Annotated in this window: 48 protein-coding genes (1 of these 48 running past the window's edge); 32 read left to right on the top strand and 16 right to left on the bottom strand. The window is 33.8% G+C overall.

Annotated features, from left to right (window positions below):
* Positions 1–969 carry the 3' portion of a LuxE/PaaK family acyltransferase gene (locus C8P67_RS21035; protein ID WP_170141502.1) on the top strand. 12 nt of this gene lie to the left of the window's left edge, so the window shows 969 of its 981 coding nt (coding positions 13–981); its start codon lies beyond the left edge, outside the window; the stop codon is at positions 967–969.
* Between the two features lie 67 nt (positions 970–1,036).
* On the opposite strand, the gene tyrS is transcribed toward C8P67_RS21035, so the two are convergent.
* Positions 1,037–2,335, bottom strand: a complete 1,299-nt coding sequence (gene tyrS / locus C8P67_RS21030; protein ID WP_115815169.1) for a tyrosine--tRNA ligase — start codon at positions 2,333–2,335, stop codon at positions 1,037–1,039.
* Positions 2,336–2,509: 174 nt separating this feature from the next.
* Between tyrS and C8P67_RS21025 the strand changes: the two genes are divergently transcribed.
* Positions 2,510–3,499: an NAD-dependent epimerase/dehydratase family protein gene (locus C8P67_RS21025; protein ID WP_115815168.1), complete on the top strand. Its 990-nt coding sequence runs from the start codon at positions 2,510–2,512 to the stop codon at positions 3,497–3,499.
* 7 nt (positions 3,500–3,506) lie between these two features.
* On the opposite strand, the gene C8P67_RS21020 is transcribed toward C8P67_RS21025, so the two are convergent.
* The 3 genes from C8P67_RS21020 to C8P67_RS21010 are packed head-to-tail and all read right to left on the bottom strand — an operon-like array spanning position 3,507 to position 6,151.
* The gene (locus C8P67_RS21020) at positions 3,507–4,061 is read right to left on the bottom strand and encodes a DUF4296 domain-containing protein (protein WP_115815167.1); all 555 of its coding nucleotides are present in this window, start codon (positions 4,059–4,061) and stop codon (positions 3,507–3,509) included.
* Between the two features lie 12 nt (positions 4,062–4,073).
* Complete coding sequence (locus tag C8P67_RS21015) at positions 4,074–5,414, bottom strand: dihydroorotase (RefSeq protein WP_115815166.1); 1,341 nt, start codon at positions 5,412–5,414, stop codon at positions 4,074–4,076.
* A gap of 11 nt (positions 5,415–5,425) precedes the next feature.
* On the bottom strand, positions 5,426–6,151 hold the full coding sequence (locus C8P67_RS21010; RefSeq protein ID WP_115815165.1) for a polyprenol monophosphomannose synthase: 726 nt from the start codon (positions 6,149–6,151) through the stop codon (positions 5,426–5,428).
* 101 nt (positions 6,152–6,252) lie between these two features.
* Here C8P67_RS21010 and C8P67_RS21005 point away from each other — a divergent pair, with 101 nt between their 5' ends.
* Positions 6,253–6,924 carry a DUF4271 domain-containing protein gene (locus tag C8P67_RS21005; RefSeq protein WP_115815174.1) on the top strand — a complete coding sequence of 224 codons (672 nt, stop codon included), beginning with the start codon at positions 6,253–6,255 and terminating at the stop codon, positions 6,922–6,924.
* A gap of 13 nt (positions 6,925–6,937) precedes the next feature.
* The gene (locus C8P67_RS21000) at positions 6,938–7,687 is read left to right on the top strand and encodes a uroporphyrinogen-III synthase (protein WP_115815164.1); all 750 of its coding nucleotides are present in this window, start codon (positions 6,938–6,940) and stop codon (positions 7,685–7,687) included.
* Between the two features lie 80 nt (positions 7,688–7,767).
* Here C8P67_RS21000 and C8P67_RS20995 read toward each other — a convergent pair whose 3' ends face one another.
* The 6 genes from C8P67_RS20995 to C8P67_RS20965 all read right to left on the bottom strand — a co-directional run bounded on the left by C8P67_RS20995 (position 7,768) and on the right by C8P67_RS20965 (position 14,328).
* Complete coding sequence (locus C8P67_RS20995; protein WP_115815163.1) at positions 7,768–8,448, bottom strand: zinc metallopeptidase; 681 nt, start codon at positions 8,446–8,448, stop codon at positions 7,768–7,770.
* A gap of 91 nt (positions 8,449–8,539) precedes the next feature.
* Positions 8,540–8,725, bottom strand: coding sequence for a hypothetical protein (locus C8P67_RS20990; RefSeq protein ID WP_115815162.1), 186 nt, complete (start codon positions 8,723–8,725; stop codon positions 8,540–8,542).
* A gap of 247 nt (positions 8,726–8,972) precedes the next feature.
* Entirely contained in the window at positions 8,973–9,572 is a 600-nt protein-coding gene (locus C8P67_RS20985; RefSeq protein ID WP_115815161.1) for a hypothetical protein, read from the bottom strand.
* Positions 9,562–10,032 carry an RNA polymerase sigma factor gene (locus C8P67_RS20980; RefSeq protein WP_115815160.1) on the bottom strand — a complete coding sequence of 157 codons (471 nt, stop codon included), beginning with the start codon at positions 10,030–10,032 and terminating at the stop codon, positions 9,562–9,564. Before C8P67_RS20980 ends, C8P67_RS20985 begins: the two co-directional genes overlap by 11 nt.
* A 2-nt stretch (positions 10,033–10,034) precedes the next feature.
* Complete coding sequence (locus C8P67_RS20975) at positions 10,035–10,883, bottom strand: alpha/beta fold hydrolase (protein ID WP_115815159.1); 849 nt, start codon at positions 10,881–10,883, stop codon at positions 10,035–10,037.
* Positions 10,884–11,253: 370 nt separating this feature from the next.
* Positions 11,254–14,328: a leucine--tRNA ligase gene (locus tag C8P67_RS20965; RefSeq protein WP_115815157.1), complete on the bottom strand. Its 3,075-nt coding sequence runs from the start codon at positions 14,326–14,328 to the stop codon at positions 11,254–11,256.
* 572 nt (positions 14,329–14,900) lie between these two features.
* Between C8P67_RS20965 and C8P67_RS20960 the strand changes: the two genes are divergently transcribed.
* From C8P67_RS20960 to truB, 11 genes are all read left to right on the top strand, one after another.
* Complete coding sequence (locus C8P67_RS20960) at positions 14,901–15,248, top strand: winged helix-turn-helix domain-containing protein (RefSeq protein ID WP_115815156.1); 348 nt, start codon at positions 14,901–14,903, stop codon at positions 15,246–15,248.
* A gap of 38 nt (positions 15,249–15,286) precedes the next feature.
* Positions 15,287–16,678, top strand: coding sequence for an alginate export family protein (locus tag C8P67_RS20955; RefSeq protein ID WP_115815155.1), 1,392 nt, complete (start codon positions 15,287–15,289; stop codon positions 16,676–16,678).
* Positions 16,679–16,825: 147 nt separating this feature from the next.
* Entirely contained in the window at positions 16,826–17,587 is a 762-nt protein-coding gene (modA, locus tag C8P67_RS20950; protein ID WP_115815154.1) for a molybdate ABC transporter substrate-binding protein, read from the top strand.
* A gap of 107 nt (positions 17,588–17,694) precedes the next feature.
* Positions 17,695–18,096: a TOBE domain-containing protein gene (locus C8P67_RS20945; RefSeq protein WP_115815153.1), complete on the top strand. Its 402-nt coding sequence runs from the start codon at positions 17,695–17,697 to the stop codon at positions 18,094–18,096.
* Entirely contained in the window at positions 18,089–18,766 is a 678-nt protein-coding gene (gene modB / locus C8P67_RS20940; protein WP_115815152.1) for a molybdate ABC transporter permease subunit, read from the top strand. Before C8P67_RS20945 ends, modB begins: the two co-directional genes overlap by 8 nt.
* Complete coding sequence (locus C8P67_RS20935; RefSeq protein ID WP_115815151.1) at positions 18,763–19,638, top strand: sulfate/molybdate ABC transporter ATP-binding protein; 876 nt, start codon at positions 18,763–18,765, stop codon at positions 19,636–19,638. The genes modB and C8P67_RS20935 overlap by 4 nt, the downstream gene beginning before the upstream one ends.
* A gap of 164 nt (positions 19,639–19,802) precedes the next feature.
* Positions 19,803–20,678, top strand: coding sequence for a cell division protein FtsX (locus C8P67_RS20930; protein WP_115815150.1), 876 nt, complete (start codon positions 19,803–19,805; stop codon positions 20,676–20,678).
* Between the two features lie 48 nt (positions 20,679–20,726).
* Positions 20,727–20,969, top strand: a complete 243-nt coding sequence (locus tag C8P67_RS20925) for a DUF3098 domain-containing protein (RefSeq protein ID WP_115815149.1) — start codon at positions 20,727–20,729, stop codon at positions 20,967–20,969.
* 80 nt (positions 20,970–21,049) lie between these two features.
* The gene (locus C8P67_RS20920; RefSeq protein WP_115815148.1) at positions 21,050–21,847 is read left to right on the top strand and encodes an undecaprenyl-diphosphate phosphatase; all 798 of its coding nucleotides are present in this window, start codon (positions 21,050–21,052) and stop codon (positions 21,845–21,847) included.
* Positions 21,847–22,599, top strand: coding sequence for a ceramidase domain-containing protein (locus C8P67_RS20915; protein ID WP_115815147.1), 753 nt, complete (start codon positions 21,847–21,849; stop codon positions 22,597–22,599). Before C8P67_RS20920 ends, C8P67_RS20915 begins: the two co-directional genes overlap by 1 nt.
* 10 nt (positions 22,600–22,609) lie before the next feature.
* A complete protein-coding gene (gene truB / locus C8P67_RS20910; protein WP_115815173.1) occupies positions 22,610–23,308 on the top strand; it encodes a tRNA pseudouridine(55) synthase TruB in 699 nt (232 codons plus the stop codon).
* 312 nt (positions 23,309–23,620) lie between these two features.
* Here the strand turns inward: truB and C8P67_RS20905 are convergent, their stop codons facing one another.
* Entirely contained in the window at positions 23,621–24,232 is a 612-nt protein-coding gene (locus tag C8P67_RS20905) for a thioredoxin family protein (protein ID WP_115815146.1), read from the bottom strand.
* Between the two features lie 403 nt (positions 24,233–24,635).
* Between C8P67_RS20905 and C8P67_RS20900 the strand changes: the two genes are divergently transcribed.
* The 4 genes from C8P67_RS20900 to C8P67_RS20885 all read left to right on the top strand — a co-directional run bounded on the left by C8P67_RS20900 (position 24,636) and on the right by C8P67_RS20885 (position 30,205).
* Positions 24,636–25,850: a porin family protein gene (locus tag C8P67_RS20900; RefSeq protein WP_115815145.1), complete on the top strand. Its 1,215-nt coding sequence runs from the start codon at positions 24,636–24,638 to the stop codon at positions 25,848–25,850.
* Between the two features lie 402 nt (positions 25,851–26,252).
* Positions 26,253–26,960 carry a UMP kinase gene (gene pyrH, locus C8P67_RS20895; RefSeq protein ID WP_115815144.1) on the top strand — a complete coding sequence of 236 codons (708 nt, stop codon included), beginning with the start codon at positions 26,253–26,255 and terminating at the stop codon, positions 26,958–26,960.
* Between the two features lie 63 nt (positions 26,961–27,023).
* A complete protein-coding gene (gene frr, locus C8P67_RS20890; protein ID WP_115815143.1) occupies positions 27,024–27,587 on the top strand; it encodes a ribosome recycling factor in 564 nt (187 codons plus the stop codon).
* A gap of 119 nt (positions 27,588–27,706) precedes the next feature.
* On the top strand, positions 27,707–30,205 hold the full coding sequence (locus C8P67_RS20885) for a DUF5686 family protein (RefSeq protein WP_115815142.1): 2,499 nt from the start codon (positions 27,707–27,709) through the stop codon (positions 30,203–30,205).
* Between the two features lie 50 nt (positions 30,206–30,255).
* Here the strand turns inward: C8P67_RS20885 and C8P67_RS20880 are convergent, their stop codons facing one another.
* Positions 30,256–32,526: a cation:proton antiporter gene (locus C8P67_RS20880; RefSeq protein WP_115815141.1), complete on the bottom strand. Its 2,271-nt coding sequence runs from the start codon at positions 32,524–32,526 to the stop codon at positions 30,256–30,258.
* A gap of 390 nt (positions 32,527–32,916) precedes the next feature.
* On the opposite strand from C8P67_RS20880, the gene C8P67_RS20875 reads away from it, so the two are divergent.
* The 3 genes from C8P67_RS20875 (at position 32,917) to C8P67_RS20865 (ending at position 35,365) form a co-directional block, all read left to right on the top strand.
* Positions 32,917–33,558, top strand: coding sequence for a hypothetical protein (locus tag C8P67_RS20875; RefSeq protein ID WP_115815140.1), 642 nt, complete (start codon positions 32,917–32,919; stop codon positions 33,556–33,558).
* A 151-nt stretch (positions 33,559–33,709) separates the two neighbouring features.
* On the top strand, positions 33,710–34,303 hold the full coding sequence (locus C8P67_RS20870; RefSeq protein WP_115815139.1) for a LemA family protein: 594 nt from the start codon (positions 33,710–33,712) through the stop codon (positions 34,301–34,303).
* A 6-nt stretch (positions 34,304–34,309) separates the two neighbouring features.
* The gene (locus C8P67_RS20865) at positions 34,310–35,365 is read left to right on the top strand and encodes a DUF3137 domain-containing protein (protein ID WP_115815138.1); all 1,056 of its coding nucleotides are present in this window, start codon (positions 34,310–34,312) and stop codon (positions 35,363–35,365) included.
* 30 nt (positions 35,366–35,395) lie between these two features.
* Here C8P67_RS20865 and C8P67_RS20860 read toward each other — a convergent pair whose 3' ends face one another.
* From C8P67_RS20860 to C8P67_RS20850, 3 genes are read right to left on the bottom strand one after another with little or no spacing between them, the layout of a single operon-like run.
* On the bottom strand, positions 35,396–36,115 hold the full coding sequence (locus tag C8P67_RS20860) for a LytR/AlgR family response regulator transcription factor (protein ID WP_115815137.1): 720 nt from the start codon (positions 36,113–36,115) through the stop codon (positions 35,396–35,398).
* Positions 36,084–36,842, bottom strand: a complete 759-nt coding sequence (locus C8P67_RS20855; protein ID WP_115815136.1) for a sensor histidine kinase — start codon at positions 36,840–36,842, stop codon at positions 36,084–36,086. Before C8P67_RS20855 ends, C8P67_RS20860 begins: the two co-directional genes overlap by 32 nt.
* 26 nt (positions 36,843–36,868) lie before the next feature.
* The gene (locus C8P67_RS20850) at positions 36,869–39,139 is read right to left on the bottom strand and encodes a cation:proton antiporter (protein WP_115815135.1); all 2,271 of its coding nucleotides are present in this window, start codon (positions 39,137–39,139) and stop codon (positions 36,869–36,871) included.
* 183 nt (positions 39,140–39,322) lie between these two features.
* Here C8P67_RS20850 and C8P67_RS20845 point away from each other — a divergent pair, with 183 nt between their 5' ends.
* From C8P67_RS20845 to C8P67_RS20805, 9 genes are all read left to right on the top strand, one after another.
* On the top strand, positions 39,323–41,737 hold the full coding sequence (locus C8P67_RS20845) for an efflux RND transporter permease subunit (RefSeq protein WP_115815134.1): 2,415 nt from the start codon (positions 39,323–39,325) through the stop codon (positions 41,735–41,737).
* Positions 41,738–42,081: 344 nt separating this feature from the next.
* On the top strand, positions 42,082–43,515 hold the full coding sequence (asnS, locus tag C8P67_RS20840) for an asparagine--tRNA ligase (RefSeq protein ID WP_115815133.1): 1,434 nt from the start codon (positions 42,082–42,084) through the stop codon (positions 43,513–43,515).
* Positions 43,516–43,630: 115 nt separating this feature from the next.
* The gene (locus tag C8P67_RS20835; protein ID WP_115815132.1) at positions 43,631–44,515 is read left to right on the top strand and encodes an STAS domain-containing protein; all 885 of its coding nucleotides are present in this window, start codon (positions 43,631–43,633) and stop codon (positions 44,513–44,515) included.
* Between the two features lie 48 nt (positions 44,516–44,563).
* Positions 44,564–44,914, top strand: coding sequence for an STAS-like domain-containing protein (locus tag C8P67_RS20830; protein WP_115815131.1), 351 nt, complete (start codon positions 44,564–44,566; stop codon positions 44,912–44,914).
* The gene (locus C8P67_RS20825) at positions 44,904–45,431 is read left to right on the top strand and encodes a twitching motility protein PilT (RefSeq protein ID WP_115815130.1); all 528 of its coding nucleotides are present in this window, start codon (positions 44,904–44,906) and stop codon (positions 45,429–45,431) included. Before C8P67_RS20830 ends, C8P67_RS20825 begins: the two co-directional genes overlap by 11 nt.
* Before the next feature lie 117 nt (positions 45,432–45,548).
* Positions 45,549–47,012 carry an RNA polymerase factor sigma-54 gene (gene rpoN / locus C8P67_RS20820; RefSeq protein ID WP_115815129.1) on the top strand — a complete coding sequence of 488 codons (1,464 nt, stop codon included), beginning with the start codon at positions 45,549–45,551 and terminating at the stop codon, positions 47,010–47,012.
* Positions 47,013–47,276: 264 nt separating this feature from the next.
* Positions 47,277–54,050, top strand: coding sequence for a T9SS type A sorting domain-containing protein (locus C8P67_RS20815; protein WP_115815128.1), 6,774 nt, complete (start codon positions 47,277–47,279; stop codon positions 54,048–54,050).
* Positions 54,051–54,054: 4 nt separating this feature from the next.
* Positions 54,055–54,747, top strand: coding sequence for a glycoside hydrolase family 78 protein (locus C8P67_RS20810; protein WP_115815127.1), 693 nt, complete (start codon positions 54,055–54,057; stop codon positions 54,745–54,747).
* A gap of 403 nt (positions 54,748–55,150) precedes the next feature.
* Positions 55,151–55,756: a hypothetical protein gene (locus C8P67_RS20805; RefSeq protein WP_245980555.1), complete on the top strand. Its 606-nt coding sequence runs from the start codon at positions 55,151–55,153 to the stop codon at positions 55,754–55,756.
* On the opposite strand, the gene C8P67_RS20800 is transcribed toward C8P67_RS20805, so the two are convergent.
* Entirely contained in the window at positions 55,751–56,458 is a 708-nt protein-coding gene (locus tag C8P67_RS20800) for a porin family protein (protein WP_147298273.1), read from the bottom strand. The two genes, C8P67_RS20805 and C8P67_RS20800, sit on opposite strands and share 6 nt — an antisense overlap.
* A gap of 325 nt (positions 56,459–56,783) precedes the next feature.
* On the opposite strand from C8P67_RS20800, the gene C8P67_RS20795 reads away from it, so the two are divergent.
* On the top strand, positions 56,784–57,545 hold the full coding sequence (locus C8P67_RS20795) for an SGNH/GDSL hydrolase family protein (protein WP_115815125.1): 762 nt from the start codon (positions 56,784–56,786) through the stop codon (positions 57,543–57,545).
* Positions 57,546–57,671: the final 126 nt, after the last annotated feature.

Genomic DNA, 57,671 nt, shown 5'->3' with positions numbered 1-57,671 from the left:
AGCGACATATTTACCATTTCGAGTCAGAAGCAATTTGAAAAAATAGCTTTAAAAGTATTCCGCCATCAATATGAAAACAATTTGGTTTACCAGGAATTCTGTGATCTACTGAAAACAAATCCGCAGAAAGTAAAGTCTCTGCATCAGATTCCTTTTTTACCCATTCAGTTTTTCAAAAGCCATGACGTTGTCTCAAACAGTGAACCAATCCAGACTACTTTCACCAGCAGCGGGACAACTGGGGCTATAACCAGCAGGCATTTAGTTACCGATGTTTCTGTTTATGAAGAAAGTTACCGCAAAGGATTTTCCCAGTTTTACGGAAATATAGAAGATTATGTTGTCTTGGCACTCCTTCCATCTTATCTGGAAAGAGAAGGCTCTTCATTGATTCATATGGTTGAAGATTTAATTCAGCTTACAAACAACAGCAACAGCGGATTTTACCTCAACAATCACGAAGAATTAATTCAGAAATTGATTGAATTAGACCAAGCTGGACAAAATGTAATTCTGATTGGGGTAACTTATGCTTTATTGGATTTAATCGAAAAACAAAGCTTTAAACTGCAAAACACCATTATTATGGAAACAGGCGGCATGAAAGGCAGACGTAAAGAAATGATTCGGGAAGAACTGCACGAACAGCTTTGTAACGGATTTGGAGTTTCAGCAATCCATTCTGAATACGGCATGACCGAATTATTAGCGCAAGCTTATTCGCTGGGAAACGGCGTATTTGAATGCCCGTCTTGGATGCAAATCCACATTCGTGACACCGAAGACGCTTTAACTTATATAAACGACGGAAAAACGGGCGGAATTAACGTTATCGACCTTGCCAACATTAATTCGTGTTCCTTTATTGCCACGCAGGATTTGGGCAAAAAATATCCCAACAACTCTTTCGAGGTATTGGGACGTTTTGATAATTCTGATATCCGCGGGTGTAATCTGATGGTGGTTTAAAAAAGTTTAATCGTTGATTTGTTAAATCGAATCAACTAAACGATTAAACAGTTAAACAATTTACCGATTAAACAATCCTTATCACAAAATAATTCTTCTTACCGCTTTGCAATAACACAAACTGATTATTGATTAAATCTTTTGCTGAAAGCACAAACGTTTCGTTTACTTTCTCTTTATTAACAGAAATTGAATTTGCCGTTAAAGCTCTTCTTGCTTCACCATTAGACTTAAAAAATCCTGTTTTTTCATTTAAAACAGTAACAATCTCGATTCCTGCTTCAACATCACCTCTTGAAATTTCGGCTTGAGGCACTCCATCAAAAACTTCCAAGAAAGTCTTTTCGTCCAAAGTTTTTAAATCATCGGCTGTGGCATTTCCAAAAAGAATATTCGAAGCTTTAATAGCTTTTTCTAATTCTTCAGCAGAGTGAACAAAAACAGTTAATTCTTCGGCTAATTTTCTTTGCAAAGCTCTTAAATGCGGTGCTGTCTTATGTTCTTCTATCAATACATCAATTTCTTCTTTTCCTAAGAAAGTAAAAATCTTGATGTATTTTTCGGCATCCACATCGGTAGTATTCAGCCAAAACTGGTAAAATTTATAAACCGAAGTTTTATCAGCAGTCAGCCACACATTTCCTCCTTCGGATTTACCGAATTTAGAACCATCGGCTTTGGTGATTAATGGGCAGGTCATTGCAAAAGCTTTGGCTTCTTCACCTACATTCATACGGCGTACTAATTCAGTTCCAGTGGTAATATTTCCCCATTGATCCGAACCTCCCATTTGAAGCAGACAGTTATATTCTTTATGCAGATGATAAAAATCGTATCCCTGAATTAATTGGTATGTAAACTCGGTAAACGACATCCCCTCGCCTTCGCCAGACAAACGTTTCTTCACGGAATCCTTGGCCATCATATAATTCACCGTGATTCTTTTACCAACATCACGTGCAAAATTGATGAATGACAAGCCTTTCATCCAATCATAGTTATTTACCAAAACCGGAGCATTTGCTGCCGTATCGTTAAAGTCCAAAAATCGAGACAAAACTCCTTTTATTCCTTCAACATTTTTATTTAAGGTAACTTCGTCCAATAAATTTCTCTCATCCGATTTTCCAGACGGATCTCCAATCATTCCTGTTGCACCTCCAACCAAAGCAATAGGTTTGTGTCCAAAGTTTTTAAGGTGAACCAATAAAATAATCGGTACCAGACTTCCAATGTGCAATGAATCTGACGTAGGGTCAAATCCAATATAAGTAGTTGTCATTTCTTTTAAAAGCTGTTCTTCGGTTCCTGGCATCATGTCGTGAACCAATCCTCGCCACTGTAATTCGGAAATAATATTTTTCATTTCTATAAAAATCAATTTTGAGCAAAGATAGTAATTCAATTATGAATTATAAATTATGAATTATGAATTGAGTCAACAAAACCATACTCACCAACTTAAGAATTCCCAAACTTTCAGTAAAAAACTTAGAAACTTAGAAACTTAGAAACTTTAAACTTATTACATTTGTAAGATATGGTATTAGTCACAGGAGGAACAGGTTTAGTGGGCGCGCATCTCTTAATTCACTTAACAGAAAAAGGTGAACAAGTTCGAGCAATTTATAGAAATTTGGATAACATCCAAAAGACAAAATCACTATTTTCACTATACAAAAAAGCCTCACTTTTCGAGTTAATCGAATGGACTCAAGCTGACATTCTGGACATTCCGTCTTTAGAGAATGCCTTTCAGGGAATTGACAAAGTATATCACTGTGCAGCTATGATTTCTTTTGATCCAAAAGATGAAAACCTTGTCCGAAAAACAAATATTGAAGGCACCGCAAACATTGTCAATTTTTGCCTGAATTATAACATCCAAAAACTTTGTCATGTAAGTTCGATAGCTGCTCTAGGAGATTTAGCTGCACATGAATCTATCATTACAGAAGAAACCGAATGGAATCCCGAAAAACTGCATAGTGATTATGCGATTTCAAAATATGGTGCCGAAATGGAAATTTGGCGCGGCCAGCAGGAAGGACTGAAAGTTGTAATAGTAAATCCCGGTGTCATTATAGGTCCTGGATTTTGGAATCAGGGAAGCGGAGAAATTTTTGCAAAAGTAAAAAAAGGATTGCCTTTCTACACTAAAGGATCTACTGGTTTTACAGCAGTTATAGATGTTGTAAACATATTGTATCAATTAATGGAAAGCGATATTCATGGTGAACGCTACACACTCATTAGCCAAAACATTCTGTTTCAGGATTTTTTATTCGCTGTTGCTGATGCTTTAAAAGTAAGAAGGCCGAAATATCATGCCACCCCTCTTATAATAAACAGTTTATCGAATTTGGAATGGATAACTTCAAACCTTTTTGGAAAAAAAAGACAGCTTAGCAAAGCCACTGCAAGATCATCTTATTCAACCGATTTATATTCTAATGAAAAAACAAAAAACGCCTTGAATTTTACATTCACAGACGTTTATGATTATATAAAGGAAATTGTTATTTTGTAAATTCCTGCTATTTTTTAGGCTTTAAACTTTTTTCTGTTTTGGTCTTGCTAATAGAGTCTTTTTCTTTTTTGACCAGCAGACTCTTTTTCTTTTTAGCTTGAGCTGCAGAATCTTTCTCCTTTTTAATTTTCAATTCTTTTTGTTTCTGCAGATTTTTTATAGAATCCTGTATTTTCTTTCCTTTTGCTTTTTTAAGCGCTGTTTCTTTCTTTTCGTTCTTTTTATTAATCAAATCTACAGCATCTTTTTCCTTTTTCAATCGGTTGTTCAAGTCATCAAACATCTTTTTATACTCTTTATAATCTGCAGCATAATAAGCGTTGCTTTTAGCAAACCGAAGACTGTCAACTTTGTATTTTTTAAAAATATATGTCTTTGGATTGATACCGTTTTCATATAAAACATTTGGATTTTGATACTTTACCGCATCTAAAATCGACATATCATAAAAAATATCTACCATCATTTTTTTATCTACAAGATCATCCGGTTTTTCAACCAAATCCTTATTGCAGCTAAAAAACAACATACCTAAAACAAAAAGAGATACTACTTTTTTCATTAACAATTATATTTAGCGATCAAAAAGCATTCTTTGTCCAGCACGAATGTCTTTTACTTTAAAGCCTGAATAAACCAATTTACCATTAACGAAAGTATGTGTAATTCTAGATTTGAAAGTATATTTTTCGAAAGGAGACCAGCCACATTTTGAAAGTATATTTTCTTTCTTTACACTCCAAGGCAAGCCAGCGTTGATAATTACCAAGTCAGCATAATAGCCTTCTTTTATAAATCCTCTTTTTTCAATTTTAAAAATCTTGGCAGGATTATGGCACATCTTTTCAACGATTTTCTCCACGCTTATTTTTCCCTGATGATGTGCTTCGAACATTGCAACAAGAGCGTGCTGTACCAGCGGACCTCCTGAAGGAGCCTGTAAATACTTTTGCTGTTTTTCTTCCAATGTGTGAGGCGCGTGATCGGTAGCAATTACATCAATACGTCCGTCATTAAGCGCTTCCCACAGAGCTTTACGGTCAGCAGCCGTTTTTACAGCTGGATTCCATTTGATAAAATTGCCTTTGGTTTCATAATCATCATTAGTAAACCATAAATGATGCACACAGACTTCAGCGGTAATTTTTTTCTCTTCCAATGGAATTTTATTGGTAAACAAATCCATTTCTTTGGCAGTAGAAAGATGAAAAACATGCAGTCTTGCACCAGTTTTCTTTGCCAAAGCAATTGCTTTTGAAGAAGAGAGATAACAAGCTTCTTCACTTCGGATAAGATGATGAGCCGTTACAGGAACATCTTCACCATATTCTTCTTTATATTTTTCTAAATTATTCTTGATAGTCTGCTCATCTTCACAATGAACCGCAATCAGCATAGAAGTACATGAAAAGATTTTCTCTAAAACTGCTTCATTATCTACCAGCATATTTCCTGTAGAAGAACCCAGAAATATTTTAATACCAGCAACATTTTTAGGGTTTGTCTTTAATACTTCTTCCAGATTATCATTGGTAGCACCCATCATAAAAGAATAATTAGCAAAAGACTTCTCTGAAGCGATTTGATATTTTTCCTCTAAAATTTCTTGGGTAACAGCATTGGGAACAGTATTAGGCTGTTCAATAAAAGAGGTGATTCCTCCTGCAACTGCAGCTCTGGATTCTGATTCTATGTCTCCTTTATGAGTAAGTCCCGGTTCTCTAAAATGCACCTGATCATCAATAACACCAGGAAGAAGATAATTGCCTTCGGCATCAATAATCATGCAGTCAGATGATTTCAAACTAATATTATCCGAAATCTCCACAATAAGATCATTCTCTATGAGAACATCTCCTTCAAAAATAACTCCTTCATTTACTATTTTAGCATTCTTAATTAAATATCTATTCATAGTATACTATTTTACAAACTGTTAAATATTTTTTTTAAACGCAATAAAATAACTCCAAATACAGCTTCTATAATTATTGAATTACTCATTTTGGACTGCCCTTTAGTTCTATCTGTAAAAATGATAGGCACTTCCGAAATGGCTAATTTTTTGCAATAGGTGCGGTATTTCATCTCAATCTGAAAAGCATATCCCACAAATCTAATACTGTCTAAATTTATAGATTCAAGCACTATTCTTTTATAACATACAAATCCTGCTGTTGCATCATGTATTTTCATTCCAGTAATCATTCTGACATAAACCGATGCAAAATAAGACATTAAAACACGGCTTAATGGCCAGTTGACTACATTTACACCTGTTACATAACGAGAACCAATTGCTAGATCGGCATCTCCAAAATGGCAGGCATCGTATAGTTTTTCTAAATCATTAGGATTGTGAGAAAAATCGGCATCCATTTCAAAAATAAAATCATAATTATTTTTTAATGCCCATTTAAAGCCATGAACATAAGCGGTACCCAAACCTGCTTTTTCAGCTCTTTTCTCTAAAAACAGCCTGCCTTTATATTCTTCCTGAAGCATAACTACTTTATCCGCGGTACGATCTGGAGAATTATCATCAATAATCACTACATGGAAAGGTTTGTGCTGAGAGAGCACAGCTCTAATAATACTTTCGATGTTTTCAATTTCGTTATAGGTAGGAATTATAACAATGCAATTGTTCATATTACGCGTAATTTCGATGCAAAAGTAACCTTTTTATGCCATTTGATTATAATAAAATTATAATAAATAATGTTATAAAAATCACTAATTTTGCTCTAATTATGACTGAACACGTACTTCATCCAAGAATAACCGACAGCAGCGATTGGGTAACTATCGTTTTTATTTTGGCTATGGGCATTATCGCCTTGACAAAATCCATTCACGAAAATCGCTTTGAAGACTTTATCAAATTAATTTTCTCCGACAAATACATCCGAATATACAGAGACAGCAGCAACTTAATGAGTATGTTTTCTATTTCATTATTCTTTGTCCAGATAATTTCGTTTTCATTTTTTATTCAAATTTTGCTCAGTAATTTTGGTTACGGATCAAAAACAGACTGGATACTTTTTATTCAGATTTTCACTTTTGTTGTTTACTTCATTCTGTCGAAACTTTTAATCGAAAAAATCGCCGGTACTGCATTCCAGATCGAAGAATATATCGAACACTTTAATTTACAAAAGGTTACATACCGAACTTATGTCGGGTTATTATTACTGCCAATCGACATTATCTTATACTATTACGACTCTATTTTAAAAAATATACCGTTGCTGGTTCTATATAGTATAGTAGCTCTGAACGTTTTACTTTATATATTTTCATTAAAAAATTACAGAAAAGAAATTTTCAGTAAGTTGTTTTATTTTATTTTATATCTTTGCACTCTTGAAATAGCACCCTATTATTTTATGTATTATTGGTTTACAAAAGATAGCGCTTAGAAATTATTAAATTATGAAAGTGAAAACAATTTTGGTATCCCAACCAGAACCTAAAGTGGAAAATTCTCCATACTTTGAGCTGCAGCAAAAGCATAAAGTAAAAATTGATTTCAGACCTTTTATTCACGTAGAAGGAGTAAGCGCGAAAGAAATTAGACTTCAAAAAATTGATCTAAACAATTATTCTGCTATTATATTGACAAGTAAAAATGGTGTAGATCATTTTTTTAGAGTGGCAGAAGAAATGCGTTATAAAATCCCTGAAGGACTAAAATACTTCTGTCAATCTGAAGCGATTGCATTTTACCTGCAAAAATACGTTGTGTACAGAAAACGTAAAATTTACGTTGGACCAAAAGATTTTGCTGATTTATCACCTTTGATAAAAAAGTACAAAGACGAGAAGTTCTTACTTCCTGCTTCGGACCAATTAAACGCAGACATCCCAGTTACATTAAATGCTTTAAAAGTAGATTGGACTCCAGCTACTTTTTACAAAACTGTGATGAGCGATTTATCTGATTTGGCAGATGTTTATTATGATGTTTTAGCTTTCTTCAGTCCGACAGGAATAAAATCATTATATAAAAATTTTCCTGATTTTGAACAAAACAATACTCGAATAGCCGTTTTTGGCAGTACTACTCAAAAAGAAGCTCTTGACCACGGATTACGTGTAGACATTATGGCGCCGACACCAGGAACACCGTCAATGACAATGGCTTTAGAGAAATACATCGTCGAAGTTAACAAAGCAAAATAGTTATATTTTAAACAATATTTTAAATCCAAATTTCAATAGTACTATTGAAATTTGGATTTTTTTATTTGAGATTTCCTTTCTTACCTCCTATTCATATAAATAGAAACATAATACAATAAAGTAGCGATAGAACCTAATGCAGCAACCACATAAGTTCTGGCCGCCCATTTTAATGAATCTTTTGCTCCCGCATGCTCCTGCTGTGTTAGCATTCTTTTATTTTCTAACCAAGCCAAAGCTCTGTTACTCGCGTCATATTCTACCGGCAAGGTTACTATAGAAAACAAAGTTGTCACTGCAAAAATCACAATTCCTATCAATAAAAGTGACGGAAAAGTTCTAATCATCAAGATTCCCGCTAACAGAATCCACTGCATGAAAGAAGATGCAACATTAACAATTGGCACCAATTGTGAACGCATCGTCAGCCACTGATAACCCACGGCATGCTGTACCGCGTGACCGCATTCGTGCGCTGCAACTGCTGCAGCCGCTGCGTTTCTTTGATTATAAACTGCCTCGCTCAGATTAACTGTTTTGTCAGCCGGATTGTAATGGTCTGTCAATTGACCTGGCGTTGAAATTACGCGAACGTCACGTATTCCGTGATCGGCGAGCATTTTTTCGGCAATTTCGGCGCCTGACATTCCGTTTTGTAAATGCAGTTTCGAATAAAACTCAAACTTGCTCTTTAGTGTAGAACTCACTAACCAACTTGCAAGCATAATACCGCCCGCAAGTATTAAATAACTCATTCCCATATTTTTTGTTTTTAATTTAATGTTTAAAATCTACAAGTTAAACATCAAAATCTGAACCAAAATGTAACTGTGTCATTTTGGCATTTTATAATTATTTACAAATTGTAATAAAGGCTATTAATTCCGTAGCTTCATAGTACGTAAAAGATACATTGATAACTTCATAGCCTTCCGCAGACTTAGTATTCAAGAAAACTTCTACTTCTCGTGATAATTCGTCTTTCATGCTGGAAAATCCAGCCGATTTTTTCAAAATATGAACTTCGTGTTTTTTCATTTTTTATGTTTTTAATATTGGTTACAAAACCGTAAAAATTGTTACACAAAAAAATCCCAAATTCCAATCGTGAAATTGGAATTTGGGATTTGTATTTTTTTTAAATGACAGCCAAAAAGCAAAATCTCTCTCTTTAGCCCCGATTGAAGTGGAAATCCTTGTGGGCTGGGGTTCAGCCCGCAAGATTGTAATGGAAAGCGGGACAGATGCTTCCTAAAATGCCTAATCTTTCTGCTCCTAAATTTTATTACTCTTCATCGGCATTCAGCTGATTATTTACTGCTTCAAATTTGGCTATCAAGGTATTGATTCTGTTTTGTTCTTTTTTGATTTCTTTCGGTCTCAAATAAAACCACGTAAAACCGATCCAGCCCAGCGTTACTGCATAAGCGACAATCGCCCAAAGGATTGTCATGCGTGATGCATATTCGTACATATACAAGCTGAGTCCAGATCCAAGCAATATGAAATAAAGACTCAATACGCTGGACTGCAGGTAGTGCTGTTTTGCTTTAATTGAAATTAATTTCTGCAGGTATTCGCTATTGCTTTGATTGTCGTCAATAGTTTTATAAAATGTGATTAATTTGTTATAAACGAATAAATAAAGGACCATTGCAAAAATGATTAAAACGATCCCGATTTTGGTTGATATTAACTCCGGCTGATAACGATACCATATAAAACCTATAAAGAAACTTGTTGCTATAAGAAGTACATTTGTTATCACTAATTTTCGCATGCTTACGCTCTTGAAATGCTTTACTTTAGAAAGCAATTCTTCCATATTTGGGGGACTTACAGACTGCTGTTTCCATAAGTTTTTGAAATCTATATTATTTTCCATTTTCTTTAAATTTTTGAGTCAGTTTTTCTTTTATTCTGTGGATTTTCACTCTGATATTGGCTTCAGAAAGGCCGACGATTTTGGCTATTTCAGCCTGTTTAACATCTTCGAGTTCCAGTGAAATGATGATACGTTCCGTTTCGGGCAATTCAGCTATGCATTTGTACAAAAACTGAATCTGCGGTTCTAATGAGGGCTGTTTTTCTTCGCTTAAATGAATGGGAAGTTCCGATTTTGAGAAACGTTTCTCTTTCTCGATCTGCCTTAAACAATTGTTGGAAGCAATCCTGAAAATCCAGGTTCCTATGCCCGATTCGTTTCTAAAAGTGTCTAATTTTTGCCAGACAATTATAAAGGTCTCCTGAGCCAAGTCTTGAGCTGCATCATAATCATTGACAAAACCCATGCAAAGCCTGAATATTCTGTCCCAATATGTTTTATAAATATTTTCGAATTCCATTCTTATGATTTTATAAAATTATGCAGTTGTGCCATATACCATTCTTTATCGTCATACATGATAAAGTGCAATCCTTTGGTTGAATACTGAAAACTGGCTGTTTTTAAGTTTTTATACTGTGCTTCGATAGGCTCTTTGTAATTCGAAAAACCAAATTCCAGCAATATTAATGAAGGACATTTTATCGCTGCTATTTTGTCACGCAAATCAGTATTAGAAAAATCGCAGTACATTTCGCCAAACGTCTTTCTGTCCGATTTCATGCTCCAGCTGATTGCTTCATCCTGCTTTGAAGGATCTGCCAAAAGCATAGCCATATTTCTTTTTTGCATCTGAAGAAATTCATCCTCAGACATTGCGTTTATTGGATTTACTATTGATGAACAGTCGTTGTTTTCTTTCGATTTAAAAGAAGGATCTCTCAAAGCCGACAGACAAGGAAGTGCATCAACAACAACAATTTTACTCATTAAATCCGGATAATCGGAAGCGATGGCTAATGCAAGTCCTCCGCCCATGCTGTGACCTACTATGATAGGTTTTTCTATTTTATTGGCTCTAATATAGTTTACAATTTCGGTTTCCCAATTTTTGAACGAAGCATTTGGCTGCGATTTAACGCCTGCGAAACCGGCCATTGTAAAAGTATAACACGTATAATCTTTTTCAAAATTGGCTTTTGTGTCATTCCAAACATCTCCAGAACTGGCAAATCCTGGCAAGAATACAATAGATTGTTTTTCTTTTCCTGATTTTACAACCTCAAAAGGATATGATTTTGTTTGCGCAAACACATTTACACATAATGCCGAAAACAATAAAGCGATAACTAAGAAGATATATTTTTTCATTTTTAATAGTTTTAAATTGTTAATTAATCGGATCCTGCCTTTGGATACGGCAACTATTAAAATGTTACAAAAAAAATTAAAAAAAAATAAATATTCTTTCTAAACCCCAGTAAAATCAGGGCAAAAAAAATCCAAATTCCAATGTTATTTGGAATTTGGATTTTATTTTTTTTGGATATTTGAACGTAATGATACACGTTATGTAAAGATGCACTGCAGTGCATCTCTACCAATATCTGCATTCAAACGCAACGTGTATCTCTACAAATCACTGTTACGTATTGTACAAACGTATAACAGTAGAGACGCACTGCAGTGCATCTCTACAATACAATTTGCACCCTGTACGTGCGTCTCTACGACACGAATGTTACCCAACCAAATTGATAATTTTCCCCGGAACGATAATCACCTTGTTTGGTGTTTTTCCGTCGAGTTGTTTTTGGGTTCTTTCGTCTTTCATAACGATTTCCTCAATTTGTTCTTTGGTTAAATCCAAAGGCAATTTGATGGTGAAACGCATTTTTCCGTTGAAAGAAACCGGATATTCTTTTTCCGATTCCACCAAATGTTTTGCTTCAAAAACAGGGAAAGCAACTGTTGCAATTGATTCGGTATTTCCTAACAACGACCACAGTTCTTCGGCGATGTGTGGTGCATAAGGCGAAATCACAATCGCCAACGGCTCTAGAATAGCACGAGAATGACAATTTTGCGAAGACAATTCATTTACACAAATCATAAACTGCGAAACCGAAGTATTGAAAGAGAAACTCTCAATATCATCCGCTACTTTTTTGATGGTTTTGTGCAATGATTTTAGGTTGTCTTTTGTTGGTTCGTCGTTGTTTACGATTAAACCGTTGTCATCAAAATACAATCTCCATAATTTTTTAAGGAAACCAAACACTCCCGAAATTCCAGCAGTGTTCCAAGGTTTTGCCTGTTCCAATGGTCCTAAAAACATTTCGTATAAACGCAAGGTATCGGCACCATATTCTTCACAAATATCATCTGGAGTTACGACATTGTATTTCGATTTTGACATTTTTTCGACTTCGCGACCAACGATGTATTTTCCGTTTTCTAAAATGAATTCAGCATCTTTATATTCTTGACGCCAATTTTTATATCCTTCAAGATTTAGTTCATCTGATGTATTAACCAAATTGACATCGACAGGTAAATGATATTGTATATTAAATGTTATTTCATAACCTTCAATATTCTTTAAAAATCCTGAATGTTTTTCAATTAGTTTTTCAATTGTACTGTAAACAATTTCAGATTTTTCATCTCTTAAAAAATATCTTAACTCATTTTTTTCATTAGAAATTGCAAAATCCCCTAATAAATTCTTTGAAATAAATATAGGAGGTAAAGCATTTCCTTTACGAAGCATTTCTGTTTTATCATCACTCAAAATTGATGGAATAACTCTATACACAAAAGCACTTTGTCCCAAAATCATCCCCTGATTAATCAGTTTTTTGAATGGTTCTTCGGTTGGTGCAAAACCTTTGTCTTTTAAGAATTTGTTCCAGAAACGGGAATACAACAAATGTCCAGTTGCGTGTTCGCTTCCGCCAATGTATAAATCCACGCTTTCCCAATATTTCAATGCTTCTTTGCTGGCAAATTCATTAGGATTTTCAGCATCCATATAACGCATCCAATACCACGAACTTCCAGCCCAACCTGGCATGGTGTTTAATTCTAAAGGAAAAATGGTTTTATTGTCAATTTTTTCATTAAAATCAACATCATTAGTTACTGTGTTCCAAGCCCATTTATTAGAATTTCCGAGAGGTGGCAATCCATCTTCGGTTGGCAAGTATTTCTCTACTTCAGGCAAAATAATAGGCAAATGTTGCGCATCAATCATTTGTGGTAATCCATTCACATAATATACAGGGAATGGCTCACCCCAATATCTTTGACGGGAGAAAACCGCATCACGCAAACGGTAATTGGTTTTACCTTTTCCCTGACCTAATTTTTCAAGTTCTTCAATAACTTTTTTGGTCGCTTCTTTATAATTCAAACCATTCAGAAAATCCGAATTAGCAATTTCTACATTGTCTTTCGAACCATACGCTGATTCCGAAATATCCACATTCGCAAAAATATTTTTGATTTCCTGCATTCCGTTCTGCCCTTTGAAGAAATTGGCAAAAGCATAATCTCTTTCGTCACCGCAAGGAACCGCCATAACAGCTCCGGTTCCATAACCCGCCAAAACATAATCCCCAATCCAAACCGGAATCGGCTCTTTCGTAAACGGATGCTCAGCAAAAGCTCCCGTAAACACACCCGAAATAGTTTTTACATCGGCCATACGCTCTCTTTCGGAACGTTTTGCTGTTTTTTCGATATAGGCTTCAACTTCGGCTTTTTGTTCTGGAGTTGTGATTTGTGAAACTAGTTCGTGTTCTGGAGCTAGAGTCATGAATGTTACACCAAAAATTGTATCAGGTCTTGTGGTAAACACATCAATATATTGTTGCTCACTTTCGACTTTCGACTTTTGACTTTCGACTTTGAAAGAAACCATCGCCCCAACCGATTTTCCAATCCAATTCCTTTGGCTTTCTTTTATAGATTCACTCCAATCAATATCATTCAAACCTTGCAGTAAACGCTCCGCATAAGCAGAAATTCGCATACTCCATTGCGTCATTTTTTTACGAATCACAGGATATCCACCACGTTCCGAAACGCCGTTTACGATTTCATCATTAGCCAAAACCGTTCCCAATCCAGGACACCAGTTTACTTCGGTTTCCGCCAAATAAGTCAATCTATATTGCAACAAAATACTCTCCTGCGTTTCTTTTGCGAAAGCGTTCCATTCACCAGCCGAAAAAGCTTCAATAGCACCATCGCAAACCGCATTTACATTCGCATTTCCTTCTTTCTCGAAAACAGCCGTCAAAGTCGAAATATCCTCGGCTTTGTCACTGTCTTTATTGTACCACGAATTGAACAATTGGATAAAAATCCACTGTGTATGTTTGTAATAATCAGGATTCGAAGTACGTACTTCACGATCCCAATCAAATGAAAATCCTATATTATCCAACTGCTTTCTGTAACCCGCAATCACTTTTCCTTCCTTGTCCACTCCACCGTCAATGTTTACACGGGTCGTATCCTCAGGACGTTGTCCGGTCTGAATCGCATATTGCTCCGCCGGAAGTCCAAAACTGTCATACCCCATCGGGTGCAACACATTAAAACCCTGATACCTTTTAAAACGGGAATACACATCCGATGCAATGTACCCCAGCGGATGCCCCACGTGCAAACCCGCCCCCGATGGATACGGAAACATATCCAAAACATAATGCTTTGGTTTTTCAGAATCGTTTTCGGCTTTAAAAGTTTTGTTATCAGCCCAGTATTTTTGCCATTTGGCTTCTATTTCGTTCGGATTGTATTTCATTTCGTTGGAGTTGCTAAGCTACTGAGTAACTAAGTTTCTGAGATTTTTTCTCTTATTTTTCAGTTGGCAAATTTACATTTATTGTTGCTTGTTACCAAAGCTATTTTTTATTAAAAACACATCGATTCATTGATTTTGAAGTAAAACCTTTTGTTTATTTATCATCATAAAAAAATCTGCGTGAATCTGCCAAATCTGCGTGCTAATTTTTTCACGCAGATTTGGCAGATTTTAGCCGATAAAAAAATTAAACACTAAATTTTTAATTGTTTTTAGGAGCAGAACATTTCGTGCATTTTACAACTTCAGTCCCGCTATTCGTTACAATCTTTTGTGCCGAACCCCGGCACAAAAGGATTTTCACTGCTATCGGGGCTAAGCATCAACATTTCTGTATTTTAAATATTATCCAAATAGGATTCTCTCAGAGACGCGAAGGCGCAAAGAAACACAATCATAACTTTGCGTCTTCGCGCCTTTGCGAGAGTTAACATTAAATAAAAAATCAAAAGCGTCACTTTTTTATAAGTAAAAATACTTATGTTTGCAGTATGTTTTAAAAAACACACCTAATGACAGCTACTAAAAAATACAATATCGAAGTTCGCATTTGGATTGAAGAAACCGAAGGACCGTTTTTAGGAATTGGAAAAATATGGCTTTTGGAGAATATCAAAAAAACAGGTTCGATAACCAATGCTTCCAAAGAAATGAAAATGGCATACCGTCAAGCTTGGCAATTAGTAGAAGAGATGAACCAGCGCGCCGAAAGTCCTTTGGTAGAAAAACTGCTCGGAGGAAAAGGCGGTGGCGGTGCAAGGCTGACCGAAGCCGGCGAAAGAGCCATTCAGACATTTTATGAAATCGAAAAACGAATTAAGGATTTTGCTCAAAAAGAAACGGAGAATTTAAAATTTTAATATTTATAAAACCTTAGCTATACAACCACAACTTTCAAATGAAACCAAAAAAATATTTATTATACTTTACATTCACTTTAACCGCTTTATTTTTTAGCATAAATGCATCGGCTCAAATAAACAGCAGTGTAACCAATTTATTAGTCCAGAAAAAAATCATCACACAGCGCGAAGCCGATTCATTATTGGTTTTGGAAAGTTTTAATCAAAAAGTAACTTCAGAAAATAAAATATTTACAGTCGGATTGGAGTTTAGACCCAGAGGCGAATACCGCAACGGATACAGGCAATTACCAAACGACACAACAAAACCAGCTTTTTTTGCGTCACAAAGAAGCCGTTTAAACATCAGTTACGAACAGCCGAAGTTTAAATTCCTGACTTCAATTCAAGACATTCGGGTTTGGGGACAATACGGACAAGCATCGGTAACGGGATCTCTAAATGTGTACGAAGCCTTCGCCGAAGTTGAGATTCTTGAAAATTTCTCAGCAAGACTAGGACGCCAAAAAGTAGAACTAGACAACGGCCGTTTATTCTCGGCCGCAAACTGGAGCCAGACAGGGCGAGCGCATGACGGAATCGATCTTATCTACAAAAATGATAAAATAGAAACAGAATTGCTGACCGCTTTCAATCAAAGTTCCGAACGTATTTTTGAAACTTCTTATTCTCCCACAACTTTCAACAATTACAAACTTTTGAATTTACATTATTTAAGAGCCAAGCTGAATCCCAATTTTACTTTAACAACGATAAACTCGGCTGACAGTTTCGAAAGCAAAACCAACTCGCAGACATTATATACAAGAGGAACTTCCGGAGGACGTTTGGAATTCGAAAAAAACAATTTATACTTAACTTTTAGCGGTTACTACCAATACGGACAATTACAATCTAGCACCAAAATTTCGGCATATTATTTTCAGCCGGAAATACAATACAAACTACAAAAATGGACAGCCCGCTTAGGTGCCGAAATTATGAGCGGTGATGATGCTACAAAACCTTCAGAAATATCCAAATCATTTGTTCCGCTGTATGGCGTGGCGTGGAAATTTATGGGAAATATGGATTATTTCACCACTTTCCCCAAAGACGTACAAAACGGAGGACTGATAAATCCGTATTTGTTTTTGAATTATGACTGGAATAAAAATCTCTCGATACGCTCCGATTTTCACTTGTTTTATCTAGAAAATAAAATTTTAGACGCTCAAAAAAAAGTTGTCGATCCGTATTTAGGATTTGAAAACGATTTGATTCTGAGATACAAGTACAACACTTTCACAAGCATTGACCTGGGTTTTTCTTATCTCTTTGCCGACAAAAGCATGGAAGTTTTAAAAGGAGGAAATAGCAACTCTACCCCGCTTTGGAGTTATGTAATGATTACTTTTAAACCTGAATTATTTAGTTCAAAAAAATAAAACTCTATAGTTACCACAGATTAGAATGATTTCCACAGATTAACTTTTTCTAATCTTTTTAATTTGTGCCAAAAAAGTGATTAAAATTAATCTGCGAATCTGCGGTCTAACTATTTTAAAGTTCAAACTAAACAACTACATCTTACTATGAAAACCAAAATAAAATCATTCTCTCTATTTGTTCTTTTATTTGTGGCAAATACTGTTTTTCCGCAGCAAAAAGCAACTGTCGTTGTTGCTGCGAATTTGAAGACAGCAATGGATTCCATTCTGAAAGTATACAAACAAAAAAATCCGAACGATGAGATTCAGGTTACTTATGGAGCTTCCGGGAAATTCTATGAACAGATTTCGAATGGAGCGCCTTTTGATTTGTTTTTTTCGGCCGATATGAATTATCCAACGCAGTTAAAAAACAATGGTTTTGCCATTTCGCCAATAAAATTATATGCGATAGGAAGATTGGCAATTTGGAGTAAAAAATTAGATCCCAACATAGAGAAAATGAATTTACTTCTGAATCCTAAAGTAAAAAAAATTGCAATAGGAAATCCAAAAACTGCTCCTTATGGCGCCAAAACTATAGAGAGTTTAAAACACTTCAAACTGTATACTAAAGTAAAAAACAATTTGGTATTTGGCGAAAACATTGCTCAAGCCGCTCAGTTTGCAGCTTTTGGCGCAGCCGATATTGGAATAATCGCTTTATCAGATGCACTATCACCGGCAATGATAAAAGAACGCGGTAAATATTATGTCATTCCACAAAAAAGTCATTCACGATTAGAGCAGGGCTGTGTAATTTTAAAACACGGCAAAGGAAATACAGTTGCAAAACAATTTTATGACTATATTTCGTCTGAAAAAGCAATTAAAATCCTGACATATTACGGATATTCGCAGAAATAAAAGCTGAACACGAATTGCACGAATTACATTTGTAAAAACTTGTGCAATTTGTGGCTAAAATAATTTGCGAAAATCAGCGCAATTTGCGGTTAAAATTTTACTATTAAATGAACACACTTTTAGGAAATATTACCGAAATAACTACCGAAGGCTCTTTGTCTTTGGTAAAAATACAAGTGCAGCAGACTGTATTTACTTCGATAGTAATTGATACTCCTGAAACAGCATCTTATCTAAAAACTGGAAACACTATAAAATTACTTTTCAAAGAAACCGAAGTCATTCTTGCCAAAAAAATTACAGGAATTATAAGCCTTCAAAACAAAATTGACTGTACCGTAGATTCGTTTGAAAAAGGAGCGCTGCTTTGTAAAATAGTTCTGAATTTTGAAACTGCAAAAATAACTTCTGTAATTACCAGAAACGCTTTTGACCAGCTCGAAATTCAGGAAAATGACGAAATCACTGCCATGATTAAAACTAACGAAATAAGTTTGTCCAATGATTGATTTCGAACCCATATTTCTCACGCTGCAACTAGCTTTTACGACGACAGTAATTTTACTTATCGTCGGACTGCCATTGGCTTACTGGCTGACTTACAGCAAAACGAAATCAAAAGTAATTATCGAAGCAATTGTGAGTCTGCCGTTGGTTTTACCGCCTTCGGTTTTGGGGTTTTATTTACTGATTGCCTTTAGCCCTGAGAATGCTTTTGGTAAATTTTTGGACAATTATTTCGATATCCGATTGGTGTTTACTTTTACCGGTCTGGTCATTTCATCCGTTTTATACAGCCTGCCGTTTATGGTTCAGCCCGCTCAAAGCGGTTTCAAATCGATATCCAAAAACTTAATTGACGCTTCATACACATTAGGAAAAAGCAAATGGCAGACCATTTTTCATGTTTTACTTCCGAATATGAAAACCGCACTGCTTACGGGAATTGTTCTCAGTTTTGCTCATACAATCGGTGAATTCGGAGTTGTTTTAATGGTTGGCGGAAGCATTCCAAACGAAACAAAAGTGGTTTCAATAGCCGTATTCGATGAAGTAACCGCAATGAATTATCATAATGCCAATGTATATTCGGCTATTTTGCTGATTTTTTCTTTTGTTGTTTTATTGGCCATTTATAGTATTAACCATCGCTTTAGCAAAATAAGTCCGCTGCCATGATTGAATTTAAAATCAGCAAAAAACTGCAGTCCGCATCGGGAACAATGATTTTGGATCTTGATTTCCAAGTTAAGGAAAATGATTTTGTGACTTTGTATGGAGCTTCGGGATCAGGAAAAACAACAACTCTGCAGATTCTTTCGGGCTTGATGAATCCTGATGAAGGATTTGTAAAAGTCAAAGACAGTTTTTGGCTGGACACTAATACGAAAATAAATCTGCCTCCGCAAAAACGTAAAATTGGTTACGTTTTTCAGGATTATGCATTATTCCCAAATATGAGCGTTCGGGAAAACCTTCTTTTTGCATTAGAAAAAGGACAAGACAAAACCATTATTGATGAACTGCTGCAGACTATGGAACTCGTTTCTTTACAGCATCAAAAACCAAATCACTTATCAGGCGGACAGCAGCAGCGTGTGGCTTTGGCAAGAGCCTTGGTTCGGCAACCTGACATTCTGCTTTTGGACGAACCGTTATCTGCAATTGATACCGAAATGCGTTTGAAACTGCAGGACTATCTTTTGGAAGTACATCGAAAATACAACTTGACAACCATTTTAGTCAGTCACGATATTTCAGAAATTTATAAACTTTCGGACCAAGTGATTGTTATCGAAAATGGCACCATCACAAAACAAGGAACACCTTCAGAAGTATTTTCGAGCCACTCCAATAGCGGAAAATTTCAGTTTATTGGCGAAATTTTAAAAATCGAGAAAGAAAATTTCATCTACATTGTTTCGGTTTTAATTGGTTCCAATATTGTAAAAGTGATTGCGATGGAAGAAGAAATTAAAACACTACGAACAGGCGAAAAAATTGTAGTTTCTTCGAAAGCGTTTAATCCAATTTTGAGCAAATTGAAATGATTTTGATATGGAATTGATGTTTACCGAACCATCGAATTAACTTAAAAAAAACATAAATTCATTGAAAAAATCATCTTTATGCCCTAAACTTAAAACTTTGACCGTCTTTAACTTCAAATTAAAGAATATGTTTATTATTTTTACCCCATAATTACAAAAAAACTATGGCTTCATCATTTGAAAAATTTCAAAAACGCAGGTTACTTTCCTCTTATTTCTCGGTAGTATTGAGTATATTTCTAGTATTATTTCTATTAGGAGTTCTGGGCTTTTTCATTATAAATTCTAAAAAACTTGCTGACGATTTCAAAGAAGAAATTGCGATGACAGTGTTTTTTAAGAACGAAGCCAATGACACTATCTTAAAAGCTTTTGATCAAGAGCTAAAAACTGCCCGTTTTGCAAAATCTTTTGTTTATGTTACCAAAGAAGCGGCTGCAAAAGAACATTCGGATATTATTGGCGAAGATTTCGTTACTTTTTTAGGCGAAAATCCTCTGCAAAACTCTTTCGATATTCACTTAAAAGCCAATTATGTAGTTAGAGACAGTATTACTAAAATTGAATCTCGTCTTCGAAAAAATGCTATGATTTCGGATATTGTTTATGACAAACAATTAGTGAATCTGGTAAATGACAACATTCAAAAAGTAAGTATGTGGATATTGATCGTAAGTGGCTTACTGACTATTATTGCTGTACTATTAATTAACAGCTCTTTACGCCTATCAATCTATTCAAACCGATTTATTATTAAAACCATGCAGATGGTTGGCGCTACAAAATCTTTCATCCGTAAACCATTTGTAATGCGCAGCATAAAACTAGGCATGATTGGTGCAGGTCTTGCAATTCTTGCTTTGATAGTACTACTCATCTACCTAGATAATACGTACCCTGGCTTGGGAATTTTAAACGATAAATTAATAGTTGCTGTTGTATTAATTGCCATATTTGGAATTGGAGTTTTAATTACTTGGCTTAGCACGTATTTTGCAACGCAGCGCTTCTTGAACTTAAGAACAGACGATTTATACTAATTTAATAAAATATAGAAACGAGAATACTTCGTTTCTAAACATGATAAAATGAAAAACAGCGAAGAAAACAAACACGAATTTCTTTTTGAAAAAGTAAATTATAAAATTCTATTGATAGGAATTGGAGTGATAGCTCTTGGATTTATTTTAATGTCTGGAGGAGGAAGTGATGACCCAAATGTATTTAATGAAGAAATTTTTAATTTCAGAAGGATTCGTTTGGCACCAACAACAGTTTTAATTGGTTTTGGAATTACTATTTATGCTATTCTTAAAAACCCTAAAAAGTAGTTTGCAGTATTCAGTTATAAGTCTGCAGTAATTGCAGATCAAAACGAAAAACTGAAAACGGAACACAGATCACTACAAAAATGAATACATTACAAGCTATTGTTCTTGCTATTATCGAAGGAATTACGGAGTTTCTGCCTGTTTCTTCTACCGGCCACATGATTATTGCTTCTTCCTTTTTTGGAATTGCTCACGATGATTTTACGAAACTTTTTACTATTGTAATTCAGCTGGGAGCTATTTTATCGGTTGTGATTTTATATTTCAAGCGATTTTTTCAATCCTTAGATTTTTATTTCAAATTATTGGTTGCTTTCATTCCGGCTGTTGTTTTTGGTTTGCTTTTCAGTAAAAAAATAGATGCCTTACTTGAGAATCCTGTAACAGTTGCTGTTTCTTTATTAATAGGAGGTATTATTTTATTAAAAGTTGACGAATGGTTCAATAATCCAAATACTTCTGAAACCTCAGATGAAATCACTTATTTACAGGCTCTGAAAATTGGTTTATTTCAATGTCTTGCAATGATACCAGGAGTTTCCAGAAGTGGTGCTTCTATTGTCGGCGGAATGTCGCAAAAACTATCGCGAACTTCTGCTGCTGAATTCTCCTTCTTTCTTGCTGTCCCAACCATGCTGGGAGCTACCGCAAAAAAATGCTATGATTATTATAAAGACGGTTTTATACTAACTGACGATCAGATTAATTTACTGGTCATTGGAAACATTGTAGCTTTTATTGTTGCTCTTTTGGCCATTAAAAGTTTCATCGGATTTTTGACAAAAAACGGATTTAAAGTTTTTGGTTATTACCGAATTATTGCTGGAATTCTATTGCTGGCAATTCATTATTTCATCCATCCTTTGACTATAATTTAATGCAAAAAGTACTGTTCAAAATTGTGTGCAGCATTGCAATCATTGCTGTTGTAGTTGTTCTTTTCATACAGCCAATTAGTCAAAATCAAGGCTATCATAATTTTGCAGATAAAGTGAATCTCTTTTGTGTTACAAATTTTTGGAACGTAATTTCTAATCTCCCTTTCGTTATTATTGGATTCATGGGACTTTGGAAAACTTCAAAATCTTTTCAGGGTTACGCATTAAAAAATAACTTCCTATTCTTTTTTGTTGGCATTTTTTTTACGGGCTTTGGATCAGCCTGGTATCATTATAATCCAAACGACGCCACCTTGGTATGGGACAGATTACCTATGACAATTTCATTCATGTCGTTTTTATCTATAATCATCGGCGAATTTGTAGATTCTGATTTTGGAAAAAAAGCATTGCCATGGTTTTTATCAATCGGAATTTTATCTGTGGTTTATTGGATAATTTTTCATGACTTACGCTTTTATTTATTGATTCAATTTTTGCCTATACTACTGATTATAGTAATTCTTTTATTATCGAAAAACAATCCAGCATCCAAAAAATATTTCTGGCTTATATTATTAGCCTATGTACTTGCAAAAGTATTAGAAAGTTTTGATATACAGATTTACAAAAAGACTAATGAATTATTGAGTGGTCATACATTAAAACATTTTGCAGCAGCCATTGCCTCATTGGTTTTCTATTCTTTTATTAGTAAAAAAAATCAAATTCTTATCAAAAATGCAAGATAAATCAACTTTTTTGACACCAGAAGATTTTTTAAACGGTCAGGTTCTCTTAATTGACAAACCTTTGCATTTTACTTCTTTTCAAGCTGTAAATAAAATCAAATATGCGCTGATCAATAAAGCTGGACTGCCAAAAAAATTCAAAATTGGGCATGCCGGCACTTTAGATCCATTAGCATCCGGTCTGTTATTAATCTGTACTGGAAAATTCACCAAAAGCATATCTGAACTGCAGGGTCAGGCTAAAGAATATACAGGTACTTTTCATATTGGAGCAACAACGCCTTCCTACGATTTAGAAACCGAAGTTGACCAGACTTTCGATACTTCACATATTGACGAATCTTTGATTCATGAAACTGTAAAACAATTTTTAGGAGAAATTGATCAAAAGCCACCGATTTTTTCAGCTATTAAAAAAGATGGAGTCCGCTTGTACGAACATGCGCGAGCTGGTGAAACTGTAGAAATTGCTTCAAGAAAAACTACCATTCATGAATTTGAAATCATTCGAATTGCACTTCCTGAAGTTGATTTTAGAGTTGTCTGCAGTAAGGGAACTTATATTCGCTCCCTGGCTTATGATTTTGGAAAAGCCATGAATTCTGGTTCACATTTAACAGTTTTGCGCAGAACAAAAATTGGAGATTACAATGTAGCAGATGCCATAAATGTAATTGATTTTGAACAAACCCTTATTTCAAAATTATAAACAAAAAAACACATTACAAATATCAAATGAATTTGAAATGTGTTTTTACTGAAACGAAAGCAGAATCAATTCATACTTTCTTTTCAATTTGCTTAAACAACTGGTCAATAATGAACTGCGCTTTCATTTCCGTATAGAAAATACGACACATAATCATAAAACTTTTCAAACAATTTTTTCATAATGATGTTTTTAGATTGTTAAACAATATTTAAAGACACCTATAAAAAAAAGTAAATCAAAAATAGCAGACCTGTTAGCAATCAGCAATTTACATTTATTTTTTAAAATAAAAAATAAAAAAATAAAATTTTATGAACAAAGACATTCTAGACACATTTTCTTTGCAACTTCATTTTGTACCGAAAGTCCTCTATCTCGCAAATACCACAGCTGCAGCTGTCTTTTTGCTTCTTGGTCTACAATACTAAACTCTTCTTTGTAGTCTTTTATTAAATCTGAAGCGCCTTGTGGCCTTGGTCCCCAATGATCACAGACTTCACCCGATTCTTTATCGACAATAATCAATTTTGGAATCGCTCTTGCTCCATTGGTTAAAAAATGACTCATCAATTCATCGTTAGCATCACGCAAAACGATTCTAAGATCAATTTTATCCGATTCTAAACTCATTTTATTTAATATCGGCAAAATCTGTGCAGCATCACCACACCAGCCTTCGGCGACAACTAGCCAAATGTATTCTTTTTCACATGACTTTAACTGACTGCTAATTTCTTCGGGAATACATATAGTTTTGTCCAAACGCTTTAAACGGATTTCGTTTAAAACACTATATTGCAGCAAATCTTCTGATTGTTCTTTCCCAGTTGATTTTCCTTCAATCAGCAAATCAGAAATTATTTTTTTATATTCAGAATACGAATAGCTGCTAAGCAATGCTTTATCTACGGATCTTTTCATTTTCTTTCAATTTAATTCTGATTAAAGAAATTTACATATTGCTGTTGACCCTTGACAGCCTATTTCATCATTTTTTCGTGATTGTTTCCACTGCCTCAACAACAATATGTGCATTTCATATACAAGTTTATAATGCAAAATTAGAGATATGATTCATTTTAAAAAGTGATAAAAATCACCTTAGAAAAATAAAAAGTGATTATTCCTGATTGAGATCTCGTTTGTGTACTACTCTACACATTTCCATCCATTTCACAGCAATTGATCCTAAATAAAATAATATTTGTAAACACAAGACCATTTTTTACCAGAAAAAATCTATTACAGCACGGTTAACGGAAGAAGTATTTTTCGTATAATTACAACCAAAAAAATCTTAAGCAAAAACTATTAACCAAACAAAATGAAAAGATTATTTCTCCTTTTTACCACACTATTAACCATGAGCTGCTATTCTCAAATTTCCTTTGAAAAAGGCTATTTCATTGATAATTCGGAACAAAAAATTGAATGCTTTATCAAAAATAATGACTGGGCAGGCGATCCAACTGATTTTAAATACAGGCTTTCTGAAAATGAAGATATAAAAACAAATGGTATTGAATCTGTCAAGGAGTTCGGAATTTACGGCGCCTCAAAATTTATTAGAGAGACGGTCGATATAGAAATATCGAATGAAAACATAAATGATATGAGTAATGATATGAATCCTAAATTCAAACAAACACAACTATTTTTAAAAGTATTGATTGAAGGTAAAGCAAATTTATATACAGCAGGAAATCCAGCAAAATATTTTTATAACGTGGACAACTCAAAAATCGAACAGTTAGTCTTAAAAAGTTATAAAAACTCTTTAAATGAAATTGTACAGAATAATTTATTTAGAAAACAATTGTTTGATAATTTAAAATGCTCATCAATAGACATCAAAAATCTTTTAAAACTAAACTATAATAAAAACAGTTTAGTAAATCTGTTTAATGAGTACAACAAATGCAGTAATAGTAACTCTATCAATTATACATCAACAAAACAAAGAGATGTATTTAATTTAACATTAAGGCCCCATTTAAATATTTCCTCTCTAACTGTAAACAGAAATGAGACTAAATTTTACGATAATGACTTTGGAAATCAAATGACTTTTGGTTTTGGGATTGAAACAGAATTTATTTTACCGTTTAATAAAAACAAATGGTCAGTTATACTGGAACCTACCTATCAAAATTATGATGTATTATCAACAATAGATACTGACAAATATCCTGATAGGGCATTTAAAGCAGAAGTAACCTATAAAAATTTAGAAATCCCCTTAGGAATAAGACATTATTTTTTCTTAAACAATAATTCTAAAATATTTATAAATGCTTCCTTTATGTATTCTGTCGCTTTTAATTCTCAAATTCAATATAAATTCGGAGATATGAATGCTTCTGACCCACTAACGATTAGCAATGCAGGAAATATGGCATTTGGAATAGGTTATAAATTACAAAACAAATATAGTATTGAAATGAGATATAATACTGCTAGAAACATTTTATCAAAATATATATTCTGGGATTCTAATTATAAAACGGCTTCAATTATATTAGGTTATACCCTATTTTAGAATACGTATATAGTTAAAAACAAAAATGTCAGGTTATATGTATATTCCGATATTTTTGTTTAATTCATCACAATCTTTTATAAAATTAAAACAAGAATATATTCATACCATAAATTCCTCCGAAACAGACCATCCTATCTCTTCAAGGCCTTAACATTAATGCCCTCTGTTTCTATTATTAATTACCTTTTAGTGATCTAAAATTATGTACTCACTCAATATCTCTTTTTAAAATATAAAAGCAATAATCTTGAAACTTAATTTAAATATTTAAGGAACACTATTTTCAAAAAAAACAGAATATGTCTATATTTGCACAAATTTCGTGACATTTAACTAAATGGCTCACCCAATTTACTTTCGATAAACGAAAGGAGACCTTAAAAAAAATAAAACTGACTGATGAAATACAAAAGAATCCTTCTGAAATTAAGCGGTGAAGCTTTAATGGGTGATTTACAATACGGCATTGACCCAAAACGACTGGCTGAATATGCCGATGAAATTAAGCAAATTCATTCCAAAGGTGTTGAAATCGCAATTGTAATTGGAGGAGGAAACATTTTTAGAGGAGTGGCCGGAGCCAGTTCAGGAATGGACAGAGTACAAGGGGATTATATGGGAATGCTTGCTACTGTAATTAACGGAATGGCATTACAAGGGGCTCTGGAAGATAAAGGAATGAAAACCCGTTTACAGACGGCTTTAAAAATGGAATCCATCGCAGAGCCTTATATCAAAAGAAGAGCAGACCGCCATTTAGAAAAAGGAAGAATTGTAATTTTTGGAGCTGGAACAGGAAACCCATATTTCACAACTGATACGGCTGCTGTTTTACGTGGTATCGAAATTAATGCCGATGTTATTTTAAAAGGAACCCGCGTTGACGGCGTTTATGATTCTGACCCGGAAAAAAATGCTTCTGCAGTGAAATTTGACTTTATTTCATTTGATGATGTACTGAAAAAGGGACTGAATGTAATGGACACAACAGCTTTTACCTTAAGTCAGGAAAACAAATTGCCTATAGTTGTTTTTGACATGAACAAAATAGGAAATCTATTGAAAATCTGCGAAGGAGAAAATATTGGAACCGTAGTTAATGTATAGTTTAGGTTTTATTGTTTATAGTCAACAATAAACCACAAACAAAAAACAACAAACCATAAAATCATGACAGAAGAAATTGAATTTATATTAGACAGCACTGAAGAATCAATGAATGGTTCGATTGAGCATTTAGAAAAAGCTTTTTTAAATATTCGTGCTGGAAAAGCATCACCTGCAATGCTGGGAAGTGTTTTTGTAGATTATTATGGATCTGCATCACCTTTGTCGCAAGTATCAAAAATCAGTGTTCCTGATGCCCGAACTATCACTTTGCAGCCGTTTGAAAAAAGCATGCTGCATCCAATAGAAAAAGCGATTATGATTGCCAATTTAGGTTTTAACCCAATGAACAACGGTGATGTAATCATTATCAGTGTTCCGCCTTTGACAGAAGACAGAAGACGTGAACTTGCCAAACAAGCAAAATCTGAGTCTGAAGATGCTAAAATTGGTGTTAGAAACGCTCGAAAAGATGCCAATACGGATATCAAAAAATTAGAGAAAGAAGGAACTTCGGAAGATATCTGCAAAAGCGCCGAAGAACAGGTTCAAAACTTAACCAATTCTTTTATTAAAAAAATTGACGAACTTCTAGCAGTGAAAGAAGCCGAAATAATGAAAGTATAATCTTTCGACAAAAAATAAAAAAATCTGTCAAGTTCAATCGGAACACGGCAGATTTTTTTTATACCTTTTTACCAGCACAAACTAAAACTGAATTTCATTTTTTGCAACAAAACGTTTTTATGAAGCAATGTATTTTATTGTTCTTCTTTTTTACGCTTTCGCTAAAGGCACAATTTCAGGTAAACGGAATTGTAAAAGACGCCACGACCCAAAAAGCACTTCCTTTTGCCTCTATTGTTTCAGATGACGGTTCCAGCAGTATATCGGATGTTGACGGAAAATTTAATATTGTTTCCAAAAACAAAATTTTGTCTCTTGCAGTTTCGTATGTAGGATATCAGAAAAATACAACTACTGTCATTGCTAGTCAATTGTTTTACAAAATATTGTTACAGCAAAAAACAGACAACCTCAATGAAGTCCGAATTTCAAATGTGAATCCGGCATTGGCCATTATAAAAAAAACCATTGAAAATAAAGCCGAAAACAATCCTCGAAAAAGACTGAAAAACTTTGAATACAAGTCTTACAACAAACTTATTGTCACTGCCAATCCAGACTCCATCAACGGATCAATCGACTCTGTTTTTGTATCCAATTCATTTGAAACTTATCTAAAAAAACTGGATTCCACCGATTATAAATTCAAACAGCTCGTCAAGAAACAGCATTTGTTTCAAACAGAGAAAGTATCCAAATTTCAATTTGACGGCAAAAGACTAAAAGAAACCATTCTGGGCACAAAAATGGCAGGATTCAAACAGCCGGTGTACGAAATCCTAACGTTTAATCTTCAGTCCTACTCCATATATGATCCTAAATATGAGCTTTTCGAAACCAAATACAACAGCCCGATTGCAGATAATGCCTTAAATGATTACAATTTCAAACTGCTGGACACTGTGGCTGTAAACGGTCGGAATACTTATATGATTTATTTCAAAAACAAGAAAAAGAAAAAGGCTGCCGGTCTGGAAGGAATCCTGTATGTTGATGAGATAAATTATGCCGTTGCAAAAGCAATTATACGAATCAAAGGCATACTGGACATTAGCAGTGTACATGAATTTGAATTTATTCCTGAGAAATATTTGTGGTTTCCTACCGTAACAACGTTTAAAATTGTGAAAGGAACCAATGATGATGATATCAAAATTTTGGGCGGTACCATTGAATTTGACGGTGATATTGAAGAAGACCTGACAACAAGAAAAAGAAATGAAACCGATTATATATATCTCCTTTCTAAAACCACCAATTTCGACATTCAGTACACAGTGCCTGTGGCAATCAAAAAACCCATCGTTCAGGTTGAAATTAAGGACAATGCAATAAACAAACCCGAAAGCTTTTGGACTGAATTCCGAAAAGACAGTCTGGACAGCCGAAGCGAAAAAACTTATTTATCGCTGGACAGCATTTCGATAAAAAAAAGAATTGAAAGCAAGCTGAATTTTGGACGTAAAATCTTAACTGGTTACCTTCCCTACAGCTTCTGGGATTTTGATCTGCGAAAAATACTAAGCTATAATAATTACGAAGGACTGCGGCTGGGCATTGGCGGCACAACCAATGATTTTTTCTCCAAAAAGTACCGCTTGGAAGGATATGCCGCTTACGGACTTCGGGATTATAACTTTAAATACAATGCAGGAGCCAGCGCCAGAGTAGATAAATTCTCGAATACCTGGATTGGAGCGAGCTATACCGATGATCTTCGGGATATCGCAAGCACTGATTATGCCGTTGATAAAAGAGCTTTCAAAATTTATGATCCTCGTACGATAAACTTCAACACTTTTTACAGATATGAACGCTGGAGAGTTGCTTTGGAAACCCGGATTATTCCAAAAACAGAAAGCGTTTTGGCACTGGCTCATACTTTTGTAACGCCTCAATTTGATTACACTTACAATCTCAATGGAACTTCCTACCACAGTTATACGATGACTACGGCAACGCTTTCTATAAGGTGGAATCCAAGAAGCGATTATATGCAGACTCCAAGCGGGCGGATTGAAACTGAAAAAAGGTTTCCAAAATTCACATTACAGCTCACGCAGTCCATTCCTGAAGTTCTTAACAATGATTTTAGCTTTACAAAAATTGATTTTAAAGCTGATTACCAAATCAAATATTTAAATGGTCAAAGAACCTCTTTACTGTTTGAAGCCGGAAGTGCTTTTGGCGATATACCTCTTCCGCAGCTATACAGCAATTCGCCAAATAACCTCAACCAGGAAACCATTTTTAAGAGAATTACTTTTGCGGGTAAAAACAGTTTTGAGACCATGTATTTCAACGAATTTTTCTCCAGCGAATTTATGTCCTTTCAATTCAAGCATGGTTTCAGCAGAATATTTCTTTTCAAAAAAATAAAACCTTCCATAGATTTTGTAAGCCGAATGGCTTGGGGCAATATAAAAAGCAAAGAAAACCATGTTGGCCTCGACTTCAAAACCTTGAATAAAGGCTTTTTTGAATCGGGATTGGAACTTAACCAAATTTTCAACGGATTTGGACTTGGCGGTTATTACCGTTACGGACCAAACCACTTAAGCGATGTAAAAGACAATATCGCAGTAAAACTTACTTTCATTCTTGATTTGGGACTTTAAAAAAAGTTCTAACATTTCCTAAAAACTGCTAGAACTTTTTTTTAAAAAATTTACGGTTTTATAATTAATACCGAAGGCGTATTGTTAAGCCAAGGGCTGTGAGAATCAATCAGTTTTTTCCAGCTTTCCAGACTAATAATCATAAGATCCTGTTCTTCGAGAAATTCTTTTTTTATGATTCTTTCCTGCATCATTGCTATGTGATTGGGAGCAATCTGCTCTATCGAACGAACTAATTCCTGAATTTCACGATTGTCTTTTATCTGTCCAACAGCATCAAAAATAGTAACTTGAGCACCATTATTATGAATCATTTTTTGAGCAAACTCCATCAAAAATCCGTCTTCCTTATTAAAAACAGGCATAAATACACGATCGATTGCAACCAGATTTTTATCAACAAGAATTCCGACCGGCATTTTGCTATTGGCGATAATCTGCCTTGTTCTTTCATCAAACGGGGAATTTTCAAACAATCCTTCTTTACCCGTAATTTTATCTATAAAACGGTCCGGATTGATGATTCGTGTTGTAAATCCAAGCACTTTTCCCAACAGCGTTCCATCAAAAATAGACTGCCCTAAACCAACCAGCAGCAGATCGTACTCTCCCTGGTTTGCCGTCTCCGTAATTTCAGATTCGATATCATTTGATACTTTAAAAAGGGTATACACTTTTTGATCCAAATTTTCAGACTCAGCAATAACCGGCAAAAACATTTCTTTTTCATAATCCTTCACATCAAATGAATGCACCTCCGTACTCAATGATAAATGCATCGTAGTAACAATAGAATTTACACTTTGCTTTTTTACGAGACTATTGGCTACTTTAAGCAGTTTTTTACCTTTTTCAGAATTATCAAACGAAATGATAATTTTATATTTATTCTTGGCGCCTATTCCTTCTGGCACGGTTTCAGGTTTTGTTCTAAAAATATAATTTATCAAATCCAGAGCCGGTCCCGTCATGAATGTTGTCACCAGAGCCATAATCACCATCATTGTAAAGATTTCGGTAGACAAAACACCTAAATCGTAACCAATGTTCAACACCACCAATTCCATCAGACCTCTTGTGTTCATTAAAGTTCCGATAGACAGACTGTCTTTCCAGCTATGACCGACAAATTTTGCAGCAAGCGCGCTGCCAAAAAACTTTCCTGCAACAGCAACTAAAATAATAACGCCCGTAATTTTCCATAAATACGGATCATCAATCAATCCGATTTGTGTTCTTAATCCTGTAAAAACAAAAAACAATGGCAGTAAAACAACAACCGAAACGTCTTCTATTTTTTCGATAAAAATGGAACGGAATTTATTGTTTTCGGGCATGATTGCACCTGCTAAAAATGCTCCAAACAAAGCATGGATTCCAATCAATTCTGTCACATAAGAAGAAAGCAATAAAGTCAAAAAGAAAATAGCTACAACGGGCTTGCTCAGGCTTTCTCTTGTTGAGCTCAGATCCCCAACCTTTTTTAGAAAAGGACGAACAACCTTCAGCATCAGCAATACATACAATACCGCCAATGCAATAACATATAAGGAACTGGTAAATGAACCCGCTTTTACAATCGCAATTACAGCTGCAAGAATGCACCATGCAGTAACATCATCTGCTGCCGCACAGGTAATTACAATAGCTCCCAGCTTGGTCTTATGAATACCGCGTTCTCTCACGATTCCTGCCAAAACAGGAAATGCAGTGATACTCATCGCGATTCCTAAGAATAATCCAAAAGAAATAAATTCAACCCCTTGTGGAGCAAAGGAATGATATATAAAATAAGCCAGCCCAAGACCTAGCGCAAAAGGAACTATAATACTCGCATGGCTGATAACTACAGCATCATGAGCTTTATTTTTAAGTGCTTTCAGATCGAGTTCCATTCCAATAACAAACATGAAAAGGATTAATCCAATCTGGCTCAAAAACTGTAGATTACCCAGTGAATCTTTAGGGAACAGCATTGCCGAAAATTCCGGAAAGTACATTCCGATTAAAGAAGGACCTAAAACAATTCCAGCAATCATTTCGCCAATTACGGTAGGCTGACCAATTTTTCTGCAGACCCAGCCAAAAAAGCGGGCAACCAGAATTATAGTTACAATCTGTGCCAAAAGTATAGCCAAAGGATGCTGTAAATTATGCATCATCGATGTTACAAAATCATTCCAATGTCCATTTTCTATATGGTTAGGAACAATATTTCGTCCAGTTTCCAGCATTTTTCCTTTAAGGATAATCCAATAGATTAATCCGGAAAAACCGCCTATCATTGTCAGGTAAAAAAAAGATTTGGTTACGTTTTTCATATGTTTTGATTAAAGCAATTTAATTCAGGTGCAAATATGTAAACAGATTTTGAAAGCCTAAAACGAATCGCGGTCTAATTTTGGCGTGATGTAACAAGAGGGAAAAACTTTGTAATAAGTTAACCCTTGAAGCATATTCATCCAAATACAAAATGTCCCCAATAGATTTACAAACTAATAAAACAATGTTTTTTTCAAAGTTAATGAAACTACGAAAAAACATTTATCAGACAAAATTCTTTGATGATTTGTAAATATTTATCTCTACATTAGTCTAATAAACACCAGCGGTTTTTATAACACAAAATACAGCCGAAACTGGGTGGTTTTGAAGTTATTTTTATTGCTAGTATTTACAAGTTATAAGCAAACGACAAACTAAACCAACAAATGATTAACGGAAAAGAAATACAGAAAACTATATTTGTGGGAGTATTTTTAATGTTTGTTTCTTTAATTCTTATATTCTACACCGAAGAATCTATATTTATTAAAATCATTGGATTACTTGGATTTCTTTACTTTGCTTGCGCATTAATTGCGACTTTGCTTTATTATTATTATCCAAACTCAAAGTCTATTGAGAAATTTTACTATAAAATAACTGGAAAAACTGAAGCCAATCAAAGTATAGATTTCAATAAAAGCTTTATGGAAATATATAACGACAATGGAATTTTTACTTTTAACGATAATTCTTTTTCAATTCAAATCGAAAATTCAATTAAAGAAATAAATTGGAACGAAATTAATTCTATGGTAGCTTATAAAATAGATTTGTACGCAACTGACCTAATAACTTTAGAAATTTATTGCTCGAATAATTTCAATTTTAAAATAAATGAAGAAACACCAGGATGGTTTAGATTCTTGGAAAATTCCAAAAAAATGTTTCCGAAAATTACCGAAAATTGGGAAATGAATATTGCAGTTCCAGCATTCGAAACCAATTTGACTTTGATTTACGACATTGAAAATAGAGATTTAGAAACAGTGACTAAAAAACTAAAAGAGAAAGAAGTCAGCTTATAACAGCTACAACGGATTTTGGCAATGAGCTTAATGGAAAGATGATTTAGCAAATCCGAATAATTGACATAATTTAATCCCAAACCATTGTATAATCAAAACATTGCTTTGAACAAAACTTCAAAAAAAAAAGGAAAACAAAAACACATAAATCATGAACAAAACTACTGCCTTTATTACTCTTATAATCTTAACAATAATTACATTACCAATATTTTTTATAACCATTCCAGTCTTTATATCTATTTACAATGGATTAGTAAGAAAGAAAAATCAAGTTGAATACGCGTTCAGCGGTGTTGATGTTGAATTACAAAAAAGAGGTGAACTTATCCCGAATTTGGTAGAAAGCGTAAAAAAATACATGTCATTTGAACAAAATACCCTCAAAGAAATTGTAGAGTTAAGAAGCAGGATAACTCAAATAAATCCTGGCTCGGCAGAAAGATTTAGTTTAGAAAACAATTTAACAGAACAACTAAAACAGGTGATGGTTACTATTGAAAATTATCCTGATTTAAAATCCAATGAAAACATGCTGCATTTACAAAGAAGCCTAAATGAAGCTGAAGAACAGATAAGTGCTGCGAGAAGAGCATATAATGCATCTGTTAAAACCCTGAATGACTCCATACAAGCATTTCCTTCGAACTTATTTGCTAGTATTTATGACTTTACTATAAGACCGTATTTTATAGCTGAGCAAAATTCTAAATCGGCACCAAATTTAAAAGGACTATTTAATTAAGATTACATGGACAAAGAATTAATTGTTTTTTTAAATGAACAAGCACAGTCGCTGGAAAAATCAAGAATTAAAGCTGTTAATCTCAATAGGATTTACAGTGTAGTAAAACCTTTAAGAAAGTTATTGAAGGGAATTCTAATAGTCGTTGCAGTCTTAAATTGTATAATTCCGATACTGCTACCAGTAACAATTACCATTGGAATTATGTTCCTGTTAACTTTGGCAATGAATGACCCAAAAGCAGTTTTTGAATCAAATTTAAAAGACAATTTTTTGCCCAAAATTTTTGAAAAAACTAAACCCAATTTAAGTTATTCTTCCTATGGTTACAACAATAAAATCCTGAAAGAAAGTGAAATCCTAAACAAAGGATTCTTTGCTGATACAATTGAAATTGAGGGTGAAGATTATACAAAAGGCAAAATAGAAAATATAGATGTAGAGTTTTTTGAAATCAAATTTCATAAAGAAGTAACCAATTACACCAAGACTGCCGGAGGCTGTTTACTTTCGCTCATTCTGATACCTATAGAAATTTTTAAAAATATTTTCGACAATGACAATCAGCCCGATGATGTTTTTGCGGGTGTAATCAAAGATATTAACATGTTTTATTCTGGTTTTTTCATGTATGCAGATTTCAACAAAAATTTTACTGGAAAAATCATGATGATTCCTAAACAAAATGAAAATCTAAAAGATAAAGTCGATGAAATATTCACCCCAAAATCATTAACCAAAATAAGTGTCGAGAATCAAAATATAAATGACAATTACAGCATATATACATCAGATGTTCAGACGGGATATTATGTATTATCACAAAACTTAATTGACAGAATAAATATCTTATCAGTAAAAGAAAATGCATTACCAATTATCTCATTTATTGAAGGGAAAATTTACTTTTTAATTCCATGGAAAAAGAACCTTTTCAAAGCAGATATATATACTAAAATTGAAAATGAGAATTACTTTTTAAATTATATTGAAGAAATCAATTCATTTGAGGAAATTGTAAAAAACTTAAATATCGACCGAAGAATTTGGAGTAAAGCATAAGATAAAAATCTACTCAGCCAGCTAATGAAATTAAATTTTCACTCTCTCCAAAAAATCATTTCTATACGTTTCACTCAAAACTAGCACAATCGGTTTTCCGTTTTTTTCATGAATCGAAAGCGTAATTTCATTATGATTAAAAAACTGTACGGCCGATAAAGCGATGATTTCTTTTTTGTTCACACGGCAGAAATCAGCCTTTGGAAGCTGATTTAATAATGAACCAAAATTGATATTTTTCAGAAGTAAAACACTGCCGTCTGCCAAATGCACTTCTTTATCTCTGCTGTCAATCAATGCCGTTTTGACATATTGAATCTGCTCAAAATACAGCAGAGACTTTCCTTTATCAGTATTTAACTGAATGAATTTTTTAGGAGTTTCTTTTTTCTGAAATCGCTCCAAAGCTTTTGCGACAGCCCTTTCCAAACGTTCCAGAGTAACAGGTTTGGTAATGTAATCCACAGCATTAATATCAAATGCTTCGGCGGCGTAATTTTTGTAAGCAGTCGTAAAAATCACCAGCTTATCCTGAAGCAGATTTGCCAGAGTCAAACCGTCAATTCCTGGCATTTCAATATCCGAAATGCACAAATCGAATTCAAGATTGGAAATTTCATTTAGTAACTTCTGCGGATCATTAAAAGCTTTTATGACTTCTAAATTAGGAATTTGTTCGCAGAGCATTTTCAGGTAAGTAAGACCTGGAAGTTCGTCGTCAAGCAGTAAACATTTGATTTTTGTATTCAAGCAGATTGATTTTTAAATGCGCAATATAAATGTCGTTTTCGACAAATTTATCCAATTTGAACTGATTTTTGTAGATAATTTTCAATCGCTGTTCCAAGGTTGCTGCTCCGATACCGCTTCGTTCTTTCTTTAATGCTTTTTTCTCCGAAATTTTATTGGAAACCGTCAAGTAAAAGCAATTATCCTTAAATTCAAAAAGTACTGAAATAAAAGCATCAGCACTCTGCAGATCGGCATGTTTGAAGGCGTTTTCGATTAAATCAATAGAAATCAGCGGCGCCAGCAGATTTTGTTCATAGAGTTTTTCATCTTCATTAACCTTAGTTTTTACTTTTAAATCAAATAACGGACTTACTTTAATTTTATTAATTTCGATAAGATTGAGAGCAAACTGAATTTCCTCTTTTGGAGAAACAAACTTCTTTTGGCTTTCGTATAAAATATAATCCAAAACATTGGCCAGTTTATCCAAAGCAAAATACGTTTGGTAGGCGTGCGACTGAATCGAATTTAGAATATTCTTAAAAAGATGCGGATTGAGTTTGGATTCCAGTGTCTCCAATTGCAGATTACCAACTTTCATTTCGAGGAAATCGAATTTCTCTTCAATCCTTTTTTTGGCTTTTCCAGATTCCCACAATCGATAAACAAGATAACAGAGCACGATAAGAAACACTAAAATAATAGCCAGCAAAACATATACAATACTATTATTTGCAGTGTTCATTCTTATTTAGTTTCTGTGGTTATAATCTAAGGTTTTATAATCAATACTGATGGCACTCCGCTTAACCATTCTGAACTGGCATCTAATAAATCTTTCCAGCTGTCCAGACTTACCATCATTAAATTTTGTTTCTCTAAAAATTCATTCTGAAGAATAGATTCATTATTCAAAATTACATTAGCAGGGAATTTTTGTTTTAAAGAACCAATAGCGCTTGCAATAACAAAATTAGATTCCATATGGCCTTTCATGTCCAAAAAGGTTACAGAAGTATTATTGTTGTAAATCAATTTTTGGGCATAATCAATTAAAAAAGAATCTTCGGAACAAAATATTGGAACAAAAACCTGATTTACTTCTTTCAGATCTTTATCAATCAAAACTCCCAATGGCAGTTTTACTCTGGTTACAATTTGTCTGGTTCTTTCATCAAACGGCGAATTGGCAAACAAACCCTCTTTACCAGTAAATTTATCAAGCAATCGTTCCGGATTAATAATTCGGGATGTAAACCCAATTACTTTTCCAAGTATAGTTCCTTCGAAAATAGATTTACCCAAACCAACTAACAATAAATCGTAATCTCCTTGATTTGCAATGTCAATTATTTCTGATTCAACATCGAGCGTCGCTTTAAAAATTGGAGTTATCTCCTGTTTTAAAACAACCGCCTCTTTCATGATAGGACTAAAACTGCTTTTCTCCTTATCCTCAATATTGAAAGTATGCATTTCATCGCTCAATGATAAATGTAAGGCAGTAATATTGCAGGTTTCTTTTTGTTTTTTAACCAGACTATGAGCTAATCGCAAAAGTGATTTTCCTTTTTCATTATTTCCAAAAGAAATCAAAACTCTATACTTGCTTTGATCTGTTTCCTCATCATGATCAGTGATATCAGTAGTTTTAAAAATATAATTAATCAAATCCAAAGCAGGTCCTGTCATAAAAGTGGTCACCAAAGCCATGATTACCATCATCGTAAAAACTTCGCTTGTGAGTACGCCAAGAGCCAATCCAATGTTCAAAACAATTAACTCCATCAATCCTCTGGTATTCATCAAAGCTCCAATGATAAGGCTGTTCCTCCAGCTCTGCCCAACGAATTTTGCTGCCAAAGCACTTCCAAAAAACTTTCCTGCCACTGCAACCAGAATAATAAAACCAGTAACTTTCCATAAATACGGCTCGTTTATTAAACCTATTTCGGTACGCAGTCCCGTGAACACAAAAAACAAAGGAAGAAGTAGTATTACAGATACATCTTCGACTTTAGAAATAAATACAGTTCTAAATTTTGGAACATCAGGCATAATAGCACCCATCATGAAAGCACCGAATAATGCATGAATCCCAATCAATTCGGTAGCATAAGAAGATATAATTAATAACAGAAAAAAGATCGCTACAACAGGTTTGCTCAAACTGTCTTTGGAACCATACAAATCCCCTATTCGTTTCAAGAAAGGTTTTACCAGATAAATCATCATTATCACATAAAGTGCGGCAAGTAAAATAATATACATAGAACTCTCGAAAGTTCCTGCTTTTACAATTGCAATTACAACAGCCAATAAACACCAGGCTGTAATATCATCGGCAGCAGCGCAGGTAATTGCGATAGCTCCCAATTTAGTTTTATGCATCCCTCTTTCCTGAACAATTCGTGCCAAAACTGGAAAAGCCGTAATACTCATGGCAATTCCCATAAACAAACTGAAAGAAAGAAACTTGACGCCCTCGGGAGCAAAACGATTGTAAACAAAATAAGCCAGTCCAATTCCAAGTGCAAACGGAATAACGATACTCGCATGACTAATAACTACGGCTTCTTTCGCCCTGTTTTTCAATACTTTGATATCGAGTTCCATACCAATTACGAACATAAAAAGTATCAAACCAATCTGACTCAAAAATTTTAAATTTTCTAATGAATTAGCGGGAAAAAGTGCGTGGAAAAACTCAGGAAAATATAAACCCAATAAGGATGGTCCAAGTGCAATACCGGCAATAATTTCACCAATTACAGACGGCTGTCCAATTTTTTTAAAAATCCATCCAAATAAGCGGGCAACGAGAATAATCATGATAATCTGTGCTAATAAAATAGCCAAAGGATCCTGCACATTGTGAATCATTGAAGTCAAAAATTCCTGCCAAGAATCACCGCTGCCTTCAGTATGGATGATTGTTTCTTTTCCTTCAAGCTGCTTTCCTTCCTTTACTATCCAGTATATTAGTGCAGTAAAACCGCCTGTAACTCCCAAATAAAACAATGTATTCCTGTACTTTTTCATAGCTGTTTTCAATAATTTTTCATGTACGTCTGAAAAAAACCAAATATATATAAATTACAGGCTACAAAGTTATTTTGTCATTAAATAAAAATAAAAAATTACAATTAAATTAACAAAAAGCAATCTGTAAAAAACAAGGGTTACGGCGCTTTTAACTACCTTTGCGCGATTTAAAAAATTAACATGATCAAGTGGTTTAGCTTAGGATTTTGGGAATTAATCGCCAGAGTCGTACTTAGAAATAGAATTTTAATGTTATCAATTATTGTAGCGATAACAGTTTTTTTGGCAATGCAGTGGAAAAACATCCATTTTACGCATACCGAGGCCAATATGTTACCTGATGACAATATTGTAAATATCGAATACAATGCCTTTTTAGACAAGTTTGGCGAGGAAGGAAATTTGGTTATAATTGGTGTAAAAGACAAAACATTTTTTACTCCAAAAGCTTATGCCGCTTGGGCTAAATTAATGAACACGCTTAATGAAGACAAAGCCGTTGATTTAGTTATTTCTATAAACAATTTAAAGAAACTGCAAAAAAACGAGGCTCTGCAAAAATTCGAATTGATTCCTTTTGTTGATCCAAACAAAACCACAGATAAAGTTTATCTTGAAAAAATTAAAAAGGAACTCTTCAATGATCTGCCTTTTTACGAAGGACTGCTTTTCAATAAAAGATCGGGAACAATCCGTTCTGCAATTTATTTAGATAAGAAAATCGTAAATACACCAATAAGAAAGAATTTCATTTCAGATAAATTGGTTCCAGCCGTCGAAGCTTTCGAAAAAGAAACTAATATTGACCTTCGTGTTTCTGGAATGCCATATATACGAACACTCAATGCTGAAACTATTATTAGTGAAATTGGTCTTTTCATTGGTGCTTCATTACTAGTAACTTCATTGCTTTTCTTTTTCTTTTTCAGAAGTTTTAGAGCTACTTTAATCTCAATTATTATTGTGATTATTGGTGTAATGTGGTCCTTTGGTTTCTTAGGATTATTAAATTATGAAATTACTGTTTTAACTGCTTTAGTTCCTTCACTTATAATTGTAATTGGAATACCAAATTGTATTTTCCTTACCAATAAATACCATCAGGAATACAAAGTTCACAGAAATAAAGCCAAAGCTTTACAGCGTGTTACGACCAAAGTCGGTATGGCAACTCTTATGACTAATGTGACTACAGCGATTGGTTTTTTCACATTTATTACTTCAAATAACAAACTGCTAATTGAGTTTGGAAATGTAACTTCCATTAACATTATGGCATTGTTCTTTTTATGCATCATTGTAATTCCTGTTTTTCACAGTTACATTCCTGCTCCAAAAGACCGCCATATTGAGCACTTGGACAGAGGCTACGTAAAAGCATTTATGGACTGGATTCTGCGAAACGTAAAAGAAAGCCGATTTTCTATTTACGTGGTTGCTGTATCATTGCTTGTAATCAGTATTATCGGGATTTACAAAATGCGTATCTCTGGAAGTTTAATAGAAGATATGCCCAAAAAAGCACCTTTTTTCCAAGACATTCTCTTCTTTGAAAAAGAATTTGACGGTGTAATGCCATTGGAAATCATGATCGACACCAAACATAAAAAAGGTGTGATGAAACTTTCTACGCTGAAGCGAATGGATGAACTGGAAACAGCAATTGACGAAATTCCAGAATTATCAAAACCTATTTCGGTTGTCAATTTGGTAAAATATTCCAAACAGGCTTATTATAATGGCAATCCAGAATATTACGAATTACCCAATTCACAGGAACAGGCTTTTATTTTGTCGTATGCCAAAAATGCTACCAAAAACGCTAAAGGCGACCTGATGAAAAGCTATGTAGATAAAACAGGACAATTTGCCCGAATTACTACTTTTATGCGTGATGACAATGGAGGTGTAATGCCGATAGTTGAAGCTGAAATTCGTAAAAAAGCTGAGAAAATTTTCCCGCCGGACAGATACAAAGTTACTATCACAGGAAAAGCATTTGTGTTCCAAAAAGGAACCGGCTACCTGCTGGATAATTTACTTTCGTCATTGGTTTTTGCATTTTTCCTAACGGCACTTTTAATTGGATTTATGTTCCGTTCTTTTAAAATGATTTTGGTTTCTATTATTCCTAATTTACTGCCGTTACTGTTAACTGCAGGAATTATGGGCTTTTTTGACATTCCGCTGAAGCCTTCAACAATATTGGTTTTCGGAATTGCTTTTGGACTTTCAGTCGATGATACCGTGCGGTTTTTGGCGCAATACCGAGAGGAATTAAAGAAAAACGACTGGAAAATCCGTAAATCTGTTTACGCAACTTTCAACGATGCTGGTTTGAGTATGTTCTATACTTCTATCGTATTGTTCTTTGGATTTTCGGTATTCATGCTTTCCAGTTTTGGAGGAACCATTGCCCTTGGCGGATTGGTTTCACTGACTTTATTATTCGGAATGCTGTCGAATTTGATGTTATTGCCAGCCTTGGTTTTAACCCTGAACAGAACTTTAGCAAACGAACAGGAATTTATAGAGCCTAAACTTGAAATACTAGAATTTACAGATGAAGAGATTGAAGATTTTGAGAAAAAATAAATTATAAAAACTACTACATTATAACCCTTCAAATAAAAAAATCTAGCTTCGGCTGGATTTTTTTATTTATTAACAGTTATCTGCATTTCTATGCTAATCTTTTAAAAAAAAATCCGTGTTAATCCGTGTCATCTGTGTGCCATTACTGCGTATAGTGATTGCACCCACCTGACAGGATCGTAAAAGACAGCGGACAGCAGAAAACTGCTCCAAAAAACACAATTCAAAAACATGAATACACCTCTCTGCAACACTAGAATTAAAACAAATCAACTATATTTGCAACAGAATTATAACAATAATTTCTTTAATTAAACTTCAGAAATTTAAAATCTAAAATTAAAATGAGACACACAAAAGTTAAAGACTTATTAAACAGCACAACGACTTTACAGGAAATTAATGCTAAAGGCTGGGTTAGAACTTTTAGGAACAATCAGTTTATTGCCCTGAATGACGGTTCAACGATTAATAATATACAATGTGTTGTCGATTTTGAAAATACTCCTGATGAAACTTTAAAGAGAATTACGACCGGAGCTGCGGTTTCGGTAACAGGAACTTTGGCTGAGAGCAAAGGTGCCGGTCAGAAATATGAAATTCAGGTTACTAAACTTGAAATCCTTGGAGATTCGGATGCAGAGAAATTCCCGATGCAGCCGAAAAAACATTCATTGGAATTCCTTCGTGAGAATGCACACTTACGTGTGCGTACGAATGCTTTTGGAGCGATTATGCGCGTGCGTTCGGTTTTATCGTATGCGGTGCACAGCTATTTTCAGCAAAAAGGTTTTGTTTATGTGAACACACCGATTATTACGGGTGCAGATGCAGAAGGTGCAGGCGAAATGTTTCAGGTGACTTCTTTGCCATTAGACAATCTGCCTAAAAATGAAGAAGGAAATATTGATTATAAAAAAGATTTCTTCGGAAAACATACCAACTTAACAGTTTCTGGACAATTAGAAGGCGAAACTTTTGCAATGGCTTTGGGACAGATTTATACTTTTGGACCAACATTCAGAGCCGAAAATTCGAATACTTCCCGGCACTTGGCCGAATTTTGGATGATTGAGCCGGAAGTTGCTTTCAATGATTTGAATGACAATATGGATCTTGCCGAAGATTTTATCCGATATGTGATTAAATATGTATTAGAAAAATGTCCAGATGATTTGAAATTCTTGGAAGGCCGTTTATTGGAAGAAGAAAAATCAAAACCACAGGCTGAAAGAAGCGAAATGGCTTTGCTTGAAAAACTGAATTTTGTACTGGAAAACAATTTCAAACGCGTTTCTTATACTGAAGCGATTGATATCCTTAGAGATTCTACTCCAAACAAAAAGAAAAAATTTCAGTACATCATTAACGAATGGGGCGCTGATTTACAATCGGAGCACGAACGTTATTTGGTGGAAAAACACTTTAAATCACCGGTAATTCTGTTTGATTATCCTGCCAATATCAAAGCTTTCTACATGCGTTTGAACGAAGACGGAAAAACAGTACGTGCGATGGATATTCTTTTCCCTGGAATTGGAGAAATCGTGGGCGGTTCACAAAGAGAAGAGCGTTTTGATGTTTTGGTCGAAAAAATGAAAGCTCTGGGAATTGATGAAGAAGAATTATGGTGGTACTTGGATACCCGCAGATTTGGATCGGCAGTTCACTCCGGTTTTGGACTTGGATTTGAAAGACTGGTGCTGTTTGTAACCGGAATGACAAACATTCGTGACGTAATTGCATTCCCAAGAACACCACAGAATGCTGAATTCTAAAAATAAATTAATGGTTGTCCGTTTTTAGCTAACAATTAAATGCATTGTTAAAAACTTTCAGTATAATAATATTTTTCAATTCTAAATTTAGAAAACTTATTTATATTTTCCTTTTATGACTATATATTTTGAAAATGATATTAAGAGCGATTGGGAAGGATATCAAAAACTAATTAATCTTGTTAATGATGCAAATCAAATTAAGGACCCTGAAATCATTTTTGACTTTTCAGGAGTAAAGTTTTTCGAAGCAAATTTATGTGCAGTTTTAGGAACAATTATTGAAATATTAGAAAAAAACCAAAAGAAAATAACTTTTATAAATTTCAATCCAGTAGTTGAAAAAATATTAAGGAAAAACGAATTTTTATGTAATTATGGTTTTGAAAAAGCCATTGATTACTATAATACAGTTGTAAAATACAGAAAGTTTATCCCGACCGATGATGAAGGATTCAATTCTTATATAAAAAATGAATTATTAAACAAAAAAGATTTCCCTTCACATAGTGAGAAACTTGGAAAAAAAATAATGCAAAATATATTTGAATTATATGAAAATGCAAGAACTCATGGAAAATGCAATTACATTCATACCTGTGGTCAATATTTTCCTCGATCCGAAGAAAAACAATTTAATATTACAATTGTTGATCGAGGAGTTAATATAAAAGAAAATGTAAATAGTTTTTTAAACATGACAATGTCAGGAAGCGAAACTATTTCATGGGCAATGCAAAAAGGTAACACAACTAAATCAGGAACAATACCTGGAGGTCTTGGTTTAGATATTATTTTCGAATTTATAAAACTCAACAATGGAAAGATTCAAATCATTTCTTCTGATGGCTTTTGGGAATATAAAAGAGGTATAATAGAAACCAAAAATTTAGAAAACCCTTTTCAGGGAACAATTGCTAATTTGAGATTTAATCTAAATGATAAATCTTATTATTCTTTGTCTGATGAACACTCCGATAACTGGGACTTTACTTTTTAATTTTATACTAAAATAAAAAACACTAATTTTGTTTAAACTTTTTAAAAAATGAGTACTATAATAATCCGAGAAATTATCAAAGGAGATATCGCTGTTTCTACAAGTGATGGAGACTTAGTATATAATTTAATCACTGATTATTTTAAAAATCATAAAACTGTTTCTATTGATTTTGAAGGGATATCAATAATGACTACAGCTTTCTTAAATGCCGCTATAGGTCAATTATATAGTAATCCTTCATACTCCGATGATTTTTTAAATAAACATTTACATTTAAAAAACGTGGCAAAAGAAGACAGGATACTTTTTAGTGAAGTCGTAAAAAGAGCTAAAGAATACTTCAGAGATAAAGACAGATTTGAAGATTCTACAAATTCAATAATAAATGGAGATTAAAATTAAAGACTTTTCTCCCAAATACAATCAAATGTTTTTTTTCGATAATAACATTTGGATGTTTTTATTTTCTCCTATTGGAAATTATGAAAAAAATAAGCAGTCTAGTATTTCTAATTTTTTAAGGTTACTGAAAACTACAAATTGCGATATTGTTCTTAACAGTCTTATTCTTTCTGAATTTTCAAATGCTAATTTAAGATTAGATTTTAATCTTTGGAAAAATGAAACAAATAACTTTACTGCAGATTATAAAAAAGATTACCTTTCATCAACAAGATATAAAGACACAGAAAAACTTATTGAAAGCTGTATTAATCAGATTTTGAAATTATCAGAACGCTTTTCAGATGATTTCAACAGAATTAACATTGAAAATGTTTTAATAAATTTTAAAACCATTGACTTCAACGATGCATATTACCTAGAATTATGCAGACAAAACAATTGGTTCTTTGTAAGTGATGATGGTGATTTTCAAAAAATAAACCATTCGGTAACTATTTTAAAACCTTAATAAAAATTCTAAAAATTTAAAATTGTTCAAAGTTTTTTAAATTTGTTTAAAACTCTGTAACTTTAAATATTTAAACAATATTAAACCTTTAATCCCTTAAGATTTCAAACACTCAATATGCTAAAGCAATTTTTAAATTTAAAAATATCTCAGAAATTATCTCCGCAGCAAATCCAGCTGATGAAGTTAATTCAGTTGCCTACGCAAGCATTTGAACAGCGTTTATTGGAAGAAATGAACGAAAATCCAGCATTGGAATCCGGAAAAGAGGACGACTATGAAAAAGACGAGTTCGACACCGAAGAATACGATGATTATGAAGATTCCGAAGCAGACAGAATAGATTCGGAAGACATTAACATAGACGAATATTTAAACAGCGACGACACTCCCGATTATAAAACACAAGCCAATAATTACAGTGATGACGATGAAACCAAAGAAACCCCTTTTGCGGCAGCGATAAGTTTTCATCAGGACCTCATCAATCAGTTAAATACTTTTATCCTAAATGATGAAGAGCGCGATATCGCCGAATTTTTGGTCGGAAGTATCGACGACACAGGATATATTCGAAGAAGCATTCCTGATTTAGTAGACGACATGGCTTTTACCCAAGGGCTTTATACTACAGAAAAACAAGTTGAAACAATTCTGAACATCATTCACGAACTGGAACCTACCGGCGTTGGAGCACGCGATCTGCAGGAATGTTTACTGCTGCAGCTCAAACATAAAACACCAACAGAATCTATTGATCTGGCAACTGCTATAATCGATCAGCATTTTGATGCTTTTGTGAGAAAGCATTATGATAAACTGGTGCAAAAACTAAATATTTCTAACGAACAGCTTAGAAATGCAATCCACGAAATCGAAAGACTCAATCCAAAACCTGGAGGATCTTTTTCGGGAAATACTAAAATCACCGAAAACATAGTCCCCGATTTTGCTATTCGTATCATTGACGGCGAGCTGGAACTTACCTTAAACGGACGGAATGCCCCTTCCCTGCATATTTCCAAAGATTATCAGGAAATGATGCAGACATACAAAGAGTCTAAGGATAAGTCAAGTTCCCAAAAAGATGCCGTACAGTTTATCAAGCAAAAATTAGACTCGGCAAAATGGTTTATTGATGCTATAAAACAGCGTCAGGATACTTTGTTTGTAACAATGAATGCCATTATGCATTATCAGAAAGATTATTTATTGGATGGAGACGAAACGCGTTTGAAACCAATGATTCTAAAAGATATTGCCGATATGATTGGACTGGATATATCAACCGTTTCTAGGGTTGCAAACAGCAAGTATGTCGAAACTCCGTATGGTACAAAACTGATAAAAGAATTCTTCTCTGAAGCCATGAAAAATGATCAGGGCGAAGATGTATCAACACTCGAAATCAAAAAGATTTTGCAGAATACTATCGAAGACGAAGACAAAAAGAATCCGCTGCCTGATGATCTTTTGGCTGAAATACTTAAGGAAAAAGGATATCCGATTGCAAGAAGAACCATAGCCAAATACCGTGAACAGCTGGAAATTCCAGTTGCCCGGATGAGGAAAAAACTGTAGTTCTGACTTGAATATCTTTACTTATTTTACAATTTTATTCTCTAGTAAAAATCAATATTTTTTTTCTAAACTCTATATAGAAATTTAGTTTTCGCCATAATCATAAATCCATTTTACAGACCTCCCAGTTTCAGAAAACCTGAAATTGGGAGGTTTTTTATAGCAGTATTTTCCTGTATTATCCATAGTAAAATCACTATAAATGATGACTGGCAAAAAATGGATAAATAGTAATATTACACCGCTTTAAATAAAATCAGATTTATGAAAACGAAATTACTTTCATTATTACTCTTATTAGCTGTTTCAAAAGGTTTTGCACAATATACCATTATTCCAGACACCAACTTCGAAGCCAAATTAATAGCTTTAGGAATTGATGATACCGCTGATGGACAGGTGCTGACCTCAAATATTAACACTTTGACACAAATAGACCTTTCGTCGAGCTCTATTACAAATATGACAGGAATTCAGGATTTTACAGCCTTGACTAATTTAAACTGTGAATACAATACTATAAACAATTTAGATATAAGTAAAAATGCAGCTTTGGATTATTTAAATTGCAATAATAATCAACTGACCGCTTTAGATATAAGTCAAAACCCATTATTGAGAATTTTATATTTCACGAATAATAGAATCAGCAGTATCGATCTGAGCGAAAAATTACTGCTAAGATACGTTATGTGCAATCAGAATAAAATAACCAGCTTGGACGTAAGCAAAAATAAAACGTTAGAATATTTGGACTGTTCAAGTAATAAACTAACCATTTTAGATGTAAGTCAAAATGCTGGACTGACGCAGCTTTACTGTAGAAACAATGAGCTTACTACCTTAAATTTAAAGAATGGAAAAAATTCTCTTCTAGTTCGATTTGAATATTATAATAATAAAAATCTTTCGTGTATTATCGTGGATGATGTGAATTATATGAACACTAACTGGCGAAATCCATATGGAATTACTCCATTTTTCTCCCCTTATGAATGTTCATTAGGTACTCAAATTCCTAATTCCCAATTTGAAGATAAATTAATTGCACTGGGCATTGATACCGATGGTAAAAACGGAATAGTATTAAATTCAAGTATCGGAACAGTAGCTTCATTAGATTTATCAAACAGTTCTATTGCCGATTTAACCGGAATTCAGGGATTTACTGCTTTAACAACTTTAAATGTGTCCAATAATTCATTAAATACCGTAGATCTTTCTAAAAATACATTTTTGAATACTTTAGACTGCTCTAATAATACCGCGCTAACCTGCATTCAGGTGGCAGATATAGCTGCAGCAGGAAATTGGAGTACTACCAAAGATGCCGCTGCTAATTTTAGTTTAGACTGTAATGCTTACACTATTATTCCGGATGCTAATTTTGAAGCCACATTAATTAAATTAAAAATTGATGATGTTGCCGACGGTAGAGTACAAACATCAAAAATAAATCAGGTGTGGACATTAGAAATCAATAATTCTCAAATTGTGGACTTAACAGGAATTCAGGATTTTACATCACTTACTAGTTTATATTGTGTTTATACGCAAATTACCAGCTTAGATTTAAGCAAAAATACAGCCTTGAAATCTTTGAACTGTTATGGCAATAAATTAACCAGTTTAGATTTGAGCAAAAATACGGTTTTGACTTCAGTAGACTGTTCTTCTAATAAACTTACCAGCTTAGATGTAACCCAAAATACAGCTTTGAAGTATTTGACTTGTAATTGGAATGAGCTCACGGCCTTAGATATAAGCCAAAATATTAACTTAGTCAGTTTGTCCTGTGGCAGAAATAGAATAAAAATTTTAGACGCAAGCAAAAATACATCTTTGTATTCTTTGTCATGTGATGTAAACAAACTGACCAATTTAAATATAAAAAACGGGTACAATACGAGTTTATCTTTAAGCTTTTCTGAAAATCCTGATCTTTCCTGTATTTCTGTGGATGATGTTGCCTATGCAGATACCAAGTGGGGAGATAATAAAAACGCAAACTCATATTTTACGACTTATGACTGTTCTGCAAGCACCGGAATTCCAGACCCTATATTCGAAGATAAACTTATTGCCCTTGGAATCGATACCGATGGAAAAAACGGACAGGTATTAAATTCAAGTATCGAAACACTAACAGCATTGGACGTTTCAAATACTTCAATAACTGATTTAAATGGAATTCAGGGATTTACTGCTTTAACGACTTTAAATTGTTCAAACAATTTATTAAACAAATTAGATGTTTCCAAAAATGGAGCTTTAACAGCATTAAACTGTTCAGGTAATGCATCTCTTACCTGCATTCAGGTTTCCGATATTACAGCTGCAAATAAATGGTCCATTACTAAAGATTCTAAAGCCAGTTTTGGATTAGATTGCCGCGACTATACACTTATTCCAGACACCAGCTTCGAAGCTAAATTAATCTCTTTGGGAATTGATGACATTGCTGATGGAAAAGTGCTCACTTCAAATGTCAATAAATTAAGAGAGTTAAGCATTTATGAAAGTTCTATTACTGATTTAACAGGAATTCAGGATTTTACAGCATTAGTTGATTTGACGTGTTATAATAATCAAATAACCAAATTAGATGTAAGCAAAAATACACAGCTGAAATACTTGTATTGCAGTGACAATAAAATAACTTCCTTAGATGTTAGTAAAAACACATTATTGCAAGTTTTATCATGCAGTAATAATCTAATAACCAGCTTAGACGTAAGCACCAACACAGTTTTAAGCAGTTTATACTGTAATGAAAATCAAATAACAAATCTAGACATAAGCAAAAACACTCTATTAGAAATTTTCAACTGCAGTTCTAACCAGATAACCAGTTTAGATGTAACCAAAAATATTGTACTGCGAAATTTCTATTGTAACAATAATAAATTAACCAGCTTAAATTTAAAAAACGGCAATAACACAAATTTCCAATTTATTGGTTTTTATAGCAACTCATCTCTTTCCTGCATTAATGTTGATGATGCCGATTATTCAAATACCAATTGGAGATTTAAAAAAGACGATACTGCTTTTTATACTGCTTATGAATGTTCGGTTGTTACAGGAATTCCAGACCCCGTATTCGAAGACAAACTCATTGCACTTGGGATTGATACTGATGGCAAAAATGGTAATGTTTTAAATTCAAGTATTGAAGCAGTAACATCACTAGACGTATCTAACAGCGCTATTGCTAATTTATCAGGAATACAAGGATTTACTGCTCTAACAACTTTAGAATGCAGTAAAAATACACTAACCACTTTGGATATAAGTAAAAACACTGCATTAACGACTTTGGGATGCAGTGAAAATCAATTAACGGCTTTAGATTTAAGTAAGAATACAGCTTTGACTGATTTGAATAATAACTCCAATCAATTAACAGCTTTAGACGTAAGCGGATGTGTATCATTAACAAAACTAAATGTATCTTCAAACAATTTGGCTGCTTTGGATGTAAGCAAAAACACAGCTTTGACTAATTTACAATCGAATTCAAATCAATTAATAAGTTTGGATGTCAGCAAAAATGTGGCTCTAACTAATTTGAATTGTTCTTCTAACCAGCTAACCGCCTTAGATGTCAGTGCTAATACAAATTTGACTGAATTGATTCTTTCAAACAATCCATTATTGAAGAGTCTCAATCTGAAAAATGGAAATAATTCCAAATTAAGTGAAGCCACAATTAGTTTTACAGATAATCCAAGCCTGAAATGTATTCAGGTAGATGACAAACTGAATGCCGATACTAATTGGGCAGCTAAAAAAGATGCTACGGCAAACTACAGTGAAGACTGCAACCCTTTTACTTCAATTCCAGATTCTAATTTTGAAGATAAATTAATCGCTTTGGGTATCGATACTGATGGTAAAAACGGAAAAGTTTTGATAGAAAGTATCAATACGGTTACAACACTCGATGTGAGTTCAGCTAATATCAGTGACTTAACAGGGATTCAGAAATTTATAGCATTGACCGCTTTGAATTGCTCCTCAAATAAGCTGATCAGTTTAGATATTAGTCAAAACATAGCATTGATCGATTTTAACTGCAGCTCTAATAATCTGACGAGTTTAAATTGCAAAAACGGCAGTAATACACAACTAGCCGCTTTTGAAGCCACAAATAATCCAAATTTAACCTGTATTCAGGTTGATGATGCAATTTTTGCCAATGAAAAGTGGACTGCTAAAAAAGACGTCGCTGCTAATTTTAATACCGATTGTGCTTCTTCAGATTTATACACTTATATTCCCGATCTTAATTTTGAAAATAAACTGATTGAATTAGCAATTGATTCAAGTCCTGCAGATGGTAAAGTTTTGACTTCAAATATCAATGCATTGACATCCTTAAACATTTCGGGTGCAGCTATTACTAACCTGAAAGGAATTGAAGCATTTTCGGCATTAACAAATTTAGAATGTAACGCAAATGAATTAACCAATTTAGACCTAAGCAAAAACACTGCGCTGACTGATCTGAACTGCAGTACTAACCAATTAAACAGCTTAGATTTAAGTAAGAATACAATTTTAACAAAATTAAATGCATCATCAAACCAGCTTACAGCTTTAGATCTAAGCAAAAACACCGCTTTGACTGATGTAGTTTTAAGTGCAAATCAATTAACAGTTTTAGATATAAGCAAGAATACGGTTTTAGTAAATTTAGGATGCAATTTCAATCAGCTGACTGGTTTGAATACTAGCAAAAACACAGCTTTAACAACTTTAAATTTAAATTCCAATCAGCTGACCACTTTGGATATCAGCAAAAACACAGCCTTGATTAATTTAAATTGTTCTTCTAATAAACTTACTGGTTTAGATGCTGGAAACAATATAAATTTAGAAGCATTGGTAATTTCTAATAATCCATTATTAGTTAGCCTCAATCTAAAAAACGGAAATAATTCCAAATTAAATGAAACCTCAATTAATTTTACAGATAATCCAAAGCTGAAATGTATTCAGGTTGATGATAAAATATTTGCAGATACTAATTGGGCAGATAAAAAAGACGGAACAGCAAATTATAATGAAGACTGCGATCCATTCACGGCAATTCCGGATTCTAATTTTGAAGACAAATTAATCGCTTTAGGCATCGATACGGATGGTAAAAACGGTAAAGTTTTAATAGAAAGCATCATTACAGTTACAGCACTAGATGTAAGTTCAAGCGATATTACTGACTTAACAGGAATTCAGAAATTTGAAGCATTAACTTCTTTGAATTGTTCATCTAATCAAATAACCACTTTAGATGTAAGCAAAAACAAGTTATTAACTGATTTGAATTGCAGTTCAAATAATTTGGCGAGTTTAAATTGTAAAAACACTAACAACTCTCAAATGTCTTCATTTAATGCTACAAACAACCCAAATCTGACCTGCATTCAGGTTGATAATGCGATTTATGCCCGTACAAACTGGACAGAGAAAAAAGATGCTGTTGCCAATTTTAATACCGATTGTGCCACTGCAGATTTATACACTTATATACCTGATCTTAATTTTGAGAATAAATTAATCGCATTAACAATTGATTCAAGTCCTGCAGATGGTAAAGTTTTGACTTCCAGCATCAATACATTGACATCCTTAAATGTATCGGATGCCAGTATTCCTAACTTAAAAGGGATTGAAGCATTTTCGGCATTAACAAATTTAGATTGCAGCGGAAATCAATTAATAGCTTTAGACCTTAGTAAAAATACAGCTTTGACTGATCTGAACTGCAGCTCAAACCAATTAAAAACTTTAGATTTAAGTAAAAACACAGCACTGTCAAATCTTAGTTTAAAAAACAACATGATCGAAAGTCTGGACATTACTCAGAATACAGAATTAACTTTTGTAGACTGCAGTAATAATACGCTGACAAGCCTGAATGTTGACAAAAACATTAAACTGACAAAATTGATTTGTCAAAACAATCAATTGTCTGCCTTAAATGTAAAAAACAATACAGCCTTGACCCTTTTGGATTTCAGCAAAAATCAGGTAACAAGTATTGACCTTACTAAAAATAAAGCTTTAACTCAGTTGTTTTGTGATTCAAATAAATTGCCATCATTAAACATCACACAAAATACCGCCCTAACCGAACTGAACTGTTCATCAAACCAGCTGACAAGCCTGAATTTAAAAAACGGAAACAATACCAATTTTAATTCTTCGGCTCTTCATCTTGAAAATAACCCGAATCTAGGCTGTATCAAAGTAGATAACAAAACTTACTCGGACACTAACTGGTCAGTCTTAAAAGACGCAACAGCCTTTTATGATCCCGACTGCGGATTAAGTCTGCCTTCAAACAATTTTATTGTAGAAACCAAAGGAGAATCATGTCTTGGCGAAAACAACGGCGAAATAAACATCACTGCATCTGAAACATTCCTATACACTGCCAGCATTAATGGGACGGAATATCCTTTTACAAATAACACTCTGTCTGTTACTAATCTGGCACCTAGAAATTATACCGTTTCCATTACTATTCCGGGGGAAACATTCGAACAAAACTTTAATATTATTATTGCAAAAGGCGCATCTATTACTGGAAAATCAAGCATAATATCCAAAAAAGTAAATATCCAGATTACCACTGGAACCGCTCCTTACACTGTTTTTGTGGACGGAATCGAGCAGTTTGAAACCAATGATCCGAACTTTTCACTTACTGCAAATGGAGGCAGTTTACTGGAAGTAAAAACAGCCAAAGCCTGCGAAGGAATCTATGCCGAAGATATTACCGGTTTGAATTTAATCATTTCGGCCTATCCGAATCCTACTTCCGGATCTTTTGAAATCGAACTGCCTGTTACCGATAAAGAAGCCACCATAGAAATAAATGCTACAAACGGCCGTGTAATCTCCAGCAAAAAATACAGTTTAGAAAATGGAACTGCTCAGTTAACTCTGGAAAACGAACCTAGCGGCGTTTATATCGCTAAAATCCACTTGGCAGGCTCCGTAAAGAATGTAAAAATTATAAAAAACTAAAAAAATGAAGAATTTTATATACCTGTCAATAATCGGTCTTTTAGCCATTTCCTGCGGTGGTGGCAGCGATGATTCTGAAACTGAAACTAAAAATACGGCTCCGACAGTTCCTGTACTGACCCTACCTCCTGATAATAAATTATGCGTAGACAATACCGTTAGTTTTGAATGGAATAAATCTACCGATACAAATAATGACAATATCACCTATAAAATAGAAATAGCCAAGGACAACCAATTTACTCAGATTATAGAAACAGCTGAAGGTACTTCAACTTCTACAGAACTGGAATTGGAAAAAAATACGGCTTACTACTGGAGAATCAAAGCGACGGATGACGAAGGGGTGTCCAGTGATTATTCCGCTGCTTACAAATTTTATACTGCCGGCGATGCCGAAGTGAATCACCTGCCTTTTTTGCCGGAATTGACAGCGCCAGAGATAAACGCTTCAGTAAATACTGCAACCGCTGCGCTGACATGGAATGCCACTGATGCTGATGCTGAAGATGTTCTCACTTATGAGGTTTATTTTGGCACCTCAAACCCTCCTAACGTAAAAATAAACGAAAACAATACCACAAAAACAGAAGAGGTAACTCTGGAACCTGCAACAGAATACTTCTGGAAAGTGGTCGTAAAAGATAATAAAGGCGGAGAAACCGTTGGACAAGTCTGGAGATTTAAAACCAATTAAAGCATAATCTTAGAAAATCTGCTCAAAAAACTGGTGTCTTTTTATATTAGAAGAGATTGTCTTACAAAGTGAAACAATCTCTTTTGTATTTATAGTAAATGAGTAAGCAAAAAAAGCTTCCCGCTAAAACCTGAAATATTTAAAATCAAACCATACAAATCTAAAAACAATATCATAAATTTGAATCAGAATTAAATCACTGCCTACTGAAATTCGATTCTATTTCCATTACTCAAAGATTCTTTGAATGCCGTTATGCCAAGAAAACCGCGATAAAACATTGACAGTTTTTGATCCGAAAGCATTGAAAAGAAGAAGACAGTAAGCATTAGAAGAAGTAATCTCAGAAATCATTGACAAAAAATATTATCTATAACTCATTTCTTCAAATCTGATTTTAAAATTGAAAAAGATACTTCCCATATTTTCTTATATATTTCATCCGCTTTTCACTCCTATACAAGCTTGTGTTTTCTATTTTTTATTCCACAATACAGATTTTAGCAACTCGCAGATTACTCCATTATTTTGGCAGATTTCTATTGTTACCATTATGGTTCCAATGGCATTATACTATTTGCTCCGTTTTACAGGAAAAGTGGATTCGATAATGATTGCCAATTTGGAACAGCGTAAAATACCGCTGGTGTTTCAAAGTTTTCTAATCATTTTGATACTCCGAAAAATCATTCCTTTAGAACTTTATCCAGAACTGCATTTTTTCTTTTTAGGCGCACTATTCAGTATATTATTTACACTTGGCCTGCTCTACGCCAAGTTCAAAGCCAGCCTTCATATGCTTGCCATTTCAGCATTAACAGTTTTTGTTTTTGGGCTTAATATTCACTTACAAATAGGAAGTGTATATCTTGTTCCTTTTTTATTAGTGATGAATGGTTTTGTAGCCACTTCGCGTTTGATAATGAAAGCACATACTCCAAACGAAATAATTATAGGAGTACTAATAGGAAGTATTCCTCAAATTGCTTTTCTATTTTTGTGGTTATAAAATATAGAAAACAACACCAAGACTCAAAGTGTTCATCGAAAGAGGTACCGAATCGATTTGAGCTGTGGATTTAAAAAAAGAATTCAGCCCATAATATACTTGTAAATTAAAGGCACTATATCCCATTGAGATATAAACTCCATAAAGCAATTCTTCAAAATCTTTGTTTCCTTTTATCACAATTTTTTGCACTCCATCATCAAAAACGGATTTATCATACAATAAATAGCTGACTTTAAAACCGCCATATAATCTAAAAAACTGATAGCTCTCTGGTGTTGAAGTACGCCATCTAAATTCGAGCGGTAATTCTACCCGAAACTGTTCGAATCTGTTTTTATCAAAATCCACATCGGATTCAATTATACTATAAACAGGGCTATTACTAGTTCCAGTAATTGCCATGTTATGAAGATAATTGTTAAATGTAAAACCAATTCCAGGTGCTATAGCAAAAGTTCTTTTTTTATTTAATGGAAAATCTCTTAGAAAACCTGCACTAAAACCAAATGATATTTTTTCTTGTGAAAGACCTTCTGGTTTTTTTACAATTGAATTATAATTAAGTCCCGCATAAAACTGATCTTCTCTGTAAAGACTGTCAATCTTGACATACAGTGTATCTATTGAAAATGTCTTCTCTTGAGAAAACCCTTTGAAAACTAATAAAAAAAGAAAACAACCAAGAAATAATCGCATCATTACTTTAAATTTAAATGAATAGCCAAGAATGCAGAGCCTGTCAAAATTCATTGCTTAAACATAACTGCTTACAAATATCATAAAAAAAATGCTGACCTCATTTAAGATTAGGTGTTTTCTTCTGCAGTGAATAATTACATAACACATTTGGCACAAATAAATTGTTTCAATAAATTTTAAACTTTTTCTCTAACCTTTTAACTAGCTTTATAACTGCATAATTTGAACATGGCTTTTTACAAACAAAAAATAGAAATAGTACAAAACCAAAATTGCTTTTTTAACGTAAATTTTGTTTAAACCGAGAAACTTAATTCATAAAATTATGAAAGCACCAGCCAAACAAATAATTATTATTTTAGTATCACTATTACTTACCAGCTGTACCGCCGAAGAAACAGCTCCAAAAGCTGCTGTTGTACCTAAGCCGTCTGTTACACCGCCCACAGTACCTACAGTTCCTATTTCAAATTCAATAAAATATTTAGCATTAGGTGACAGCTATACAATTGGCCAAAGCGTATGCGAAACCTGCAGGTATCCTGAACAGCTCAAAACAAATTTAAAAACAATTTATCCGAAGAGTGATTTTTCGTTAAAAGTAATTGCTGTGACAGGTTGGACAACCACAAATTTGATTTCTGCCGTCAAAACTCAAAACCCAGATTCAGATTATGATTTGGTAACGCTTTTAATCGGAGTGAATAATCAGTATCAGCATTTAGACTTTGTGGTATACGAAAAAGAATTTCCCGAATTATTAAACAAAGCCATAATGCTTGCAAAAGGCAATAACAAAAATGTTATCGTGCTTTCAATACCAGATTACGCTTACACTTCATATGCTAAAAATTTCGCGGAAACGGAAAAAGCAAAAATATCTACAGAAATAGATCAATACAATAATTTTGCAGAAAGCTTTTGTAGCACCAAAAACGTAAAGTTCATTTCCATTACAGATATAACACGGCAAGGGCTGACCAATACTAATCTTGTCGCTTCAGATGGTTTACATCCTTCTGAAACTGCCTATAAATTATTTGTAGAAAGAATGGTTCCCAATGTAAAAACAGCACTTCAGGATTAATATTTTTTCACACTTCGTATAAATAATAAAAACTAAACCACTCTGCACTGAAAGTGCAGAGGTTTGTTTTACGAGGGACTGAAAGTCCCTCATTTTTTCATTCGAGAATGAAATTTGAATTATCAT

The sequence above is a fragment of the Flavobacterium aquicola genome (genome assembly GCF_003385115.1).
In the GTDB taxonomy this organism is placed as follows: Bacteria; Bacteroidota; Bacteroidia; order Flavobacteriales; family Flavobacteriaceae; genus Flavobacterium; species Flavobacterium aquicola.
Note: the sequence above shows the minus strand (reverse complement) of the source record. Positions and strands in the feature narration are given on the sequence as shown.

Coding starts and splice junctions, on each gene's coding strand:
- tyrS (WP_115815169.1), bottom strand. CDS start 2,335: ATGAAAAATATTATTTCCGAATTACAGTGGCGAGGATTGGTTCACGAC.
- C8P67_RS21025 (WP_115815168.1), top strand. CDS start 2,510: ATGGTATTAGTCACAGGAGGAACAGGTTTAGTGGGCGCGCATCTCTTA.
- C8P67_RS21020 (WP_115815167.1), bottom strand. CDS start 4,061: ATGAAAAAAGTAGTATCTCTTTTTGTTTTAGGTATGTTGTTTTTTAGC.
- C8P67_RS21015 (WP_115815166.1), bottom strand. CDS start 5,414: ATGAATAGATATTTAATTAAGAATGCTAAAATAGTAAATGAAGGAGTT.
- C8P67_RS21010 (WP_115815165.1), bottom strand. CDS start 6,151: ATGAACAATTGCATTGTTATAATTCCTACCTATAACGAAATTGAAAAC.
- C8P67_RS21005 (WP_115815174.1), top strand. CDS start 6,253: ATGACTGAACACGTACTTCATCCAAGAATAACCGACAGCAGCGATTGG.
- C8P67_RS21000 (WP_115815164.1), top strand. CDS start 6,938: ATGAAAGTGAAAACAATTTTGGTATCCCAACCAGAACCTAAAGTGGAA.
- C8P67_RS20995 (WP_115815163.1), bottom strand. CDS start 8,448: ATGGGAATGAGTTATTTAATACTTGCGGGCGGTATTATGCTTGCAAGT.
- C8P67_RS20990 (WP_115815162.1), bottom strand. CDS start 8,725: ATGAAAAAACACGAAGTTCATATTTTGAAAAAATCGGCTGGATTTTCC.
- C8P67_RS20985 (WP_115815161.1), bottom strand. CDS start 9,572: ATGGAAAATAATATAGATTTCAAAAACTTATGGAAACAGCAGTCTGTA.
- C8P67_RS20980 (WP_115815160.1), bottom strand. CDS start 10,032: ATGGAATTCGAAAATATTTATAAAACATATTGGGACAGAATATTCAGG.
- C8P67_RS20975 (WP_115815159.1), bottom strand. CDS start 10,883: ATGAAAAAATATATCTTCTTAGTTATCGCTTTATTGTTTTCGGCATTA.
- C8P67_RS20965 (WP_115815157.1), bottom strand. CDS start 14,328: ATGAAATACAATCCGAACGAAATAGAAGCCAAATGGCAAAAATACTGG.
- C8P67_RS20960 (WP_115815156.1), top strand. CDS start 14,901: ATGACAGCTACTAAAAAATACAATATCGAAGTTCGCATTTGGATTGAA.
- C8P67_RS20955 (WP_115815155.1), top strand. CDS start 15,287: ATGAAACCAAAAAAATATTTATTATACTTTACATTCACTTTAACCGCT.
- modA (WP_115815154.1), top strand. CDS start 16,826: ATGAAAACCAAAATAAAATCATTCTCTCTATTTGTTCTTTTATTTGTG.
- C8P67_RS20945 (WP_115815153.1), top strand. CDS start 17,695: ATGAACACACTTTTAGGAAATATTACCGAAATAACTACCGAAGGCTCT.
- modB (WP_115815152.1), top strand. CDS start 18,089: ATGATTGATTTCGAACCCATATTTCTCACGCTGCAACTAGCTTTTACG.
- C8P67_RS20935 (WP_115815151.1), top strand. CDS start 18,763: ATGATTGAATTTAAAATCAGCAAAAAACTGCAGTCCGCATCGGGAACA.
- C8P67_RS20930 (WP_115815150.1), top strand. CDS start 19,803: ATGGCTTCATCATTTGAAAAATTTCAAAAACGCAGGTTACTTTCCTCT.
- C8P67_RS20925 (WP_115815149.1), top strand. CDS start 20,727: ATGAAAAACAGCGAAGAAAACAAACACGAATTTCTTTTTGAAAAAGTA.
- C8P67_RS20920 (WP_115815148.1), top strand. CDS start 21,050: ATGAATACATTACAAGCTATTGTTCTTGCTATTATCGAAGGAATTACG.
- C8P67_RS20915 (WP_115815147.1), top strand. CDS start 21,847: ATGCAAAAAGTACTGTTCAAAATTGTGTGCAGCATTGCAATCATTGCT.
- C8P67_RS20905 (WP_115815146.1), bottom strand. CDS start 24,232: ATGAAAAGATCCGTAGATAAAGCATTGCTTAGCAGCTATTCGTATTCT.
- C8P67_RS20900 (WP_115815145.1), top strand. CDS start 24,636: ATGAAAAGATTATTTCTCCTTTTTACCACACTATTAACCATGAGCTGC.
- pyrH (WP_115815144.1), top strand. CDS start 26,253: ATGAAATACAAAAGAATCCTTCTGAAATTAAGCGGTGAAGCTTTAATG.
- frr (WP_115815143.1), top strand. CDS start 27,024: ATGACAGAAGAAATTGAATTTATATTAGACAGCACTGAAGAATCAATG.
- C8P67_RS20885 (WP_115815142.1), top strand. CDS start 27,707: ATGAAGCAATGTATTTTATTGTTCTTCTTTTTTACGCTTTCGCTAAAG.
- C8P67_RS20880 (WP_115815141.1), bottom strand. CDS start 32,526: ATGAAAAACGTAACCAAATCTTTTTTTTACCTGACAATGATAGGCGGT.
- C8P67_RS20875 (WP_115815140.1), top strand. CDS start 32,917: ATGATTAACGGAAAAGAAATACAGAAAACTATATTTGTGGGAGTATTT.
- C8P67_RS20870 (WP_115815139.1), top strand. CDS start 33,710: ATGAACAAAACTACTGCCTTTATTACTCTTATAATCTTAACAATAATT.
- C8P67_RS20865 (WP_115815138.1), top strand. CDS start 34,310: ATGGACAAAGAATTAATTGTTTTTTTAAATGAACAAGCACAGTCGCTG.
- C8P67_RS20855 (WP_115815136.1), bottom strand. CDS start 36,842: ATGAACACTGCAAATAATAGTATTGTATATGTTTTGCTGGCTATTATT.
- C8P67_RS20850 (WP_115815135.1), bottom strand. CDS start 39,139: ATGAAAAAGTACAGGAATACATTGTTTTATTTGGGAGTTACAGGCGGT.
- C8P67_RS20845 (WP_115815134.1), top strand. CDS start 39,323: ATGATCAAGTGGTTTAGCTTAGGATTTTGGGAATTAATCGCCAGAGTC.
- asnS (WP_115815133.1), top strand. CDS start 42,082: ATGAGACACACAAAAGTTAAAGACTTATTAAACAGCACAACGACTTTA.
- C8P67_RS20835 (WP_115815132.1), top strand. CDS start 43,631: ATGACTATATATTTTGAAAATGATATTAAGAGCGATTGGGAAGGATAT.
- C8P67_RS20830 (WP_115815131.1), top strand. CDS start 44,564: ATGAGTACTATAATAATCCGAGAAATTATCAAAGGAGATATCGCTGTT.
- C8P67_RS20825 (WP_115815130.1), top strand. CDS start 44,904: ATGGAGATTAAAATTAAAGACTTTTCTCCCAAATACAATCAAATGTTT.
- rpoN (WP_115815129.1), top strand. CDS start 45,549: ATGCTAAAGCAATTTTTAAATTTAAAAATATCTCAGAAATTATCTCCG.
- C8P67_RS20815 (WP_115815128.1), top strand. CDS start 47,277: ATGAAAACGAAATTACTTTCATTATTACTCTTATTAGCTGTTTCAAAA.
- C8P67_RS20810 (WP_115815127.1), top strand. CDS start 54,055: ATGAAGAATTTTATATACCTGTCAATAATCGGTCTTTTAGCCATTTCC.
- C8P67_RS20800 (WP_147298273.1), bottom strand. CDS start 56,458: ATGATGCGATTATTTCTTGGTTGTTTTCTTTTTTTATTAGTTTTCAAA.
- C8P67_RS20795 (WP_115815125.1), top strand. CDS start 56,784: ATGAAAGCACCAGCCAAACAAATAATTATTATTTTAGTATCACTATTA.